This window comes from Bacillus mycoides, assembly GCF_001757995.1.
GTDB classification, from domain to species: Bacteria; Bacillota; Bacilli; order Bacillales; family Bacillaceae_G; genus Bacillus_A; species Bacillus_A mycoides_B.
The window spans coordinates 1-57,671 of the sequence record NZ_LXLV01000010.1; the positions used below are offsets into that span (position 1 = coordinate 1).

45 protein-coding genes, 17 tRNA genes and 2 rRNA genes (1 of these 64 running past the window's edge) are annotated in these 57,671 nt (G+C 34.8%); 55 read left to right on the top strand and 9 right to left on the bottom strand.

Annotated features, from left to right (window positions below; all coding sequences use genetic code 11):
• From BWGOE10_RS02485 to BWGOE10_RS02570, 18 genes are all read left to right on the top strand, one after another.
• Positions 1-113 (top strand): 23S ribosomal RNA (locus tag BWGOE10_RS02485); the annotation flags it as partial.
• 100 nt (positions 114-213) lie between these two features.
• Positions 214-329 (top strand): 5S ribosomal RNA (gene rrf, locus BWGOE10_RS02490).
• A gap of 8 nt (positions 330-337) precedes the next feature.
• A tRNA-Asn gene (locus BWGOE10_RS02495) sits at positions 338-412 on the top strand.
• 2 nt (positions 413-414) lie between these two features.
• Positions 415-506, top strand: a tRNA-Ser gene (locus BWGOE10_RS02500).
• Positions 507-525: 19 nt separating this feature from the next.
• Positions 526-600 (top strand) — tRNA-Glu (locus BWGOE10_RS02505).
• A 5-nt stretch (positions 601-605) separates the two neighbouring features.
• Positions 606-681 (top strand) — tRNA-Val (locus tag BWGOE10_RS02510).
• A 24-nt stretch (positions 682-705) separates the two neighbouring features.
• A tRNA-Met gene (locus BWGOE10_RS02515) sits at positions 706-782 on the top strand.
• Between the two features lie 57 nt (positions 783-839).
• Positions 840-916, top strand: a tRNA-Met gene (locus tag BWGOE10_RS02520).
• A 3-nt stretch (positions 917-919) separates the two neighbouring features.
• A tRNA-Asp gene (locus BWGOE10_RS02525) sits at positions 920-995 on the top strand.
• A gap of 9 nt (positions 996-1,004) precedes the next feature.
• Positions 1,005-1,080 (top strand) — tRNA-Phe (locus BWGOE10_RS02530).
• Positions 1,081-1,094: 14 nt separating this feature from the next.
• A tRNA-Thr gene (locus BWGOE10_RS02535) sits at positions 1,095-1,170 on the top strand.
• Between the two features lie 10 nt (positions 1,171-1,180).
• Positions 1,181-1,264, top strand: a tRNA-Tyr gene (locus BWGOE10_RS02540).
• An 8-nt stretch (positions 1,265-1,272) separates the two neighbouring features.
• Positions 1,273-1,346: transfer RNA gene (locus BWGOE10_RS02545), tRNA-Trp, on the top strand.
• A gap of 19 nt (positions 1,347-1,365) precedes the next feature.
• A tRNA-His gene (locus tag BWGOE10_RS02550) sits at positions 1,366-1,441 on the top strand.
• 64 nt (positions 1,442-1,505) lie between these two features.
• Positions 1,506-1,580, top strand: a tRNA-Gln gene (locus BWGOE10_RS02555).
• Positions 1,581-1,585: 5 nt separating this feature from the next.
• Positions 1,586-1,660: transfer RNA gene (locus BWGOE10_RS02560), tRNA-Gly, on the top strand.
• Positions 1,661-1,674: 14 nt separating this feature from the next.
• Positions 1,675-1,745: transfer RNA gene (locus BWGOE10_RS02565), tRNA-Cys, on the top strand.
• 9 nt (positions 1,746-1,754) lie between these two features.
• Positions 1,755-1,836, top strand: a tRNA-Leu gene (locus BWGOE10_RS02570).
• Positions 1,837-2,076: 240 nt separating this feature from the next.
• Here BWGOE10_RS02570 and BWGOE10_RS02575 read toward each other — a convergent pair.
• Positions 2,077-2,397, bottom strand: coding sequence for a DUF3884 family protein (locus BWGOE10_RS02575; RefSeq protein ID WP_070140792.1), 321 nt, complete (start codon positions 2,395-2,397; stop codon positions 2,077-2,079).
• 659 nt (positions 2,398-3,056) lie between these two features.
• Here BWGOE10_RS02575 and BWGOE10_RS02580 point away from each other — a divergent pair.
• From BWGOE10_RS02580 to BWGOE10_RS02660, 17 genes are all read left to right on the top strand, one after another.
• A complete protein-coding gene (locus BWGOE10_RS02580) occupies positions 3,057-3,776 on the top strand; it encodes a YebC/PmpR family DNA-binding transcriptional regulator (RefSeq protein WP_070140793.1) in 720 nt (239 codons plus the stop codon).
• A 150-nt stretch (positions 3,777-3,926) separates the two neighbouring features.
• Complete coding sequence (locus tag BWGOE10_RS02585) at positions 3,927-4,388, top strand: NUDIX hydrolase (RefSeq protein WP_070140794.1); 462 nt, start codon at positions 3,927-3,929, stop codon at positions 4,386-4,388.
• Positions 4,389-4,919: 531 nt separating this feature from the next.
• Positions 4,920-5,696, top strand: a complete 777-nt coding sequence (locus BWGOE10_RS02590; RefSeq protein WP_002113878.1) for a transglycosylase domain-containing protein — start codon at positions 4,920-4,922, stop codon at positions 5,694-5,696.
• Positions 5,697-5,883: 187 nt separating this feature from the next.
• The gene (locus tag BWGOE10_RS02595; protein WP_070140795.1) at positions 5,884-6,534 is read left to right on the top strand and encodes a DsbA family protein; all 651 of its coding nucleotides are present in this window, start codon (positions 5,884-5,886) and stop codon (positions 6,532-6,534) included.
• Between the two features lie 96 nt (positions 6,535-6,630).
• Positions 6,631-6,704 (top strand) — tRNA-Gly (locus BWGOE10_RS02600).
• 200 nt (positions 6,705-6,904) lie between these two features.
• On the top strand, positions 6,905-8,047 hold the full coding sequence (gene queG / locus BWGOE10_RS02605) for a tRNA epoxyqueuosine(34) reductase QueG (protein WP_070140796.1): 1,143 nt from the start codon (positions 6,905-6,907) through the stop codon (positions 8,045-8,047).
• Between the two features lie 44 nt (positions 8,048-8,091).
• On the top strand, positions 8,092-8,979 hold the full coding sequence (locus tag BWGOE10_RS02610; RefSeq protein ID WP_070140797.1) for an amidase domain-containing protein: 888 nt from the start codon (positions 8,092-8,094) through the stop codon (positions 8,977-8,979).
• A gap of 58 nt (positions 8,980-9,037) precedes the next feature.
• Positions 9,038-9,526: a tRNA (uridine(34)/cytosine(34)/5-carboxymethylaminomethyluridine(34)-2'-O)-methyltransferase TrmL gene (gene trmL / locus BWGOE10_RS02615; RefSeq protein ID WP_000538149.1), complete on the top strand. Its 489-nt coding sequence runs from the start codon at positions 9,038-9,040 to the stop codon at positions 9,524-9,526.
• A gap of 124 nt (positions 9,527-9,650) precedes the next feature.
• Positions 9,651-11,720 carry a GGDEF domain-containing phosphodiesterase gene (locus BWGOE10_RS02620; RefSeq protein WP_070140798.1) on the top strand — a complete coding sequence of 690 codons (2,070 nt, stop codon included), beginning with the start codon at positions 9,651-9,653 and terminating at the stop codon, positions 11,718-11,720.
• 403 nt (positions 11,721-12,123) lie between these two features.
• The gene (locus BWGOE10_RS02625; protein WP_070140799.1) at positions 12,124-14,019 is read left to right on the top strand and encodes a PrkA family serine protein kinase; all 1,896 of its coding nucleotides are present in this window, start codon (positions 12,124-12,126) and stop codon (positions 14,017-14,019) included.
• A gap of 449 nt (positions 14,020-14,468) precedes the next feature.
• On the top strand, positions 14,469-15,644 hold the full coding sequence (gene yhbH / locus BWGOE10_RS02630) for a sporulation protein YhbH (protein WP_002113900.1): 1,176 nt from the start codon (positions 14,469-14,471) through the stop codon (positions 15,642-15,644).
• 219 nt (positions 15,645-15,863) lie between these two features.
• A complete protein-coding gene (locus BWGOE10_RS02635; RefSeq protein WP_070140800.1) occupies positions 15,864-18,980 on the top strand; it encodes a leucine-rich repeat domain-containing protein in 3,117 nt (1,038 codons plus the stop codon).
• Positions 18,981-19,282: 302 nt separating this feature from the next.
• On the top strand, positions 19,283-22,180 hold the full coding sequence (gene colA, locus BWGOE10_RS02640) for a collagenase ColA (protein ID WP_070140801.1): 2,898 nt from the start codon (positions 19,283-19,285) through the stop codon (positions 22,178-22,180).
• Positions 22,181-22,426: 246 nt separating this feature from the next.
• Positions 22,427-22,975, top strand: a complete 549-nt coding sequence (locus BWGOE10_RS02645; protein WP_070140802.1) for an NfeD family protein — start codon at positions 22,427-22,429, stop codon at positions 22,973-22,975.
• Positions 22,976-22,987: 12 nt separating this feature from the next.
• Positions 22,988-24,565 carry a flotillin family protein gene (locus tag BWGOE10_RS02650; RefSeq protein WP_070140803.1) on the top strand — a complete coding sequence of 526 codons (1,578 nt, stop codon included), beginning with the start codon at positions 22,988-22,990 and terminating at the stop codon, positions 24,563-24,565.
• A gap of 179 nt (positions 24,566-24,744) precedes the next feature.
• Positions 24,745-26,355 (top strand): sensor histidine kinase, encoded by a 1,611-nt coding sequence (locus BWGOE10_RS02655; protein ID WP_098786260.1) that lies wholly within the window; start codon positions 24,745-24,747, stop codon positions 26,353-26,355.
• The gene (locus tag BWGOE10_RS02660) at positions 26,355-27,047 is read left to right on the top strand and encodes a response regulator (protein WP_070140805.1); all 693 of its coding nucleotides are present in this window, start codon (positions 26,355-26,357) and stop codon (positions 27,045-27,047) included. Before BWGOE10_RS02655 ends, BWGOE10_RS02660 begins: the two co-directional genes overlap by 1 nt.
• Positions 27,048-27,113: 66 nt before the next feature.
• Here the strand turns inward: BWGOE10_RS02660 and BWGOE10_RS02665 are convergent, their stop codons facing one another.
• Positions 27,114-28,418 (bottom strand): CitMHS family transporter, encoded by a 1,305-nt coding sequence (locus tag BWGOE10_RS02665; protein WP_070140806.1) that lies wholly within the window; start codon positions 28,416-28,418, stop codon positions 27,114-27,116.
• Between the two features lie 255 nt (positions 28,419-28,673).
• Between BWGOE10_RS02665 and BWGOE10_RS02670 the strand changes: the two genes are divergently transcribed.
• From BWGOE10_RS02670 to BWGOE10_RS02730, 14 genes are all read left to right on the top strand, one after another.
• Complete coding sequence (locus BWGOE10_RS02670) at positions 28,674-28,928, top strand: hypothetical protein (protein ID WP_070140807.1); 255 nt, start codon at positions 28,674-28,676, stop codon at positions 28,926-28,928.
• 189 nt (positions 28,929-29,117) lie between these two features.
• Positions 29,118-29,621, top strand: coding sequence for a nitrous oxide reductase accessory protein NosL (locus tag BWGOE10_RS02675; protein ID WP_070140808.1), 504 nt, complete (start codon positions 29,118-29,120; stop codon positions 29,619-29,621).
• A 441-nt stretch (positions 29,622-30,062) separates the two neighbouring features.
• A complete protein-coding gene (locus BWGOE10_RS02680; protein ID WP_081338064.1) occupies positions 30,063-30,935 on the top strand; it encodes an ankyrin repeat domain-containing protein in 873 nt (290 codons plus the stop codon).
• Positions 30,936-31,102: 167 nt separating this feature from the next.
• Entirely contained in the window at positions 31,103-31,783 is a 681-nt protein-coding gene (locus BWGOE10_RS02685; RefSeq protein WP_070140809.1) for a GNAT family N-acetyltransferase, read from the top strand.
• Positions 31,784-32,242: 459 nt separating this feature from the next.
• Positions 32,243-32,947, top strand: a complete 705-nt coding sequence (locus BWGOE10_RS02690; RefSeq protein ID WP_070140810.1) for a metallophosphoesterase family protein — start codon at positions 32,243-32,245, stop codon at positions 32,945-32,947.
• Positions 32,948-33,159: 212 nt separating this feature from the next.
• The gene (locus BWGOE10_RS02695; protein WP_070140925.1) at positions 33,160-33,831 is read left to right on the top strand and encodes a response regulator transcription factor; all 672 of its coding nucleotides are present in this window, start codon (positions 33,160-33,162) and stop codon (positions 33,829-33,831) included.
• A complete protein-coding gene (locus BWGOE10_RS02700) occupies positions 33,828-35,078 on the top strand; it encodes a sensor histidine kinase (RefSeq protein ID WP_081338065.1) in 1,251 nt (416 codons plus the stop codon). Before BWGOE10_RS02695 ends, BWGOE10_RS02700 begins: the two co-directional genes overlap by 4 nt.
• A gap of 233 nt (positions 35,079-35,311) precedes the next feature.
• Positions 35,312-36,133 (top strand): transporter, encoded by an 822-nt coding sequence (locus BWGOE10_RS02705; RefSeq protein WP_070140812.1) that lies wholly within the window; start codon positions 35,312-35,314, stop codon positions 36,131-36,133.
• 43 nt (positions 36,134-36,176) lie between these two features.
• A complete protein-coding gene (locus tag BWGOE10_RS02710; RefSeq protein WP_070140813.1) occupies positions 36,177-36,905 on the top strand; it encodes a C39 family peptidase in 729 nt (242 codons plus the stop codon).
• A 150-nt stretch (positions 36,906-37,055) separates the two neighbouring features.
• Positions 37,056-37,205, top strand: a complete 150-nt coding sequence (locus BWGOE10_RS32705; protein ID WP_171903087.1) for a hypothetical protein — start codon at positions 37,056-37,058, stop codon at positions 37,203-37,205.
• A gap of 105 nt (positions 37,206-37,310) precedes the next feature.
• Positions 37,311-38,909 (top strand): sensor histidine kinase, encoded by a 1,599-nt coding sequence (locus BWGOE10_RS02715; protein WP_070140814.1) that lies wholly within the window; start codon positions 37,311-37,313, stop codon positions 38,907-38,909.
• 1 nt (position 38,910) lies between these two features.
• Entirely contained in the window at positions 38,911-39,618 is a 708-nt protein-coding gene (locus tag BWGOE10_RS02720; RefSeq protein WP_070140815.1) for a response regulator, read from the top strand.
• A gap of 122 nt (positions 39,619-39,740) precedes the next feature.
• On the top strand, positions 39,741-41,087 hold the full coding sequence (locus tag BWGOE10_RS02725) for a 2-hydroxycarboxylate transporter family protein (protein ID WP_070140816.1): 1,347 nt from the start codon (positions 39,741-39,743) through the stop codon (positions 41,085-41,087).
• 60 nt (positions 41,088-41,147) lie between these two features.
• The gene (locus tag BWGOE10_RS02730; protein ID WP_070140817.1) at positions 41,148-42,347 is read left to right on the top strand and encodes an NADP-dependent malic enzyme; all 1,200 of its coding nucleotides are present in this window, start codon (positions 41,148-41,150) and stop codon (positions 42,345-42,347) included.
• A gap of 294 nt (positions 42,348-42,641) precedes the next feature.
• On the opposite strand, the gene BWGOE10_RS02735 is transcribed toward BWGOE10_RS02730, so the two are convergent.
• Both BWGOE10_RS02735 and BWGOE10_RS02740 read right to left on the bottom strand, forming a co-directional pair.
• Entirely contained in the window at positions 42,642-43,166 is a 525-nt protein-coding gene (locus BWGOE10_RS02735; protein ID WP_070140818.1) for a DUF4871 domain-containing protein, read from the bottom strand.
• Positions 43,167-43,346: 180 nt separating this feature from the next.
• On the bottom strand, positions 43,347-44,273 hold the full coding sequence (locus tag BWGOE10_RS02740) for a DMT family transporter (protein ID WP_070140819.1): 927 nt from the start codon (positions 44,271-44,273) through the stop codon (positions 43,347-43,349).
• A 120-nt stretch (positions 44,274-44,393) separates the two neighbouring features.
• Between BWGOE10_RS02740 and BWGOE10_RS02745 the strand changes: the two genes are divergently transcribed.
• The gene (locus BWGOE10_RS02745; RefSeq protein WP_070140820.1) at positions 44,394-45,794 is read left to right on the top strand and encodes a PLP-dependent aminotransferase family protein; all 1,401 of its coding nucleotides are present in this window, start codon (positions 44,394-44,396) and stop codon (positions 45,792-45,794) included.
• A 33-nt stretch (positions 45,795-45,827) separates the two neighbouring features.
• Here the strand turns inward: BWGOE10_RS02745 and BWGOE10_RS02750 are convergent, their stop codons facing one another.
• The 3 genes from BWGOE10_RS02750 to BWGOE10_RS02760 form a co-directional block, all read right to left on the bottom strand.
• Positions 45,828-46,340 (bottom strand): GNAT family N-acetyltransferase, encoded by a 513-nt coding sequence (locus BWGOE10_RS02750; protein ID WP_000351212.1) that lies wholly within the window; start codon positions 46,338-46,340, stop codon positions 45,828-45,830.
• Positions 46,341-46,485: 145 nt separating this feature from the next.
• Positions 46,486-47,949, bottom strand: coding sequence for a sensor histidine kinase (locus tag BWGOE10_RS02755; RefSeq protein WP_070140821.1), 1,464 nt, complete (start codon positions 47,947-47,949; stop codon positions 46,486-46,488).
• Between the two features lie 32 nt (positions 47,950-47,981).
• Positions 47,982-48,653 (bottom strand): response regulator transcription factor, encoded by a 672-nt coding sequence (locus BWGOE10_RS02760; protein WP_002063734.1) that lies wholly within the window; start codon positions 48,651-48,653, stop codon positions 47,982-47,984.
• Between the two features lie 329 nt (positions 48,654-48,982).
• Between BWGOE10_RS02760 and BWGOE10_RS33675 the strand changes: the two genes are divergently transcribed.
• Positions 48,983-49,105, top strand: coding sequence for a hypothetical protein (locus tag BWGOE10_RS33675; RefSeq protein ID WP_002125145.1), 123 nt, complete (start codon positions 48,983-48,985; stop codon positions 49,103-49,105).
• Positions 49,106-49,466: 361 nt separating this feature from the next.
• Here the strand turns inward: BWGOE10_RS33675 and BWGOE10_RS02765 are convergent, their stop codons facing one another.
• A complete protein-coding gene (locus BWGOE10_RS02765) occupies positions 49,467-49,973 on the bottom strand; it encodes a GNAT family N-acetyltransferase (RefSeq protein ID WP_070140822.1) in 507 nt (168 codons plus the stop codon).
• A gap of 235 nt (positions 49,974-50,208) precedes the next feature.
• Positions 50,209-51,015 carry a formate dehydrogenase accessory sulfurtransferase FdhD gene (gene fdhD, locus BWGOE10_RS02770; RefSeq protein WP_070140823.1) on the bottom strand — a complete coding sequence of 269 codons (807 nt, stop codon included), beginning with the start codon at positions 51,013-51,015 and terminating at the stop codon, positions 50,209-50,211.
• Between the two features lie 298 nt (positions 51,016-51,313).
• On the opposite strand from fdhD, the gene fdhF reads away from it, so the two are divergent.
• From fdhF to ald, 4 genes are all read left to right on the top strand, one after another.
• Positions 51,314-54,256 carry a formate dehydrogenase subunit alpha gene (gene fdhF / locus BWGOE10_RS02775; RefSeq protein ID WP_070140824.1) on the top strand — a complete coding sequence of 981 codons (2,943 nt, stop codon included), beginning with the start codon at positions 51,314-51,316 and terminating at the stop codon, positions 54,254-54,256.
• Between the two features lie 12 nt (positions 54,257-54,268).
• Positions 54,269-54,751, top strand: a complete 483-nt coding sequence (locus BWGOE10_RS02780) for a DUF1641 domain-containing protein (RefSeq protein ID WP_070140825.1) — start codon at positions 54,269-54,271, stop codon at positions 54,749-54,751.
• A 158-nt stretch (positions 54,752-54,909) separates the two neighbouring features.
• Positions 54,910-56,781 carry a glycerophosphoryl diester phosphodiesterase membrane domain-containing protein gene (locus BWGOE10_RS02785; RefSeq protein WP_070140826.1) on the top strand — a complete coding sequence of 624 codons (1,872 nt, stop codon included), beginning with the start codon at positions 54,910-54,912 and terminating at the stop codon, positions 56,779-56,781.
• Between the two features lie 369 nt (positions 56,782-57,150).
• A protein-coding gene (gene ald / locus BWGOE10_RS02790) for an alanine dehydrogenase (RefSeq protein ID WP_070140827.1) crosses the window boundary here: on the top strand, positions 57,151-57,671 show its 5' end (the start). It continues 613 nt past the right edge of the window; the window shows 521 of its 1,134 coding nt (coding positions 1-521); the start codon lies at positions 57,151-57,153; the stop codon falls past the right edge of the window.

Below are 57,671 nucleotides of genomic sequence, written 5' to 3' on the forward strand. Positions count from 1 at the left end.
CCCATAGCGTAAGCTAGTAAGATCCCTGAAAGATGATCAGGTTGATAGGTTCGAGGTGGAAGCATGGTGACATGTGGAGCTGACGAATACTAATAGATCGAGGACTTAACCATATAATATGAAGCAACGTTATCTAGTTTTGAGAGAATATAAAAAACTTATTGACTTTCAGGGTGAATAAGTTATAATAATGATTGTCTCAAAAGAATAATGTCTGGTAATGATGGCAGAGAGGTCACACCCGTTCCCATACCGAACACGGAAGTTAAGCTCTCTAGCGCCGATGGTAGTTGGGACCTTGTCCCTGTGAGAGTAGGACGTTGCCAGGCAATATTATTCCGCAGTAGCTCAGCGGTAGAGCTATCGGCTGTTAACCGATCGGTCGTAGGTTCGATTCCTACCTGCGGAGCCATTGGAGAGCTGTCCGAGTTGGCCGAAGGAGCACGATTGGAAATCGTGTATACGTCACAAGCGTATCAAGGGTTCGAATCCCTTGCTCTCCGCCATAAGGAATTTATAATATTTGGCCCGTTGGTCAAGTGGTTAAGACACCGCCCTTTCACGGCGGTAACACGGGTTCGAATCCCGTACGGGTCACCACTTTTGGAGGATTAGCTCAGCTGGGAGAGCACCTGCCTTACAAGCAGGGGGTCGGCGGTTCGATCCCGTCATCCTCCACCATATAAATTATATGAATAATATTGTCGCGGGGTGGAGCAGTACGGTAGCTCGTCGGGCTCATAACCCGAAGGTCGCAGGTTCAAATCCTGTCCCCGCAACCAAACATTCTCGTAATGTGGTTGCTAACACTTATCATATAATTATATAAATAATATTATCGCGGGGTGGAGCAGTACGGTAGCTCGTCGGGCTCATAACCCGAAGGTCGCAGGTTCAAATCCTGTCTCCGCAACCAAATGGTCCCGTGGTGTAGTGGTTAACATGCCTGCCTGTCACGCAGGAGATCGCCGGTTCGACCCCGGTCGGGACCGCCATTTTAATAAGGCTCGGTAGCTCAGTCGGTAGAGCAGAGGACTGAAAATCCTCGTGTCGGCGGTTCGATTCCGTCCCGAGCCACCATTTTAATAAAATATGCCGGCTTAGCTCAATTGGTAGAGCAACTGACTTGTAATCAGTAGGTTGGGGGTTCAAGTCCTCTAGCCGGCACCATGTAAGTTTCGGAGGGGTAGCGAAGTGGCTAAACGCGGCGGACTGTAAATCCGCTCCTTCGGGTTCGGCAGTTCGAATCTGCCCCCCTCCACCATTTTACATAGGGGCATAGTTTAAAGGTAGAACTGAGGTCTCCAAAACCTCCAGTGTGGGTTCAATTCCTACTGCCCCTGCCAAATATATAAACACAACATGGCGGTTGTGGCGAAGTGGTTAACGCACCGGATTGTGGCTCCGGCATTCGTGGGTTCAATTCCCATCAGTCGCCCCATTTTTATTTTTAAAAATTACAAATAAATTAATGGATACTTACATATAATTAAGTAAAACTTCGGTGGGCTATAGCCAAGCGGTAAGGCAACGGACTTTGACTCCGTCATGCGCTGGTTCGAATCCAGCTAGCCCAGCCATTTTTGCGGAAGTAGTTCAGTGGTAGAATACAACCTTGCCAAGGTTGGGGTCGCGGGTTCGAATCCCGTCTTCCGCTCCATTTTAACTTCATATGGCGGCATAGCCAAGTGGTAAGGCAGAGGTCTGCAAAACCTTTACCACCGGTTCAAATCCGGTTGCCGCCTTTATTTTATGCCGATGTGGCGGAATTGGCAGACGCGCACGACTCAAAATCGTGTTCCTTCGGGAGTGTCGGTTCGACCCCGACCATCGGTATCACGAACGGCGTAACATCAAGGCTCTACACTAATTGTGTAGGGTTTTTTTGTGTTTTCTTCACACTACAAAATAAGCACTAATAGTGCGTTGGGGGGAGTGTGCGGTGAGTAAGCCACGAACTTTAGATACAGTTGGAAGAAACTATGAAGTACTAAAAGGATAAAACCGAACGTTCATTTTTATCCTTTTATAGAATTTCAGTAGAATATTACATATACAAGAATTTTTTCGAGCACTCTAGAGAGAATCTCTCCACCCCGGTGACATGAAGTTAAATCCGACACCACCAGTAGATATTAGTACATGATCAGCTGTTAATTTCGTAATTTCTAAAAACTTCTTTTCAAACTTTTCTCTGTTGTACTTGTACATAGTTGAGTGGCACGACCACATTTGCGTTGAAGTACTTAACCAGTCCCCTAATTCCTTTAATTCAGGAAACGACTCAAATTGAATTGGTTCATCTAATTTCATGAATCTCACTTGATAGATAGTTGGGTTTAGCTTTTCTCCTAGCCCTTTAAGACCATGTGCTTTTTTCTCATTTGAATGTGTCATAATAACTCTTCCCCATCCTTCTTTCAAATTTTTGAATTTCAGAAAAATTTTCCTATTTTAATTATACAGCAATAGAAAGTAATTAGGGGGATATTATGGTAACTTCTTCCTTTTTTTTATTGTTTAGCGAGAGATAATAAAATAAATCATCACAGTAATAAATGAAATAGGATAAACTTAATTAAGGGAGAGAAATGAAAGTAAAAGGTGTCAGTTATTTATTGTGATTCCATTTTGGCTCCGTTTCATTTTAATTTATCATGTTTAAAGAAGCTCAAAATTTTTTAAATGCTTTAAAATAAAGGATTTTAAGGATAGCACTCTATATAAATGTCACCTAAAAAGACTCAAAATCGTGTTCTTTCGGGAGTGTCGGTTCGACCCCGACCATCGGTATCGACGATGTAAAAAGACTCTAACAGAAATGTTAGAGTCTTTTTTGTTAAATTATGCTATATGATTCTAAAATTCGTAATAAACTTAGGAATTCATGTATAATATAACTTGTCGAAAGAACAAAATGATAGTGATTTATATTATGTCTGTAATATGAATCAAAAATGAACTTTTTATATTTCTTTTAAAAATGTGTTGAATACACATTATATTTCATATTAATATTTTTATGTAGATTTAAAATGGGAAAGTGAGTGGAAAGTATGGGCCGTAAATGGAACAATATTAAAGACAAAAAAGCATCAAAAGATGCAAATACAAGCCGTATATACGCGAAATTTGGACGTGAAATTTATGTGGCAGCAAAACAAGGCGAGCCAGATCCAGAATCAAATCAAACACTAAGAGTTGTATTAGAGCGTGCGAAAACATACAACGTGCCAAGAACAATTATTGACCGTGCAATTGAAAAGGCAAAAGGCGGTTCAGAAGAAAATTATGACGAGCTTCGTTATGAAGGTTTTGGACCAAACGGATCTATGGTAATTGTAGATACACTGACAAATAACGTAAACCGTACTGCAGCAGATGTACGAGCTGCATTTAGCAAAAACAGTGGTAACATGGGTGTAAATGGTTCTGTGGCTTACATGTTTGATGCGACAGCTGTTATCGGTCTTGAAGGTAAAACGTCAGATGAGGTTCTTGAAATCTTAATGGAAGCAGATGTAGATGCACGTGACATTCTAGAAGAAGAAGATTCTGTTATCGTTTATGCTGAACCTGATCAGTTCCATTCAGTACAATCTGCACTTAAAGATGCTGGTGTTGAAGAATTTACAGTTGCAGAATTAACAATGCTTGCACAAAGTGATGTAGAACTTCCTGAAGATGCTCAAGAACAATTTGAAAAAATGGTTGATGCATTAGAAGATTTAGAAGATGTACAACAAGTTTACCACAACGTAGACTTAGGAGAATAATAAAAGACAGGAGACCCTTTCGTTTAACGAATAGGGTCTTTTTTTATGGAGTTAATTAAGGTGGTAAAGTATTAAAGGTATTTTGTAGCTGTTAGGGAATATGGTTATAGGTTTGTATTTTAAATAATCGTATCTCTAGGAGGTATTTCTGTGGAGCATAAAACACCAAAGCATATTGTTGCCGTAGCAGGTTATTTAACAAATGAAAAGAATGAGGTGCTTTTAACGAAAGTGCACTGGCGAGCTGATACGTGGGAAATGCCTGGAGGACAGGTAGAAGAAGGGGAAGCGCTCGATCAAGCTGTTTGCAGAGAAATAATGGAGGAAACAGGATTAACTGTGAAGCCTATCGGAGTTACAGGGATTTATTATAATGCTTCTATGCATATTGTAGCTGTTGTTTTTAAAGTAGCATATGTTAGTGGTGAAATAAAAATTCAACCTGAAGAAATACAAGAGGCTAAATTTGTTGCTTTAAACGAAGAGAACATTGATGAGTATATAACGCGCCCTCATATGAAATCCAGGACACTTGATGCGATGAAAGCAATTCATTTCATTCCATACGAAACATGGGAAGTTCAGCCATATAATCTTATAGGAAGGTTGTAAAGTTTAGGTTAGTTATTTGAGGACAGCTCAAATTGCTAACCTTTTCTTTATGTATACTGTTTCAGAAAAAGGTCACAATAATAAAGTGTAGGCTAATAATTAGTGGAGGAAGCAGGACTACCACCTAATTTCCTAGCTTTAGCCAAGTTTTGAGGGAGAAGTCTTACTGCCCACAAATAGCGAGATAATCCGAAAGCTAGTATTGATTTATGGAACGTTTGTTCTGTATAATGGTGATATATCGTATATAATTAGATTGCTAGATGTTTAAAAGTATAAATGTATAAACTGATATAATAAAAGAATAAAGTGAAATTAAGGAGAGTCCTACTTCCTATAAATAGTGTGATAAATAAATGTATATTCAACATTTCATATGAATAGTAGATAAAAAAGGACTGTGATACAATACATTTTTACACCTTACAATGTTGTAAGGTAGGTGTAAGAGAAATCGATGGGATATTCTTTTACAACAAGGTATTCTTAAATTAAGAGTTATATATGCTGTGTGGAAAAGAGGTGTTCGAGATGAAAGAACGAGTATTATCTAGAGTGAATTATCATCAAAAAGTTGCATTAAATCCATTAACTAAATTTCTTTATAAAGCCATTATATTATTATTATTGTTAAGTTTTGCATTATTATTCGTTGGAAATGTAATGATTGAGCGAAGTGATATTAGTAAATTACATGTACCCGCTAAGTTAGAGGTGCCAGAATCATTAACACACGCATTTATTGCGACGGAAGATAAAAGGTTTTATCATCATAACGGTTTAGACTATATAGCAATTATTCGAGCTTCTATTGAAAATATAAAAGCTGGTGGGGTTGTGCAAGGAGGAAGCACGATTACACAGCAGCTATCTAAAAATGCTTTTTTATCTAATGAACGTACATTTTCTCGTAAGTGGAAAGAAATTTTTTATACGAAAAAGATTGAACGTACATTCACAAAGGATGAGATTTTAAAATTATATGTGAGTAATATTTACTACGGAGAAGGAGCATGGGGAATTGAAAAAGCAGCAAATCTTTACTTCGGTAAAAAGGTGGATCAATTAACGTTGGCTGAAAGTGCAATGATGGCTGCTGTAGTAAAAGCACCGGCTTATTACTCACCTGCACAAAATTATGATAAAGCAGTTGAGAGACGGAATGTAGTTTTAAGGCTAATGGAGAAAGAAGGGTATATAAATCATGATGAATATGTGCAAGCAGTTAGTGAGAAATTAGTAATTCGTCATGATATAAAAACAGAGCAATCTATGTTAAAAAACGCCCGTGAAAAAGCAGTAAGTTAAAAGAAGTTCCTACATAGGGGCTTCTTTTTTTGAATAATTTGTGACAAAAGACGACACAATATTGTCACAAATGTTGTATTTTTGTAATTTATGTGAGCGTGTTCATTGCGTGACGTATATAAGTGTTGATATTATGTGTATTGTGTACAATGCTGTATACAGAATATGAATTTAAAGAGGAATGTATATGAAATCAAATAAACTCATGGTTCTTGGTGTAGTTTTTTCTATCGCAGTATTGATTGTAATCGGAACAATTGCGTATAGCATCATAAATGACAAGAAAGATAAAGGGAATGAGATGTTTGCTTATTCTACACAACAATCTTTAGGGAAAGATGATGCTCCAGTTAAGGTAGTTGAATTTGGAGACTTTAAATGTCCAGCTTGTCGTACTTGGGATGTAACAGCATTGCCACGATTAAAAGAAGAGTATATTGATAAAGGTAAAGTGCAGTTATATTTTATTAACTTCCCGTTTATCGGAAAAGACTCTGATTTAGGTGCAGCTGCTGGTGAAGCAATTTACAAACAAGATCAAGATTCATTCTGGATTTTCTATGATGAGATTTATCAAAATCAAAAGAAAGATACGGAAGAATGGATTACAGAAGAATTACTTCTTAATATTGTGAAAGAAAAGCTTCCAAAAATTAATGTAGAACAGTTTAAAAAAGATTTACACAGTAAAGAAATGAAAGACAAAGTACGTAAAGATTCAGATCGTGCTCAAAAATTAAAAGTTCAAGGTGCTCCTTCAGTATATATAAATGGGAATCTTGCAAACCCTGATTTCGATAGTATGAAGAAGGCGATTGATAAAGAATTGAAAAAGTGATGAGGTATCTCATCACTTTTTCGACTTTTTTCGATAAATTTCTTGCTTCGATTTTTTTTACATGCTATACTACTTTACATAAGTTATTTCATATTTGCGGGTGTAGTTTAGTGGTAAAACAAGAGCCTTCCAAGCTCTGGTCGAGAGTTCGATTCTCTTCACCCGCTCCAAATTTTATTTAATGTTTTTCTAATAAATTGTGATCAACGCAGTGTTTCGTTTCTAAGATAAACGAAGCATTGCGTTTTTTAATGTTTGAAAATCATAATTGTATGCGAAAATAGAAGTGAAGAATATTATTCCAAAAGTGAATTGATAACCAATATAGTCGTTACATAAGGGATGGATTCATCGGAGGAGGCGATTGAAAATGGACTTTGAACAATTAAAGCAAGATGTAATTGCGTATAGTAAAACGATTGGTATAGATAAAATAGGTTTTGCCAGTGCTTCACCATTTGAGGAATTAAAGCAGCGTCTAATCCAGCAACAACAATTGAATTATCAGTCTGGATTCGAAGAGCCTGATATAGAGAAGAGAACGAATCCACAGCTATTGTTACCTGGTGCGAAATCAATCATTGCGATTGCTTTAGCATATCCTTCAAAATTAAAAAACGCACCATTAAGTAAACGAGGAGAACGTCGTGGGATTTTTTGCCGTGCTTCTTGGGGCCAAGATTATCACCTTGTTTTACGAGATCGTTTGCAAAAGTTAGAGGCGTATTTAATCGAAAAGCTTCCGGATATAGAAGTGAAATCAATGGTTGATACAGGGGAGCTAAGTGATCGAGCTGTTTCAGAGCGTGCCGGTATTGGATGGAGCGGTAAGAACTGCGCTATTATTACGCCGGAATTTGGTTCGTATGTATACTTAGGAGAAATGATTACGAATGTTCCATTCCCTCCCGATCGGCCAATAGAAGATCAATGTGGAAGTTGTACGAAATGTATTGATATTTGTCCTACAGGTGCTTTAGTACAAGGCGGCCAGTTGGACTCGAAGAAATGTATTGCATTTTTAACACAGACAAAAGGGTTTCTGCCTGAAGAATATCGCGATAAAATAGGAAACCGTATATATGGATGTGATACGTGTCAGACCGTTTGTCCGAAAAATAAAGGAATGGATTTCCACAACCATCCTGAGATGGAGCCTGATCCTGAATTAGTTAAACCATTATTAACACCACTTTTAACGATTAGTAATCGTGATTTTAAAGAGAAGTATGGAATTATGTCTGGTTCATGGAGAGGTAAAAAGCCATTGCAACGAAATGCTATTTTAGCACTTGCACATTTTAAAGAAGCAGCAGCAATTCCTGATTTAATTGGTGTTATGAAAGATGATCCAAGACCAGTACTTCGCGGAACAGCAGCATGGGCACTTGGGAAAATTGGCGGAGATGGAGTAGGCGAAGCAATTGAAAAAGCGATGGAACGTGAGAAAGATGAAGAGGTTCTTCATGAAATGAATCGTGGACTTGAATTGTTAGCACAGAAAAAAGAGTAGATAATATCTCCCTTTTTCATATTGTAATATGGGAGGGAGACTGAATGGTTGTAAAAGTGAGTATTGAGAAGCAAGTGCAACAGTTTTTAGCATATATAACAGAGAAACGAACTGATGTGGATGGTATTGCTGAAGATTTATTACAAATAGCGCAGAGAAAGAAACAATTGTTTCAAAAACGTAGTGCAGATATAGTGAAAGCAACTGCAGATATTTCTTTCATTAGACAATTAAATAGTGATGAGCATCAAGAAATTGATTATCAAATACACTTGAAATATTTAATTAAGCATAAAGAATTATTTTATATCGAAGAGGAACAATTAAAACGACGAGTTTGTTTAAAAAATAGTTGTATAATAGATGATTATGCTCTTGAAGCGTCAGAAGAAATAGGAATAGGTGAAACGTTAGAACGGGAAGTCACGAAAGAAAAATACGGTTCATATCAATATAATCGTTTAGAGGCAGTGAAATATGCAGAGCGTTGGTGGGATGATCGCAATCCTGCATACCGTAATTTTCCTGATAATTGTACAAATTTCATTTCACAATGTCTGCACACTGGAGAAGTACCAATGAACGGACATCCTAACATTCGTAAAGGGTGGTGGCAAAGGGGAAACCAGTGGAGTTGGAGCTGGGCTGTAGCACACTCTTTTTATTGGTATTTGTCAGGTGCTACAACAGGGCTTCGAGCAGAAGCAGTAGAAAAGCCAGAAGACCTTATTCTTGGCGATGTAATTGCGTATGATTTTGAGGATGATGGTAGGTGGAATCATACTACAATTGTAGTAGCAAAAGACGCAGATGGTATGCCGCTTGTAAATGCACATTCAGCGAATAGCCGCAGGCGTTATTGGAACTATGAAGACTCTAGTAAATATACACCACAAATGAAATATAAATTCTTTCATATTATTAATGGGTAGAGATTTTTCGTTCAAGTGGTATAATACGTAGTAGACAAAAAATAGAGGTGAATATCGCGTGGGAGTACATGTTGTTTTATATCAACCAGAAATTCCAGCAAATACAGGAAATATTGCACGTACTTGTGCAGCAACTGGAACAGAGTTACATTTGATTAGACCGCTTGGATTTTCAACGGATGACAAAATGTTAAAGCGTGCAGGACTAGATTATTGGCAGCACGTAAAAGTTACGTATTATGATTCAATCGAAGAATTTTATGAGAAAAATAAAGATGGTGAATTCTTCTATTTAACAAAGTATGGCGAGAAAGCTCATACAGCATTTGATTATAGCAAACGTGAGAAGGATTACTATTTCGTATTTGGAAGAGAAACAAATGGATTACCAGCTAATGTAATTGAAGAAAACTTCGATCATTGTTTACGTATTCCAATGACGGATAAAGTACGTTCATTAAATTTATCTAATACAGCAGCAATTTTAATTTATGAAGCGTTCCGTCAACAAAATTATCCAGGATTAGATTTAGAAATCGTTTATTAAAAGTCGCCATTTGGCGACTTTTTTATTTTTTTAAAAAATATGTAATCATACATTTTAAAAAAGGTACATATTCATATAGAATGAGATATATGAATAAAAATAGATAAGACGGGTTGAGATAAATATGAAGGAACAATATAATAATCAAAATACCTTTTTAAGTATGATAGATATGGATTTAGTAAGACAGGGACTGTTACATGCTATTCAAGATTTAGTGTTTATTGTGAAAGTTATTGATGATGAAACTTTTAAATATATCTATGTAAATAAAATAGGAATGGATCACGCCAGGCTAGGGAAAGAATGTTATGGAAAAACTTTTGCAGAAGTATTACCAGAAGATACGGCAAGGTTATTGCAAGGACAGTATGCAAAAGTAATGAGAGAAGCGAGAGCAATTACATTTTGTGATGTAATTAGTTTGCCAACTGGTGATATACATTATGAATCTTCACTTAATCCAGTATGCGATGTAAATGGAACATGTCAGTTTATTATTTGTATTACTAGAGATATTACAGCACAGGTTAAGAAAAAAGTGGAAATAGAAGAAAAACAAATGTTATTTAAGTCATTACTAGAATATAATAATGATTCCATTATATCTGTAGATTCTATTGGAAGAATTACATATGCAAATCCAGCAACTTATGAAATTTTTGGGTATCGATATGAAGAGTTAAAGGACCAATTTATTTTTCAGTTTATAAATAAAGAATATGAAAAAACTTTTCAAATTATATTTAAAAATGCTTTACAGGGAAGAGCAAAACAAATTGTTGCAAAGAAATACATTAATAAAGAAGGATATGAACTTTATATTTCCGTGAGGACAATCCCCATTATTGTGAATAGTGAAATCGTCGGGGTGTACATTGTTACGAGGGATGTTACGAGGCAAGTATTAAATGAGATGAAAACAGAATATTTGGCTTACTTCGATCAGTTAACGGGGTTAATGAATAGAATATCATGTACAAATAAGCTAAATGAATTTTTAGCTGAGAATAAAGAATTCGCATTGGTTTTTATAGATTTGGATGAATTTCACCTTATTAATGATACATTTGGTCATAAAGAAGGGGATCAAGTATTAAAAAAAGTTACTGAATGCCTACGGGAACTAAAAATAGAAGATATGCATTTATTTAGAGAACACGATGATCAATTTGTTATGTTAATAGAAAATATAACGAAAGAACGCGTAGAGGTAGTTGCACAAACAATATTAAAAAAAATTAGTGAGCATTTTGTAATAGAAAAAGAGGATGTTTATTTGAGTGCATCAATTGGGATTATAATGGCCCCAGAAGATGGAATGGATGAAAAAATGCTTTTCCAAAGAGTTGACGCAGCTTTGGAAAAAGCAAAGGAAAAAGGAAAAGGGTATTATCATTTTTATTGTAGTGGATTAGATTGTGAACGTGAACAAAGGTTTATAATGGAGAATCAGTTACATCGTGCTATAGAGAAAAATGAATTTTTCCTATATTATCAACCTCAAATTAATATTGAAACGGGAAAGATAGCCAGTATGGAAGCCTTAATAAGGTGGGAGAATAAAGAGCTAGGTTTTGTCTCGCCAAATCAATTTATCCCACTTGCTGAAAGAACAGGATTTATTATTAAACTTGATGAATGGGTAGTACATCAAGTTTGTGAGCAAATACGTGAATGGTTAAATAAAGGATATGAAGTTGTACCAATTGCAGTTAATATTTCAGCTAGACATTTTCGTTCTATTACATTAATAGAGATGATTACACGCGCTTTAAATAAGTACGATGTCCCTCCTCATTTATTAGCAATAGAAGTTACAGAAGGGGCTCTTATACATAAAGATTTATCGAAAAGAGTGTTATTGCAGTTAAAAGAACAAAATTTAAAGATTCATTTAGATGACTTTGGAACGGGATATTCATCTTTAAGTTATTTAAAAACATATCCGATTGATACGTTAAAAATTGATCGTTCTTTTATGGAAGGTATATATAAAGATGAAAGAGATTCGAATATTACGGCTGCAATTATTCATTTAGCACATACTCTAGGGTTAAATGTAATTGCAGAAGGAGTAGAAAAGGCGGAACAAATACAATTTTTAAAGGAAAAGAATGTGAAAATTGTACAAGGTTATTTTTATAATCGCCCTTTATCGATATACGATGTAGAAAATATTTATTTTAAATAGTGTATAAAAAACAAGAAAAAAAGTGATGTGCTGAAAAGCACATCACTTTTTATGTGTACCTGGCTTATCGTTATAACCAGATGTAAAAATAGCTGTAAGAAATGTGAGTGATACACCTAAAATTAATAATAACTTCATACTAATTTCCTCCTTACTTTTTCGGTTTACGAATCCTATTTGTGAATCGAAATGTATGTAAGGTTCCTAGAAGAAAAGAATTTATTTACAATGAATAGTAGCGTGAAAACTTTAATACCTTTATTATACAGAATTTTCTTTGAATTTTGGAGAGAATTTTATAGCGCTATTATATATTTCGTTTTGATTTAAAGAATGTTTAAGGACATCCTAGCATACCTTTTATAATAATCCGATTGAACAAGGAGATGGGGGAGGAGCTATAATGGATATTCTAAAGAAGATTGAACAATATCGGGAAGCAGAAGAACGTTTACAATGGGAAGGTACGTTTGCGGAGTATTTGGAGCTTGTGAAAGAAAGACCATGGGTGGCTCAAACAGCACACTCTCGCATTTACAATATGATAAAAGATGCTGGAATTGAAGAAGTTGATGGTAGAAGAAAATATAACTTCTTTAGTAATCAGCTATTTGGATTAGAGGATGCTTTAGAACGCCTTGTGGAAGAATATTTTCATCCATCTGCAAAACGATTAGATGTTAGAAAACGTATTTTGTTATTAATGGGGCCTGTTAGTGGGGGGAAATCAACATTAGTTACGATGTTGAAACGAGGATTAGAAACATATTCACGAACAGATCGTGGAGCAATTTTTGCAATAAAAGGCTGCCCAATGCATGAAGATCCACTTCATTTAATTCCGCAACATTTACGGAATGATTTCTTTGATGAGTATGGAGTAAGAATTGAAGGGAATTTATCACCATTAAATGTTATGCGTCTAGAGCAAGAATATGGGTCAAGAATTGAGGATGTAGTTGTAGAGCGTATTTTCTTCTCTGAAGATCGCCGTACAGGAATTGGTACATTTAGTCCTTCTGATCCAAAATCACAAGATATTGCCGATTTAACAGGTAGTCTAGACTTTTCTACAATTGCAGAATACGGTTCGGAATCAGATCCTCGTGCATATCGATTTGATGGAGAATTAAATAAGGCGAACCGCGGCATGATGGAATTCCAAGAGATGTTAAAATGTGATGAGAAATTTTTATGGCATTTACTATCGCTTACACAAGAAGGGAATTTTAAAGCAGGAAGATTTGCGCTTATTTCAGCAGATGAATTAATTGTAGCGCATACAAATGAAACAGAGTATCGTTCCTTCATAGCAAATAAGAAAAATGAAGCATTGCATTCACGTATTATTGTAATGCCGGTTCCATATAATTTACGGGTTAGTGAAGAAGAACATATTTATGAAAAAATGATTCGTGAAAGTGATGTGTCCAATGTTCATATTGCACCGCATACACTTCGCGTTGCAGCAATGTTTACTATTTTAACTCGTTTAAAAGACCCGAAGCGTCCGGATATTGATTTAATTAAAAAGATGCGTTTATATGATGGAGAAACGGTAGAAGGGTATAATGCGATCGATGTAGAGGAGCTGCAACGTGAATATCAAGATGAAGGTATGAAGGGGATTGATCCTCGTTATGTCATTAACCGAATCTCTTCTACAATTATTCGAAAAGAGGTACCATCTATTAATGCACTAGATGTACTGAGATCGTTAAAAGACGGATTGGATCAGCACCCGTCAATTAGTAGTGAAGACCGAGAGCGCTATATGAATTTCATCTCATTAGCGAGAAAAGAATACGATGAAATTGCTAAGAAAGAAGTACAAAAAGCATTTGTTTATTCATACGAAGAATCAGCTAAGACACTTATGGATAATTACTTAGATAACGTCGAAGCATACTGCAATAAATCAAAATTACGTGATCCGTTAACTGGTGAAGAAATGAGCCCAGATGAAAAACTTATGCGTTCAATTGAAGAGCAAATTGGAATTTCAGAAAATGCTAAGAAAGCATTCCGTGAAGAAATTTTAATTCGTATTTCTGCGTATGCACGTAAAGGAAAACGCTTTGATTATAATTCACACGAACGTCTTCGTGAAGCGATTCAGAAAAAACTATTTGCTGATTTAAAAGATATAGTGAAAATTACAACATCAACGAAAACGCCAGATGAAAATCAGCTTAAGAAAATCAATGATGTTGTTGCACGCTTAATTGATGAGCATGGATATAATTCTTCATCTGCGAATGAATTGTTACGCTATGTAGGTAGTTTGTTAAATCGATAGTTTGATAACAAAACGCTGTCTCTTGTTCTTGGGACGGCGTTTTGTTATCTATTGATACGTGTGAAAAGTGTCATAGCTTGTCCAAATATAATAAATTAAGATGCGATTTTATGAATTTATTGTCAATTATTTTTACAATATGCATATGATAGAGTAACCAACCATTCATACGAAAAAAGCCAACACAATACAATATGTTGCAATACGAAAATGTGTGCAACAATGCATTGTGTTTCTTTCTTATCAACGGCTGAATATTTCTTTCTATTATGTGAGTGGCAAAATTTTGTTTAAGATGCTCGGAGTATTGTATGAAAAACGCTATATATGTTTATGGGATGATTTTCGATGAACAGTTATTTTTCAAATATTCTAGTTACGCACACTAGAAAATAAAATTATAGATTGCTGTTCATAAGAGAAAACAAATACAGTAAGGAGGGAAAGGCATGGGCGAAGAAAATCAACCAAACTATACAATTTCACAGGAAAACTGGTCCCTCCATCGCAAAGGATATGACGACCAACAACGCCATCAAGAAAAAGTACAAGAGGCAATTAAAAATAATTTACCAGATCTTGTAACAGAAGAAAATATTGTTATGTCTAATGGTAGGGATGTTGTGAAAATACCAATTCGTTCCTTAGATGAATATAAGATTAGATACAATTATGATAAAAATAAACATGTTGGGCAAGGAAACGGTGACAGCAAAGTTGGAGATGTCGTTGCGAGAGATGGATCAGGTGGTCAAAAGCAGAAAGGACCAGGAAAAGGGCAAGGGGCAGGAGATGCAGCTGGAGAAGATTATTATGAAGCAGAAGTCTCAATTTTAGAATTGGAGCAAGCGTTTTTCAAAGAGTTAGAGTTGCCTAATTTAAAGAGAAAAGAACTGGATGAAAACCGGATTGAACACATTGAATTTAATGATATTAGAAAAACAGGATTATGGGGAAATATCGATAAGAAACGAACGATGATATCTGCATATAAACGAAATGCAATGCGTGGTAAAGCATCTTTCCATCCAATTCATCAAGAAGATTTAAAGTTCCGTACCTGGAATGAAGTGTTAAAGCCAGATTCAAAAGCTGTTGTATTAGCGATGATGGATACGAGTGGATCGATGGGAATATGGGAGAAGTATATGGCACGTAGCTTCTTTTTCTGGATGACAAGATTTTTACGCACAAAGTATGAAACTGTAGACATTGAGTTTATTGCTCACCATACGGAAGCGAAGGTCGTCACAGAAGAAGAGTTTTTCTCAAAAGGAGAAAGTGGCGGAACGATCTGTTCTTCCGTATACAAAAAAGCACTTGAGTTAATCGATAATAAATATTCACCAGACCGTTATAATATTTATCCATTCCATTTTTCAGACGGTGATAATTTAACTTCGGATAATGCTAGATGCGTAAAGCTTGTGGAAGAGTTGATGAAGAAGTGTAATATGTTTGGGTATGGGGAAGTGAATCAGTACAACCGCCATAGTACACTTATGTCAGCCTACAAAAACATTAAAGATGAGAATTTCAGATATTATATTTTAAAGCAAAAAGCAGATGTATTTCATGCAATGAAAAGCTTTTTTAAAGAAGAATCAGGAGAGAAAATGGCATAACCCCTTGTAAAAGGGGTTATTTTTTGTAAACTTTTTATCCCGCATTAACTGCCCGTAAAAGCCCGATTGGTGAGGGCTAATAATCAGAGGGGGATGGACAAGACCCCTTCTGATTAAAGTTTCACTTTATTTTTTAGTTTACAATGATATTGAAAATCATTATCATTTATTCGAGAAATGATTACATTTTGATTTATATATTTCGGAGGAGATGTAAAGTTGAGAAAGAATAAAAGAAAACATATAAATGCAATGATTATAGCTGCGGCGTTATCACTGCCGTTTGCTGTGTATTCGAAACCTGCTTTAGCGGCAGTAGCAATTGAGGCGAATAAAACTGGATATGCTTTAGAAGATGGTACATATGATGCTGTTATTAAAGCGTATAAAGATAAAACGAATGAAGAATCTATGGCAGCTGTTTATATAAAGGATGCTAAGTTAACAATTGAGAATGGAAAGAAAATTGTAACGGCAACGTTAAGTGATAGTGATTTCTTTCAATACTTGAAAACAGAGGATATTCGTACTCCTGGTGTGTTTCATGATGTGAAAGTCATATCTGAGGATAAAAAGAAAAATGGGACGAAGGTTATTCAATTTGAAGTTGGAGAATTAGGAAAAAGGTATAATATGCAAATGCACATTTATATTCCGACAATGGCATATGATAATAAATACCAAGTGCAGTTTGAAGTAAATACGTTAAATCTAGAAAACAATGTTCCAAAAGATCAAAAGGAAAATAAAGAGGATAAAGTAGAACAACAGGATGAAAGTGGAAATGTAATATTAGATAAGCAATTACAAATGCACATTAATAAATATAACTTGAATAGGGAGAATCTAAATACTCCAATAACTAAGGAAGATTTATTAAAAGTTAAATCTTTAATAGTCGTTGAGGCAAAAAGTAAAGGAATAAAAGACATAAGTGGTTTGGAATATATGACGAACTTAGAAAACTTAATGTTGGAAGAAGTTAAGTTAGAAAATATACACTTTATCTCGAAGTTGAGACAATTAAAATCATTAAGTATAACCTATAGTGAACTTGAAGATATTGGCCCTTTGGTTGAGCTAGAACATATTGAGTTTTTAACTTTGAGAAACAATAAAATTTCAGATTTAAGCCCATTAAGTCAAATGAAGAAGATTAAAATGCTAGATTTAAATAGCAATTATATAAAAGATATTAAACCATTATTTACAGTAACATCTTTAAGGACTTTGACTGTAGCAAATAATCAAATTAGTAATGCTAATCTTGCTGGGATTGAGCAATTAAAAAATGTAAAGAAATTATCTTTAAGTAACAATGGCCTTACTAATATCGAACATATTACATCAATGAAAAAATTAGTAGAGCTAGATCTTGCTAAAAATGAATTAGAAAACATCGAACCTTTATCAAGATTGTCTACTGTACAATCACTGAATTTAGAAGAAAACTATATTTCAGATATAACGCCACTTAGTCAATTAACAGGTTTATATGATTTAAAGCTAGGTTCAAATGAAATTCGTGATGTTAGACCGGTTCAAGAGTTAGGAAAAAGAATGTATATCGATATTCAAAGACAAAAAATCTTTTTAGATGATGTAGAAAAAGATAAGGAAGTTAAAATACCTATCTATAATTTACAAGGAGAACCACTCGAGACTATTCGATTGAAGAGTGAAGATGGAATAGTTAATAACGGTTCCATTAAATGGGGTACTTCTGGTGAAAAAATATACGAATTTATGTTGGATATAAAGCCAGAAGAGAATGGCATTAAATTTAATGGAATAGTAATTCAAAATGTTGTAGAACGGTTAGCGGAAATAAAGGAAACAACAAAAGGGGAGAAGGAACAAAATAAAAATGTGATACTCGACAAGAGTTTACAACAACATATTAATAAAGAGAATTTTGGTAGAGAGAATCTAAATGCCCCTATAACAAAAGAAGATTTATTACAGATTAAAACATTAGAGGTACTTGAAGAAAAAGGAAAAGAAATAAAAGATGTAACCGGTTTAGAGTACATGACGAACTTAGAAAACCTCACTTTAGAAGGAGTAGGCTTGAAAAATATTGAGTTCATCTCAAACTTGAAACAATTGAACGCTATGAATGTATCTCATAATAAAATTGAGGATATAACACCGTTATCTTCATTGGAAAATCTACAGTGGTTAAATCTTGCGGACAATCGTATTAAAGATGTATCGGTTCTTGGCTCAATGTTAGACTTACTTAGTTTAAAATTAGCTGGAAATGAGATTTGTGATGTAAGGCCGTTAATACAATTGGGGCAGTGGTTTACAATTGATGTTGGAAGACAAAATATCGTTTTAAATGATGCAAAAGTAAACGAAGAAATTCAAGTTCCTGTATATGATTTAGAAGGAGAAACCATTGAGAATATTAAACTGACAAGTGAGGGTGGAACGCTTAAAAACGGAGTAATAAAATGGAGTACTTCAGGTGAAAAGGTGTATAAATTTGATTTAGATTCGGATGAAATTAGCATAAGATTTAATGGAACAGTTACCCAGAATATAGTTGAAAAAGAGGAAGTAGAAGAAGTAGAAGAAGTAGAAGAAGTAGAAGAAGTAGAAGAAGTAGAAGAAGTGAAAGAACCAACAAAAGAAGTTGAAGGATCGAAAGAAGAAGTAAAAGAACCAACAACAGAAGTTGAAGGATCGAAAGAAGAAGTAAAAGAACCAACAACAGAAGTTGAAGGATCGAAAGAAGAAGTAAAAGAACCGGCAACAGAAGTTGAAGGATTGAAAGAAGAAGTAAAAGAACCAACAACAGAGGTTGAAGGATCGAAAGAAGAAGTAAAAGAACCGGCAACAGAAGTTGAAGGATCGAAAGAAGAAGTAAAAGAACCAACAGTAGAAGTTGAAGGATCGAAAGAAGAAATAAAAGAACCGGCAACAGAAGTTGAAGGATTAAAAGAAGAAGTAAAAGAACCAACAAAAGAAGTTGAAGGATTAAAAGAAGAAGTAAAAGAACCGACAAAAGAGGTTGAAGGATTAAAAGAAGAAGTAAAAGAACCAACAAAAGAAGTTGAAGGATCGAAAGAAGAGGTAAAAGAATCGACAACTGGATTGGTTCAAGAGCCAAAAGGAAATAATCAAGTTGTGCCAGAGAAAGTTGTTGGAAACGGGAGCGTGAAAGAAAATACTTCAAGCAAGTTAAATGATAATAAACAAGAAGAAAATAAGAAGTCTTTAGCAGCAACTGGTGGTCAAGCTAACACATCGACTTTACTTTCTGGATTAGCACTTGTTCTTTCAGCATTAAGTATGTTTGTATTTAGAAAGAGATTATTTAAGAAATAAAAAACGTTTTATCTTATTATTATGTAAAATAATTATATAAGTTTTTCAGAAGACCTGATCATAGCAATTTCATGTTGAAATATGCTTATGATCAGGTCTTTTTGAATAGGGGAAGGATATTAATACGTGGATGTTTCGATCGCTTAAATAATGGAGCGACTGTAGCAAAAATTATAAATCCTTTTCGTTCACTATATGGTCAAAATGCATGAAGAAATAATATGAAATATTGCATTTTATATTATTTTATCCAAATAATATGTTAATTTCGTGAATGGAATATTTAAATAGGGGGCAATGATATGAACAAGAAATCAAAAATTAATAAAGTTATGTTAAGCATTAGTACAATGGCTCTATCGTTAGGAGCAATTCAAACTCATGTGTCAGCGGAAGAAAAAGTACCATATAATGTATTGCATTCGAAACCGGTCGGAATTGAAAAACCAGTAGATGAGGTTGGACACGCTTCTCAAGCCAAGGAAACATTATCGTTTCAAGAACGTTTAAAAGTAGGAGACTTTTCGCAGCGTCCAGCATCTATTATGAAGAGTTCAGAAGTAAAGCAAGTTAAAGAAAGTTATTCAATGGCTGATTTAAACAAAATGACTAATCAAGAATTGGTTGAAACGTTAGGAAGTATTAAGTGGAATCAAATTACAGACTTATTCCAGTTTAATGAAGACGCAAAAGCTTTTTATAAAGACAAAGGAAAAATGCAAGTAGTTATAGATGAGTTAGCTCATAGAGGTAGTACATTTACGAAAGATGATTCAAAAGGAATTCAAACGTTTACTGAAGTATTACGTTCGGCGTTTTACCTTGCATTTTATAATAAAGAATTAAGTAATTTAAATGAAAGAAGCTTCCAGGACAAATGTTTACCAGCGTTAAAAGCTATTGCAAAAAATCCAAACTTTAAGCTTGGAACAAATGAGCAAGATACAGTCGTATCTGCATACGGTAAATTAATTAGTAATGCATCAAGTGATGTTGAAACAGTGCAATATACAGCTAATATTTTAAAACAATATAATGATAATTTCCATGCATATGTAGACGATCATATGAAAGGACAAGTTGTATACGACCTTATGCAAGGTATTGATTACGATATGCAATCTTATTTATTTGAAACTCGTAAAGAGGCAAAAGATACAATGTGGTATGGAAAAGTAGATGGATTTATTAATGAGATTAATCGTATTGCTCTTTTAAATAAGGTAACGCCAGAAAATAAGTGGCTCGTTAATAATGGAATTTATTTTGCTAGCCGTTTAGGGAAGTTTTATAGTAATCCAAATAAAGGATTAGAAGTTGTTACACAAGCAATGCATATGTATCCACGTTTAAGTGAACCGTATTTTGTTGCAGTAGAACAAATTACAACAAACTATAACGGGAAAGATTATAGCGGGAATACGGTAGATTTAGAGAAGATACGTAAAGAAGGAAAAGAGCAGTACTTACCAAAAACGTACACATTCGATGATGGATCTATTGTGTTCAAAACAGGAGATAAAGTATCAGAGGAAAAAATTAAAAGGTTATACTGGGCAGCAAAAGAAGTAAAGGCACAATATCACCGTGTAATCGGTAATGATAAAGCTTTAGAACAAGGTAATGCAGACGATGTATTAACGATAGTAATCTATAACAATCCAGATGAATATCAATTAAATAGACAACTGTACGGATATGAGACAAACAACGGTGGAATTTATATTGAAGAGATAGGCACATTCTTTACATATGAGCGTACGCCAGAGCAAAGTATTTATAGTTTAGAAGAGTTATTCCGTCATGAGTTTACTCATTATCTTCAAGGGAGATATGAAGTTCCAGGTTTATTTGGAAGAGGGGATATGTATCAAAATGAAAGATTAACTTGGTTCCAAGAAGGAAATGCGGAATTTTTTGCGGGATCTACTCGTACGAATAACGTTGTACCAAGAAAGAGCATAATTAGTGGATTATCATCTGATCCTGCAAGCCGTTATACAGCAGAGCGTACACTATTTGCTAAATATGGTTCTTGGGATTTCTATAACTACTCGTTTGCGTTGCAGTCTTACTTATATACACATCAATTTGAAACATTTGATAAAATTCAAGATTTAATTCGTGCGAATGACGTGAAAAATTATGATGCTTATCGTGAAAATCTAAGTAAAGATCCGAAACTAAATAAAGAGTATCAAGAGTACATGCAGCAACTAATTGATAATCAAGATACGTATAATGTACCGGAAGTAGCAGATGATTATTTAGCTGAACATGCACCAAAATCATTAGTGGAAGTGAAGAGAGAAATTAACGATACATTGCGTATGAAAGATACAAAAATAACAAAGCATACATCTCAATTCTTTAATACCTTTACACTAGAAGGTACGTTTACAGGTAGTATAACAAAAGGTGAATCAGAAGATTGGAAAGCAATGAGTAAAAGAGTAAATGAAGCTTTAGAACAATTGGCGCCAAAAGAATGGAGTGGCTACAAAACTGTTACAGCATATTTCGTCAATTACCGTGTGAATAGCTCTAATCAATTTGAATATGATGTAGTCTTCCACGGTATCGCAAAAGATGACGGAGAAAATAAAGCTCCGACGGTTAATGTAAACGGACCTTATAATGGTCTTGTAAAAGAAGGAATTCAATTTAAGAGCGATGGATCAAACGATGAAGATGGAAAAATCGTTTCTTATTTATGGGACTTCGGGGATGGAAGTACAAGTACAGAAGTTAATCCAGTACATGCATATGAAAGAGAAGGAACTTATAAAGTAGCGTTAAGAGTAAAAGATGATAAAGGTAAAGAGAGTAGAAATGAAACAGCTGTTACGATTAAAGATGGAAGTTTAACAGAATCTGAACCAAATAATCGTCCAGAGGAAGCAAATCGTATTGGGTTAAATACTACTATAAAAGGTAGCCTTATCGGCGTGGATCACACCGATGTTTATACATTTAATGTGGCATCAGCGAAAGATATCGACATTTCTGTTTTAAATGAGCATGGAATCGGGATGACATGGGTACTTCACCATGAATCAGATATGCAAAATTACGCAGCCTATGGTCAAGCTAATGGAAATCATATAGAAGCAAAATTTAATGCAAAACCAGGTAAGTATTACTTGTATGTATATAAATATGATAATGGCGATGGAGCGTACGCATTATCAGTAAAATAAGTGCTCTTCCAATGTATGTTTAACTTTACTTTTTGTGGAAAATAGTATATTATATAGATATATAATATATCGGTTATTTTCTAGGAGGAGCCTGTCACAATAGGTTTCTCCTGTTCTTTTTTAGAGGCCTGTCTTACAGGCTTTTCTTTAAAGGATAAATGACTGAAAATTAAGAACGATAATCTTTGAAAGAGGTGGGGCATACACATAACTAAAAAGGGATTGTTTAAGAAAGGGGGATAAGAAATGGTCTTGTTTGGTTATCCACTTGAAACAATTTATTTATATGGATTTATTATTGCTACTATACTCACTGTTATTTATATTTTCTTTGGAGATATATTTGAATCAATATTTAGTTTTGGGGGCGGATCTGTATCCGTTGTTACCTTACTACTTAGTTTCTTCGCTATGTTATGTGGACTTAGTTATATAGGAGAATATTTATTTTCCTTTAATAGTACTATTATTTTTGCTGGTTCATTTGCTATATCTTTCATCGGTGTTTTCATCATGAAAATATTAATTTTAAAACCAATTGCAGAAGCAGAACAAAATACGGTGCAACGTATGGATGAATTCATTGGTTGCAAAGGAGAAGTCATTACGACAATTCCTACAGAAGGATTTGGAGAAGTATTAATATCCTCCAAATTCGGAAGTAATGCAATCCCAGCTAAAACAGTTGGAAAGAAAGATATTTCACAAGGAACTGAGGTCATCATTGAGGGAGTTCAAGATGGTGTTTTACTTGTACAGAACATCGCTTATTCTTTAAAAAAACCAAAATTATAAGGGGGAATTTACATGACGATTCCATTAATTATCGGTGGAGTTTTACTCGCAATTTTAATTCTACTTATTTTAGTATTCATTACGAAGTATCGAACAGTTGGCCCAGATGAAGCATTAATTGTGACAGGGAACTGGCTTGGTGGTGGAAAGAATGTTGTTACCACCGATGACGGAAAGAAGATTAAGATTATCCGCGGTGGTGGTACTTTCGTAGTTCCAATTATGCAAAGAGGAGAGCCTCTTAGTTTATTAAACTACAAATTAGAAGTTGGAACACGTGATACGTATACGAAACAAGGTGTACCGATTACAGTAAACGGTGTTTCTATTATTAAAGTAGGATCGACAATTGAAGAAGTATCTACAGCAGCTGAACAATATTTAGGAAAAGAAACGGAAGAGTTAAAAATAGAAGCAAAAGAAGTTCTAGAAGGGCATCTACGTGCTATTTTATCTTCTATGACAGTAGAAGATGCTTATAGTAATAGAGAGCAATTCGCACAAAAGGTACATGAAGTAGCTTCTACTGATTTGAAGAAGATGGGACTGCGTATTGTTTCCTTTACAATTAAAGAAATAATGGATAAAAACGGGTACTTAGATGCACTTGGTCAGCCACAAATTGCAATGGTTAAGCGTGATGCAACAGTTGCGAATGCAGAGCGTGAAAAAGAGGCACGTATTGAAAAGGCGCGTGCTGAGAAAGAAGCAAAAGAAGCGGAATATCAACGTGATGCACAAATCGCTGAAGCTGAAAAACATAAAGAATTAAAAGTACAATCTTATAAGAGGGACCAAGAACAAGCTCGTGCAGATGCGGATCTTTCTTACGAATTACAACAGGCGAAAGCGCAACAAGGTGTTACAGAAGAGCAAATGCGAGTTAAAATCATTGAGCGTGAAAAGCAAATTGAATTAGAAGAAAAAGAGATTGCGCGTCGTGAAAAGCAATATGATGCAGAAGTAAAGAAAAAGGCAGATGCAGATCGCTATGCTGTTGAACAATCAGCAGAAGCGGAAAAAGTAAAACAAATGAAAAAAGCAGATGCAGATCAATATAAAATTGAAGCAGAAGCAAGAGCACGTGCAGAAGAAGTGCGTGTAGAAGGTTTAGCGAAGGCAGAAATTGAAAAAGCACAAGGTCAAGCGAAAGCAGAAGTACAGAAAGCGCAAGGTACAGCGGAAGCAGATGTTATTAGGTTAAAAGGTTTAGCAGAAGCGGAAGCGAAACAAAAAATTGCAGAAGCATTTGAATTATATGGGCAAGCGGCAATTATGGATATGGTTCTTAAAATGCTTCCAAGTTATGCAAAAGAAATTGCAAGTCCACTTAGTAACATTGATAAGATTACAGTTGTCGATACAGGCGGCGGTGGTAAGAATAGCGGTGCCGGAAAAGTTGCAGGTTATGCGACTGATTTAATGGCAACGATGCAGGAAACATTAAAAGCTTCTTCTGGTATTGATTTAAAAGAATTACTAGAAGGATTCGCTGGAAAAGGTGCCGTGCAGCAACTATCAAACGATAAACCTGTCGTATCTGTAGTAGAAGATGAGAAAAAAGAAGTAGAGAAAGATAAGGAATTGTAAGGTGAAAAGCCCCTCTAGTAAATAGATACTAGAGGGGCTTTTGTGTGTGTATAGGACTCTCTGCTAACACCCCCAACAGAGTAGTGAATAATGGTATAAAAGTAAAGAAATAAATGTGGTATGATTAAGTTGAAAAATCTGTATATTCTTTAGATTCTATCTTCAGTAATGTTAGGGGAATGATTTTGAAATTGAAGAAATTGAAACTACAACCGAGAATTACATTAACTATTAGTACACTTATTCTTGCCGTACTTTTATTAACCAGCTATTTATTTTACTACATATTATCTGAAACAGTAGAAGATCAAATTGGAAAAAGAGCATTGCATGTTGCGAAAACAGTTGCTGCTATACCGGAAATCGGGGAGGCTTTCCAAAAGGAAAATCCAGCTTCTATTATTCAGCCAATTGCAGAAAGAATTCGAATCGAAACAGATGCTGATTTTATTGTAGTTGGTAATAAAGATGGTATTCGTTATGCACACCCTAAGCGAGATAAAATAGGAGAGAGAATGGTTGGCGGAGATAATAAAGGGGTTCTATTAGAAGGGAAATCTTACATTTCAAAAGCAACTGGATCATTGGGGCCTTCACTACGTGGAAAAGTCCCAATACGCAATCAGGATAAAGAAATAATTGGAGTTGTATCTGTTGGTTTTTCAATGGATGATATTCATGGAGCGGTAGAAGTGTATGGAAAGCGTGTGTTTTGGATTACAATAATAGGCCTATTAATTGGGATAATTGGTTCTATATATTTAGCAAGAAGTATAAAAAGAATGATGTTTGGAATGGAGCCAGAAGAAATTTCATCTTTATACGAGGAGCATAGTACAGTTATTCAATCTGTACGTGAAGGGATTGTAGTAATCGATAAAAATGGAATGGTTAGTTTAGTAAATCAAGCGGCATACGATATCCTTTCTTTAGATAAACAACAAAGTATATTGGGAGAATTTATTTTAGATGTTATTCCTAATTCATCGATACTGGATGTACTTCAAACCGGAGAAGAACAATTTGATCGCCAATTAAATATAAAGGGGCAGGATGTTATTGCCAATCGTCTACCTATTAAAGTTAATCATAAAGTAACTGGTGTAGTATCCAGCTTACGCCTGAAATCTGAAATGGATCAATTAACAGCAGAATTGTCTCAAACGCGGCAATATACAGAGGCATTGCGGGCACAAACGCATGAATATAACAATTTATTATATACGCTTTCGGGTCTTATTCAATTAGAGTCGTATGAAGATGCTTTAGAGCTTATTCATAAGGAAACGGCAGTATATCAAGAATTCGTTCAATTTATTATGAAACGAATTCAAAATCTGTGGTTAGGTGGGATTTTAATTGGATTTTATAATAGGGCGCGCGAGCTGAAGATTGATTTTATGTTAGATCGGGAAAGTAGTTTAGAAGAGTTAAGTCCGCATATTGAGAGTAATTACGTTGTTTCTATTTTAGGGAATTTGATTACGAATGCATTTGAAGCAATTGAAAGAAATCACGAGCATGATAAGAGAGTAAGAATGTTTGTAACAGACATTGGAGAAGAAATATTAATTGAAGTGGAAGATTCAGGACAAGGTGTTCATGATGAAATAATTACAAGCATATTCTATAAAGGTTTTTCGACGAAGGCGGGCGAAAAACGTGGATATGGATTAGCGAAAGTGAAAGAGTTAGTGGAAGATTTAAATGGAAGTATTGCGATTGAAAAAGGGGATTTAGGTGGTGCTTTATTTATCATTGCATTACCGAAAGAGAGAGGCGAATTGTAATGAATGAGGGGATTGAAGTATTGATTGTAGAAGATGATATTCGGATTGCGGAAATTCATCGCCGTTTTACTGAAAAGATTGAGGGGTTTAAAGTAATTGGAACAGCAACGACTGGGGAACAGGCGAAAGAATGGTTAGAGTTTGTAAAGCCACAACTCGTTTTATTAGATGTATATTTACCGGACATGCAAGGGACTGAACTCGTTACATATATTAGGCATAATTTGCATGATACAGATATTATTATGATTACAGCCGCATCAGAGACGGATGTAGTGCGGCATGCTTTACGAGGCGGAGTAACAGATTATATTGTAAAGCCACTTACATTTGATCGGTTTAAAACAAGTTTAGAAAGTTATCAAAAGAAGATTACGAAGTTAAAGAAAAATGCTCAATTATCTTCAGAACAGATTGAACATCTATGGTCCCAAAGAGGGGTGCAGGCAAATCAAATAGAATATGCGCCAAAAGGAATCGACCCTTTAACGTTAGCAAAAATAAAAAAGCATATGCTAACTATTAATGAAGAGGGAATTACTGCAGAGATGCTAAGTTCAATGGTAGGTGTAAGCCGATCAACTGCGAGGCGCTATTTAGAGTATTTAATTTCTGGAAAGAAAGTGCATGCGGAGCTTATATATGGAAGTGTCGGGAGGCCAGAAAGAAGGTATTTCCGCGTTTCTTCATAGAGGACTTTCACAACAATAAAAACAGTAGAGGATTACATTTCTTCTACTGTTTTTCCTAGTTTCATCTTATATTGGAATAATTCCAATTACAATTCCAGTAATCAACATAACCATTGTCGTTCCAACAGCCCAAAGTAAAGTAAAGCGTTGATGTTCACCAAAATCAACTTTTGCCATACCAACTAATAAATAAGTAGAAGCAACGAGCGGACTTAGTAAGTGAACGGGCTGACCGAGCAAGGAAGCGCGTCCCATTTCAGCGGCACTAATTCCGTAAGTAGCAGCAGCTTTCGTTAAAATAGGTAATACGCCGAAGTAAAATGCATCATTGGACATAAAGAATGTGAACGGCATACTTAGTAAAGCTGTAATAATTGGAAGCTGAGGTCCAAGTGCGTCTGGTATAAGAGTAACTACACCTTGAGCCATTGCATCTACCATTTTTGTTCCAGATAAAATACCAGTGAAAATTCCGGCAGCAAATACGAGAGACACAACCGCTAATACGTTTCCAGCGTGAGAAGCAATACGTTCTTTTTGTTGTTCTAAGTTTGGATAGTTAATCATAACCGCAATAGCAAAAGCGACTGTAAATAAAACAGGTAACGGCATAACTTCTAGTATGAGACAGACGAGTAGGGCAACAGTTAATAAAAAGTTAATCCATAGCAGTTTCGGACGTTTATGTATTTCAGCTTCGACTGTCGCAGCTTGCTCATCCATTGTTTGCATGTGTTTTAAGTATTGTACATCCATAATCCCTAAACGTTTTCTTTCTTTTTTTCCAAGATAGTAGGCAACGAAAACTACCCAAATTGCACCAACGATCATTCCTGGTATAAGTGGTGTGAAGAGCTCTGAAGCGTCTAGTCCAAGTGCACTCATAACCCGAGCTGTTGGTCCACCCCAAGGTGTAAGATTCGTAATTCCTGCCCCTAACATAACAACCCCAGCTAATATAAGCGGATTCATCCCAAGACGTTTATATAGTGGATACATTGCGGAAACTGTAATCATATATGTTGTTGTTCCGTCCCCATCTAATGAAACGATAATAGTAAGGATAGCTGTACCCACAACAATTTTTAAAGGATCACCTTTTACAAACTTTAAGATTTTGCTAATGACAGGATCGAATAAACCACTATCAATCATAATTCCGAAATACAAAATGGCAAACATAAGCATAATACCAGTAGGTGCTAATTTTTGAATTCCTTCTAGCATCATAGGTCCCATATTGGCATAGAAGCCGCCAATCAATGCAAAAACAATCGGAACTAATATTAATGCTACTAGCGCTGACATACGTTTTGTCATAATTAAAAACATAAAGACAAATACCATCGCAAATCCAAGTAGAGCTAACATTTGATCTCCCCCTCAAAAAATGATTACGCTTTCAAAATAAAATAAAAATTCAGAAAAAAGGTTTTTTGTTTATCATAAAAGCATCCATTCAAATGGTAAATAATTTGAAAAATAACATCATTAGAAGCATAATTTTTATTTTGGTCATTTTGTTCACGAAGGTAATTTTGAATTTTTAAAAAGATAATTTACTTCTTACAAGAATGATAAAATAAGATGAAAATAGTGAAGTGCGAAGTAGGGAGTAGGTTTTAAATGGAAACGAGAATAGAAGAAATTTATAGTTCTTATGAGGGGAAAATAGAAGAGATTTTTGTTAATGAATCTTCTTACGTATATGAGTGGGAAAAATTAATGATGATCCGAAAAAATAACGGTGAGCTTGAAAAAGTCGCAGTCGGTATCAGTGGAAATATAAGATTAGTAAATGTAGAAGTTGGGCAGGAAATTACTACAGATACATTATTAGTTACGTTAGAAGATGATTTATTAATTACTGGTTGTGAATGATGAGAGATGTGTAGAAGTAACTACACATCTCTTTTTTGTTCCATATATTACAAAAATAACATTATTTTTTCACAAATCTCACACAGGTTTTTGATATTCTTCTAGTTGAGTATAAATATAACGAATAGATTTTTTAGAATAATGTATTCTCGTTGAGGGGGATTATATTTTTTTAGGGAGGAAATATGGATGAGAGTAAAGTATGCTGCGCTTGCTATATGTTTATGTTTCGTATTTACAGTAGTAGGGTGTGGAAAAAAGGAAATAGAAGCTGTTGCAGTTGATGAGAAAAATGATAAGTGTGATATTTGTCAAATAGGGGTAATGGATAATCAATTCGCAACAGAAATTATTTTGGAGAATGGAAAGGCGTTAAAGTTTGATGATATCGGTTGTATGTATAAATGGATGGAGATCAATTCAGGTGAAAAGACGAAAGAAAAATTTATTCGAGATTATGATTCGAAAGATTGGGTTTCGTTAGAAGATGCCACTTACGTATATGATAAAACAATAACGACACCAATGGCTTATAATGTCATTTCATTTAAAAATAAAAAAGATGCAGAGAGCTTTGTATCTAACTATAAGGGGAAAGTTCTTTCATATAAAGAGCTATCAGAGCATAAATGGGAAATGAATAAAGAGATGATGGGGAAATCGAAAACAGGGAATCACGGTGGGCATCATTAATAATAGAAAAAGACAACTATATAGTTGTCTTTTTCTATTATTGCTCAGGTGCAAATATAGAAAAGGTGTAAAATTTTTAGAAGAACGGTTACAATGGAATATAGTAACCTAAAGCAATCATTTACCCCGCTATTTGTGGGCAGTAAAACTCCCACCTCAAAATTCGGCTGGAGCGAAGAATTTAGGTGGGAGATCAACTGCCCGTAAATGCCCGATTGGTGAGGGCTAATAATCAGTGGGGGATGAACAACCCCCACTGATTAAAGTTTCACTTTATGTACTTTTTAGAAATGTATACAAATGCGGTAAAAACGTGCTAAACTAATTGTTTCATAATGTTAATGATGAGGCCATCAGGCGTATCATTCCAATAGGTTGAGAAACATAGTATAAGTTTAAGATAATCCGATTAAAGAAGGAATCTAAAGGGCTTATGGATAAATGTACTCAAGAAGAGTTATTGTATGTGATGGAGGAATGGTTAAGAAAACATTATCTTTCATAGGAGCTGTAGTTGTGAGAAAACAAAAAATTTTATTATGTATGTTATTAGGACTTTTAATGACGGTAGTGGCTTGCGATAAGCAAGAAGAACCGGAATCGAAACCGGTTCATGTGAAAAACGAAAAGAAAAAAGAAAAGCATAAAGAACAAGAAGAAGTTAAAGAAGAAAAAAGTATAAATTTAATGGACAAACAGTTGTTACTTTCAGCGACTCTTGGAGACACAGAGACAGCTATAAAGTTGATTCAGGATGGAGCGAATATAAACGTAGAAGGTGACAACGGAGAAACGCCTGTCCTTGCAGCAACGTATCAAAATCATGTAGAGACAGTTAAAGCATTAATTGGTGCAGGTGCTAATATTGAAATTAAAGATGAGAAACAAAGCAATCCACTTCTTTATGCAAGTAGAGAAGGATATACGGATATTGTAAAAGTATTAATTAATGCAGGAGTTAATACGAAAGAAACGACTAAGTCAGGTGGAACAGCACTTATTTCTGCATCTGAGCGTGGCCATGTAGAGGTGGTTAAAGAATTATTAGAGCATACAGATATTGATGTGAATTATAAGAATGAACGTGGTGGAACAGCTTTATTAGAAGCAATTGTATTAGGAAATGGTAGTGAAGGACATAAGAAAGTAATTCAAATGCTTATTGACCACGGGGCAGATGTAAATATGGTCAATAAGGAAAATATTACGCCGCTGCAATGTGCTGAAAAAAGAGGTTTTAAAGATATTGCGAATATGTTGAGGATAGCTGGAGCGAATGAAGTAGTACAGCCGCAACCACAACTGGCGGAATAAGAAGCTGAAGAAATAAAAAGTACGAAATAATCCCATTTAGATAGACAGAATGAAGAAATCAGTTAGTATGATGGATTCAGTAATGTGTATTTGAATGGGATTTTTGTTTTGAACATGAAAAATAGAGTATGAATGGATGGTATATGGAGTAACTAAGGAGGATATAAATGAGGCTTTCAGATCTTGATTTAATAGCAATTCAGGCAGAGGTTTTATTTGTTCATAATCAAGTAGGAAGAATAAAGAGTGTAAATGAAAATGGAAATCCGAAAGCGCCGCGTTTTTTTCTTGGCCGAACTCGTGAAGGGAATATAACGAGATATCATTGTAACCTGGATGATGAAACGGTAAGTAAGATTGAGAAATTAATTCGAGAACCTTCAAATCATATAGAGATAGCAAAGATTATTAATGTATTAAATGAAGAAAGAACAGTGGGAAATATTTGGATGGGTCCTGCTTTCATGTTCCCTAATAATTTACATAAGCCAACTAGAACAATACAAATAACAGAGAAGAATAAAGAGCTTTTGCGAGAAAATTTTCCTAATCTAATAGAACAGATGGAATGGAGGCAACCTTATTTTGCAATTGTTGAAAATGAACAAGTAGTTTCTATATGCTGCAGTGCAAGAAGTACGACTATAGCTGCTGAGGCAAGTGTGGAAACTTTAGCGGAGTTTCAAGGGAATGGATATGGTACTGATGTCGTTACAGCCTGGGCAATATCAATACAAGAAGAAAAACGCATTCCATTTTATAGTACTTCTTGGGATAATTATGCTTCACAAGCAGTTGCGAGAAAACTAAAACTGATTAACTATGGAATGAATTTGCATATCACTTGAATTTTAAACGTAGTTGTTTTCTGTTGGGATTTATTCGTATATCTAAATTATTATAAAGAAAGCCGTATCCTTAAGATGGATACGGCTTTCTCTTTAGGGAGATAAGGGATCAAAGAAATGATGAACTCTTATCTCTTTTATATGAGTAAAGGGTTTAGAACGAATATTGTCCTTTTCATTATTTGTTTAACTCCATTGCAACTTGTTTGCCATTTACGAAAACCTCTGCCACCGCTACTACAACTTCCATCACTTTTTTCATATCTCATCTCTCCTTGTTTTTTGTTTCATTTCTTACTTTTAGTATAAGGAAATACAGTAGTTACAACTATCGAATTGGATGACAAGAGACTTACATTGTTGTAAGGATAATAGTTTTATTTGTAATAAATGTGATTTTGGATCAGGATTCAGAAGTTTCTGTTGTTTTGAACTATAATTAGAAAGAGGGGGGATAATATGAAAAGAATTCTTGTTATTAGTGATATCCATGGAGAAATAGAAAAGTTCGAACAGTTATTGGAAGAGGCTCAATACGATGCAAAACAGGATCAGCTCATTTTATTAGGGGATTATGTGGACCGGGGTCCAAATGCATGTGCTGTAATTGAAAAGATGAAAGAGTTAAAAAAAGAGGGAGCTTTCGTTTTAAAGGGAAATCATGAGGATATGATGATTAAAGCGTTAACGACAGATGAGGAACGTTCATGGAATCATTGGGTAAAAAGAAATGGTGGCGATAAAACATTATATAGCTATGGATTCCTAGAAGAAGATATTGCGGTTAATGAGGAGGACTTCCAAAAGCCGGTTTTACAATCTCATGTACTAGAAGAACATGTAAAGTTTATTCAAGAATTAGATCATTACATTGAAACAGAAGAGTATATATTTGTACATGCTGGTGTTGAGCCGATGAAACGAGTTTCTGAATGTGAACCATATACTTTAATGTGGATACGTAATGAGTTTCATAGTGGGTATAGTGGCGAAAAGGTTGTTGTATTTGGACATACGGAAACGAAGACGCTTCATGGTAATGATGATTGTGGAGTGTATTTTGGGGATAATCGTATTATAGGGATTGATGGCGGTGCTGTGTATGGTGGCCAGTTAAATTGTTTAGAATTGCCGAGTAAAAAGGTATATGTAGTAAAAAATTAAAAGAGATAAGGAGAACCTTATTTCTTTTAATTTTTTATTAAGCTAAATTTAAGAAATAGTCTTTATAATAAACTTTCTAAATTCTATACAATTCTAAAGCTTAAAGAGAAACAGTTGAAAATGAAATTACATAATGTGACTACATTCTTTCTTAATGAGAAGAAGAGATGTAATAATAAAGAGAGCTGAAATATATTGTGGAAGGTGAGAACATGCGCTTACTTGTAGTAGAGGACAATGCTTCTTTATTAGAGTCTATTGTCCAAATTTTACGCGATGAGTTTGAAGTAGATACAGCATTGAATGGAGAAGATGGATTGTTTTTAGCGCTGCAAAATATATATGATGCAATTTTGCTTGATGTCATGATGCCAGAAATGGATGGATTTGAAGTTATCCAAAAAATACGAGATGAAAAGATTGAAACGCCAGTCCTGTTTTTGACAGCGAGAGATTCTTTGGAAGATCGGGTGAAAGGATTGGATTTTGGTGGAGACGACTATATCGTTAAGCCGTTTCAAGCACCGGAACTAAAGGCGAGAATTCGTGCTTTACTACGTAGAAGTGGTAGTTTAACAACACAGCAGACCATTCGCTATAAGGGGATTGAATTGTTCGGGAAAGATAAAGATGTTCAAGTAGATGGACAAGCAATGAAGCTCACATTAAAACAGTATGAACTTTTAGAGTATCTCATTCAAAATAGCGGAAAGATTTTAATGCGTGAACAAATTTTTGATCGTGTTTGGGGATTTGATTCAGATACGACAGTAGCGATTGTAGAAGTGTATGTGCATCATTTACGTAAAAAATTAGAACCATTCGGTTATCAGAAAGATATTCAAACCGTTCGAGGTATTGGATATATATTAAAAGAACAATGAAAAAGGGAAGCATGTTTCAAAAGACACGCATTCGTCTAACTATATTAAATTCGTTAGTATTTATCCTATTAATAGGAGTTTTAGGCAGTATTATTTATGCATACACATATAAACGTACTTATAATGAAGTAAATAGATCTATAGAAAAAACGGTTCAATATAGAGAAAGATTAGATGATAAAATTCCTAATAGGAAATTTATAGGGAAAATTCCTATTGGAGATCCGCGGGTAGTGCAGTTAACTTGGATTGGAAAAACGGTAGAAGTAGATGTTGATAATCGCAAACTTCGTCCCACTTTTGAAGAGAATTTAGAGAAGTTTTATCCCAAAAAGTTAGAATCCGTACAAGATATCGAAGTGCAAGGTAAATATTTTAGAACATTTTCGTTTCAAAAAGATGAGAAAATAGTTCAAATCGTACGTGACACAACGGCAGAAGAAGAGATGTTAAATACATTATTTTTAATTCTCGTTATAGGTTGTAGCGTAGGAAGCCTATGTGCAATAGGAATCGGCTTTTTCTTAGCTGGTAGAGCACTCATACCTATTCAAAATTCATGGGAAAAACAGCAGCGGTTCGTTTCTGATGCATCACATGAATTAAGAACACCGCTTGCAGTTATTCAATCAAAAACGGATGTGTTATTCCAGTCACCATCCGCTACGATAGAAGAAAAGGCGATGGATATTTCTACAATTTCAAAGGAATGTAGGCGGTTATCGAAGCTAGTTAGCAATTTATTATTATTAGCACGTTCGGATTCTAATCAAATTGAGGTGGATAAGAAAACATTTAAACTTGATAAATTGTTAGAAGAAATAGTAGATCCATATAAAGAAATTGCTTCTTATCAAGAAAAAGAGATGATATTAAAAGTAGAACACGACATATTGTTTATGGGCGATAGAGAGAGAATCCATCAAATGATGGTCATATTGCTAGATAATGCGATGAAGTATACGAATGAAGGCGGGCATATTCAAATCGATTGCACGCAAACGAACAGTTCGATTCGTATACAGGTGAGAGATGATGGGATAGGAGTTACAGAAGAGGATATTCCAAAATTATTTGATCGTTTTTATCAAGGCGATAAAGCAAGAAGTACATCAGAGGGTGCGGGATTAGGTCTTTCAATTGCGAATTGGATTGTAGAAAAGCATTACGGGAAAATATCAGTAGAGAGTAAATTGGGAGAGGGCACCTGTTTTGAAGTGATTTTCCCTAAAAACCAAAAAATATAAGTGAGAAGACGATCTTGTTTTTACAAGGTCGTCTTTTTTTAAGGGAAAGTTAAGGAACAACTTGTATCATGTATTACATAATGGAAACTTGTGATGGAAAGAAAAGCTGTAAGGTTTTTTGAATGAACTGGATAAATCATAAGGTTATTTCTAACAGAGATGAAGTTTATGTATAGTATAAAAAAAAATATGGGAAAGCTGGAAAAAGAAAGCGTGAGAGGGAGGAAGAAGTCTTGAAAAAGAAAATGATGACGGTATTCACTATTGGAGTAATGAGTTTAAGTATATTAGGGGGTGCCTCTCCTTCTGGAACGACAAAAGGAAAATCAGATTACGCGCAGCGTAGTAAAGAGCAATTAAACGATGGGAAAATACATGCAATGCATACAGAAGAGAAGGCAGAAAAGCTAGGCATTGAAACGGATGGAAAAGAACAAATTACGTTAGAAAAAGAAATTCATGAAACGGAAGTAGGAAGAGAAGCGGAACAATTAGGTATCCCGACAGAAGGAAAAGATGTTGGAATTCTTTCAGAAGAAATCTACGAAACAAAAGTGAAGCAAGAAGCGTTAAACCTAGGGATATCTGTAGAGAACACATCGATTGTGGATTTAATAAGCAAAATCAATGCAATCAAAATTAATAACGAAGCCAATAAATTAGGCGTTTCGACTGAAGGAAAAGAGATAGAAGAGGTTGCGGAGGAAATCTATGGAACGAAAGTAAGAGAAGAAGCAGGAAAGTTAGATATTTCTCAAAAAGGAAAAGAGATAGAAGAGTTAGCAGAAGAAGTGTACGAACAAAAAGTGCAGGTAGAAGCAAAAAAATATCATATTGATTTATACGGTAAAGATATATATCAAGTATTAAGAGAAATAAATGAGCAAAAGGTAATAGAAATAGCAGATGAGCTTGGTATGGATAGAGCGAATTTGAATATTCAAGATTTAGCGGAGAAGATAAATCTTGAACAACCTGAAAAAGGAAACGAACTAAAATTTATACCAATGATTCAAACAGATGTAGATGCGTTTTATTCGTATTTAACGAATTAAAAGGGGCGTGAGAGTGATACGGAAATGGAAGTGGTATATATGTATGGCCGTACTATGTATAGTAATATGGGGTGCATATACAAATGGGATTACAGCGTATGTGGAGAAAGTAAAGGGATTAATATTCTCCAGTATACAAAGTCAAAAACGAGCAGAGCTTAGTAATAACGATGAAAAAATCATCTTATCAAATGTGCCTTTAATTCAGCAATTACCAGAGCTAGATAGAGGATGCGAAGTAACAAGTTTAGCGATGATGTTACAATATGCGGGTGTTTCTGCAGATAAGATGAAGTTAGCAAATGAAATAAAAAAAGTTAATTTTTTAGACGATGGTGTAAGAGGAAATCCGAATGAAGGATTTGTTGGGAACATTTATACGTTTTCTGAATCGGGATACGGTGTATATCATGGACCGCTTTTTCAATTAGCAAAAAAATATTTACCGAATGAAGCTGTAGATTTAACAGGAAACAGTATAGAAGAAATTTATAAGAGTGTAAATAATGGGCAACCGGTAGTAATGATTACGAATGCAACATATGCCCCGCTAGATGAGGATGAATTCACTATATGGGAAACAAATGGTGGAGATGTTTCCATTACTTATAATGAACATTGTGTTGTACTTGTTGGATATGATAAGGAGTCTGTATATATTCAAGATCCACTTAATGAACGCCCGAATATCAGTGTATCGAGAGCGGATTTTGAAAAGGCGTGGGTACAGATGGGGAGCCAAGCGATTAGTTATGTGAAAAGTTCAAAGTGAAGTAAGGGAATAAGAGTATACGGATTATAAAGAAGGTTTTGTGAGAAGTGTTTTAAAGAAGAAAAAATGATAAGAAGAAAGAGAACTTCTATGTATGGAGGTTCTCTTATTTTGTAATTTAAACTTTTAAGAATAACTACATATGTAAAAATGCATAATCAACAAAAAAAATACATGGTATTATTATATTTAATTTCCAAAATTAATCGAGCAGCAGAAACAATGAAAGGTTTAGCTGGCGATGAAAATGAAGTAACGAATGCTATTGATGAAATTGCAAAGGCTACAGAAGAACTATAAGAAATGATTAGTAAATTTAAAGTATAATAACAGCAAATAAGTAAGGTGAAAATGATATCACCTTACTTATTTTTCTATTCAGCAATTAGGGGAGTCATTAACGGGATGAAAAAAAGAAAAAGACTATGGAATTTATGGAAAACGATTACATTGTTAGTGTGTACTGTTGTCATTTTTTCTTTACTTGTAACAGATATTTTAATCAGCCATAATGTTGAACGAACGACAGAAGAAAGCCAAGCAGAGAAGGCAAAAACGATTGCACATATTGTAGCGAATGATTCGGTGGTAATCGATGGTTTAATTGGGAAAGCAGATACTTCCGCCATCCAAACGTATACAAATAGGATATTAAAAAATACAGGTGTTCAATTTATTGTCGTTATGGACATGGATGGAATAAGAAAATCTCATCCAAATCCCCAAAAAATAGGTCATCATTTCGTTGGAGGGGATGAAGGAACGGTATTGAAGGGAAAGGAACACGTATCTTTAGCAGAAGGGACTTTAGGGATTTCAATGCGAGTATTCGTTCCTGTTTTTGCTGACACAGGTGAACAGCTTGGTGCGGTTGCTGTTGGTATTTCAGCTGATAATGTAAAAGAGAGAGTTAAGGAAAGTAGACATATTATTTATATAGGTGTCGGAGTTGGATTGTTAATTGGCATTATAGGAGCGATATTGCTAGCTAGACATATAAAGAAGAGTCTGTTTGGTCTGGAACCGCATAGGATAGCGAAAATTCTTGAAGAAAGAAATACGATGTTGCTTTCGGTGAAGGAAGGTATTATTGCTGTAGATAAAGAGGCGAACGTAACTTTAATCAATAATGAGGCAAAACGGTTATTTAAGAAAAGTGGACTTGAAGAAGATTTTATTGGTAAAGACGTTGAATTGTATATGCCGAATTCACGTATAAAAGAAGTGTTGCAAACAGGAGAGGTACAATTAAACGAAGAACAAAAAATTTATGGGATTACGATTGTTACGAATCGTGTTCCTTTATATGTAAAAGGAGAAATAGTTGGTGCAATTGCAACATTTCGTGATAAAACAGAAATTAGAAAATTAGCAGAAGAATTAACTGGTATTAAGCTATATGCGGAAGCATTACGGGCTCAATCTCATGAATTTATGAACAAAATGCATGTCGTATTAGGGTTAACACATATGAAACAGTATGAAGAATTGCAGAAATATGTAAGTAGTATGGTATCAGAGCATCAATATGAAATTGGGGGGATTATGAAAAAAATTCAAAGCCCAGTATTTGCTGGATTTTTACTAGGTAAACTTAGTTATGCTAGAGAGAAAAATATAAAGTTAATTATAAAAGACGATTCTTACTTACCAGAAATATATGATGAACGTATCATTCATGAATTGATCACCATTGTCGGGAATTTAATTAATAATGCATTAGACGCGGTGGCGAATTGTGAGAAGAAGCAGGTTGAAGTTGGAATACAATATGGGGATACATTAATCATTACAGTACAAGATACGGGGAAAGGCATAAAAGAAGATGAAATTGATGCATTATTTATAAAAGGTTATTCCACAAAGGGTGATAATCGGGGGTATGGTTTGCATCTTGTAAAGGAAAGCATAAAGCGAATAAATGGGGGAATTTATGTTCATTCATTGTTAGGAACGGGAACGACAATAACGATTGAAATACCTAAAAGTAGGGATGAGAGATAAGATGATCAAAGTTTTGATTGTAGAAGATGATCCGATGGTTGCGATGTTAAATACGCATTATTTAGAGCAAGTGGGAGGGTTTGAACTTGTCCATGCAGTTAACTCAGTAAAATCGGCGATAGAAGTATTAGAGAAGTCACGAGTAGACTTCATATTACTTGATATTTTTATGCCTGAGGAGACTGGATTTGAGCTTTTAATGTATATTCGGAATCAAGAAAAGGAAATTGATATTATGATGATTTCAGCTGTGCATGATATGGGAAGTATTAAAAAAGCATTACAATATGGAGTTGTCGACTATTTAATTAAACCATTTACATTTGAACGCTTTAAGGAAGCATTAACTGTATATCGAGAAAAACTTACTTTTATGAAAGAACAACAAAAAATTAGTCAATCGGAATTAGATTCACTAATTTTACAAAAAGAAAAAAGAGAGTCCTCTGTCTATAAAGAGCTTCCGAAAGGATTAACAAAGCAAACGCTGCAACTAATTTGGCAGCAAATCAAATCGCTTCACGGACAAGCATTTACAACAGATGAAATGGCGAAATTAGTAGGGGTTTCAAGAGTTTCTATTCGAAAGTATGTAATGTTTTTGACTGAAATTGGAGTTTTAGAGAATGAAATGGTGTATCAACATGTGGGAAGACCGGTAAGTAAATTAAGGTGTATTGACCAAAATAAAATAGAATTTTACGTATAAGCGACTTATTATAGGTCGCTTATACTTTTTTTAATTACAAAAGTAGTTACAAAACTTACAAAAACTATTTTTACTATTGAAAGCGTTTTAATATTGTTATTAAGAAAACAAGGGGGTGCCATATGGGAATTCAAAAGAATGTGGAAGCGGTATCATTTTCTGAGGGGAATGAGGTACAAAGAGAATCGTTCGCTTCTAAAATTATGAATGTAAAAATCGGTGTAATACCTTTACCGTTATATGTAGTATTGGCTGCTATTATTTATGGGGCATCTGTATATAATAAATTACCAGCAGATATGATTGGTGGATTTGCAGTTATTATGATTATGGGTATTTTCTTAGGTGACATTGGGATGAGAATTCCAATTCTAAAAAACATCGGTGGTCCAGCAATTCTTTCATTATTTATTCCATCGTTACTTGTATTTTTCAACTGGATGAATCCAGCTTCAATGGAAGCTGCGACTATGTTAATGAAAAAATCGAACTTTTTATATTTATATATTTCTTGTTTAGTGGTTGGAAGTATTTTAGGAATGAACCGTAAAGTATTAGTACAAGGTTTCGTTCGCATGTTTATTCCTTTAGTAGTAGGAACGTTAGCTTCTATAGCAGTAGGCTTATTAGTAGGTTCACTATTTGGATTTGAAATGAAGCAGACATTCTTCTTTATCATCGTACCAATTGTTAGTGGTGGTATTGGGGAAGGGATTTTACCGTTATCACTAGCTTACGGTGATATTTTAAATGAATCATCAGCAACATTTGTATCACAGCTTATTCCTGCAGCTATTATCGGAAATATGTTTGCAATTGTGAGCGCAGGCTATATGAAGCGTTTAGGTGAGAAGAGACCTGAGCTTAGTGGGAATGGTGTATTAGTAAAAACAGATAATCAAGCAGAGTTATTAAAAGAGCAAAATACAGAAAAACCAATTGATTTCTCATTAATGGGAGCAGGGTTATTGATTGCATGTACATTCTTTATTTTCGGAGGATTAGCTTCTAAGTTTATCGGTATTCCAGGAGCAATCATTATGATTTTTTCAGCAGCACTTGTGAAATACTTTAAATTAATGCCAGCAAAAATGGAGCAAGGTGCATTCCATTTATATAAATTTATTTCAAAGAATTTAACTTGGCCGTTAATGGTCGGTTTAGGATTGCTATATATTCCGTTAAAAGACGTAGCAGCAGTTCTTTCTGTAGGATATGTTGTTGTTTGTGCATCAGTTGTTCTTACAATGGTAGCATCAGGTTTTCTTGTAGGGAAAGTGATGAAAATGTATCCAGTTGAATCAGCAATTGTAACTGGATGTCATAGTGGTTTAGGTGGAACTGGAGATGTTGCTATTTTATCAGCTTCAAATCGTATGGAATTAATGCCGTTTGCGCAAATTTCAACGCGTTTAGGTGGGGCAGCAGTGGTTGTAACAGCAACAATTTTATTGAAAATGTTTTCATGATCAAAACAAGCTAGCTATATTCGTATAGCTAGCTTGTCAAATTAAGGGGAGATTATAAGTATGTTAGAAAATCAAATTAATGAAAGATCATTGTTATTGCATAAAGAGTTAGTAGGGAAAATTGAGATTACAAGTAAAGTAGAAGTGAATTCAGCGGATGATTTAAGTCTGACTTATACACCAGGGGTAGCTGAGTCTTGTAAAGCAATTGCAGCAGATGAAGATACAGCGTATGACTATACAGCAAGAGGGAACATGGTGGCAGTTGTTTCAGATGGAACAGCAGTACTTGGTTTAGGGAATATTGGACCGAAAGCGGCTATGCCTGTTATGGAAGGGAAAAGTATTTTATTTAAGAAGTTTGCGAATGTAGATGCTTTCCCGCTATGTTTAGGTACGACTGATGTGGATGAAATCGTTACCCTTGTGAAAAATCTAGAGCCTACATTTGCAGGTATTAATTTAGAGGATATTGCAGCACCACGCTGTTTTGAAATTGAAAAACGATTAAAAGAAGAAACGAATATTCCTGTATTTCATGATGATCAGCATGGGACGGCTATTGTCGTTTTAGCAGCTGTTATTAATGCATTAAAAGTTGTAAGTAAACAAATGGATGATGTGAAAATTGTTATTAACGGTGCGGGTTCGGCAGGAATTGCAATTGGAAAATTATTATTAAAAGCTGGCGCAAAACATATTACGTTAGTTAGTTTAGAAGGTATTGTTTGTGAAGGTGAAACATGGATGAACGAAGCACAAATCGAAGTTTCAAAGAAGACAAATCGAGAATATGTACGTGGAACATTAAAGGAAGCGATTCATCAAGCTGATATTTTCATCGGTGTATCTGCTCCAAACGTATTAACGAAAGAACTTGTACAGACGATGAACGAGAAACCAATTGTGTTTGCAATGGCAAATCCAATCCCAGAAATATTCCCAGAGGACGCATTAGAAGCTGGGGCAGCTGTAGTAGGAACTGGGCGTTCTGATTATTCGAATCAAGTAAATAATGTATTGGCGTTCCCTGGAATATTCCGCGGTGCGTTAGATGTGCGTGCGACTGATATTACAGAAGAGATGAAATTAGCGGCAGCATATGGGATCGCTAACATAATTACGGACGAAGAGCGTAGTGCGAATTATGTAATTCCAAATCCATTAGATAAAAGAGTTGTTCCAAATGTTGCAGAAGCAGTAGCGAAAGCAGCCATTGATTCAGGTGTGGCGCAAATTACGAAAATGCCAAGTTATTAATAGTTAAAAGCAGTGCCTAAAAAGGCACTGCTTTTTTTGAGATAAGAAATCAAAATAATGAAGAAGTGTAGAATTATTTATGTTTCTTCACTATTTGTTTAATTCCATTGCAACTTGTTTACCATTTATGAAAACCTCAGTTACTGCTACGATCACTTCTATCATTTTTTTCATCTCTCATCTCTCCTCGTTTCATTTCTTACTTTAAGTATAAGAGAAGAGAGATAATTCAACTATCGAAGTACATGACGTCGAAATTACATTGTTGTAAGGAAATGTTTTAGTTTTGTCACTTTACTCAGCATTGATTACAAACTGATCATAATATTTCTCATTCACATATATATTTAATACCCATAATCCAGATGAAGGTAGTGACATTACGAGAGGGAGTTCCTTTATGGTTGTATCGACTGTATTTGAAGTAGTCCAAGTTTGTTTGGAAGTTTCTTTTTGAAAGAGTACTGGTGTTGGAGTTACAGTTCCTTGTTTTAACACGATAATAGATAGTTTTCCAGTTGGCATTTCAGGATCTAGGAAGAACCACATTAATTCATTTTGTTCATTTGCGATAATAGAGCTATCAGCCATTGCAATTTTTCCTTCAATGCCTTTTAAGGGCATCTTCCCCTCTGTAAAGGAAGGTGCTTCTTCCCAATTTACATCTTTTAAAACACTAAGATGAAAAAAGGAAGGTGCGTTAATTTGAGAGGATGACGTTTCTAGTACTTCTTTTTTAGGTACATTTGAATCTGGTTGCACTTGCGCGCAGCCAGTAATGAGGAAGGAGAAAAGTAGCATAGTTCCGATTTTTTTCATGGTGCCACACTCCTAATTTTTATTGTTAGTGTAATTGTATTTGCTAGCAGGCGGGACAATTCCTTTAAATCGTAAAAAGAGGTCGTAAGTTTTGTACGACCTCTTTTGACATTTTCTATCCCGATTGGTGAGGGCTAATAATCAGTGGGGGATGGACCCCCCACTGATTAAAGTTTCACTTTATATTTGTTCAGTTGAAAAGGTTGGTTCTCTCTCTTTTTGAGGCATTGTTAAGAAAATAACAGAAAGAACGATACATACTCCGCCTAATAATTGATATGCTCCAAAAAATTCATTAAGCCAAGCGATTGAAACGATGGCAGTTACAAGTGGTTCAATGCTAGATAAAATACTTGTTTCTGTTGCTGCTAAATATTTAAGACTACCGATATAAAGTAGGAAAGAAAGAGTGCCACTTATAATGATAAGAATAAGCATAGAAAATGTTTGAAGTGTGAAAGTTTGCGAAATCTGATTCCATCCAAAAGAACGATTACAAATAAGCAGTGCAATCCCTCCAATTAACATCCCCCAGCCAATTACTATAGTTGTTCCACATTCTTTAATAAGAGAAGCCGGATGAAGGGTATAAAACGCAAAACCAATCGCTGTTAATAGGCCGAAAGTGATAGCTGCTTTAGATAAAACAATATTTTCAATTGAACCGTTTGTAATAATAAAGTATGTCCCTGCTAGAGCAGTTATAATTGCGAGTATTTGCATAGAAGCAGGGAATTTCTTTTGCTCAAACGCAACGTAAATTGTAATAAGAACAGGACCTAGAAATTGAAATAATGTTGCTGTGACCGCGTTACTAATATGAACTGTTTCGATAAAGGCGTATTGCGCACCAAGCATGCCGAGAATAGAGAAAATAACAAGTTGTATAGAATGTCTAGGGTGTTTCCAAATTTGAAATATATTTTGTTTTTTTATAAGTAAGAAAGATAAAATGAATAATCCTGCAAGCAACAAGCGAATTGTTAAAAAATCAATTGATGATACGTTCGTATGTTGAAATAACCACTGAATCATCGGGCCAGATAATCCCCACAAGGTAGCTCCTGTAATAATCATAATGAGTCCAATACGTCTACTATTGTTCATTATCATGCATCTCCTCTCGAGTATTTGATTTTTTATGTGTGACATGATAAAAGGAATTATATATAACTTCTGGTACTGTAAAAAGTATCAGATTTCAGTTTTATTAAGGGGTCAGATATTATGTTAGAATTAACGCCTAATTTAAATATGAATAGTAAAAAGGCATTGTATGTGCAGTTGTATGAGTATATAAAAAAAGAAATTAAAGATGGGACGATTGTACCTGTTACGAAGTTACCAGCTAAACGAAAGTTAGCAACACATTTACAAGTAAGTAAAAATACAGTAGAGGCGGCTTATGAGCAATTACTTGCAGAAGGTTATATTGAGTCTATATCGAGAAAAGGTTATTTTGTATGTAAGATTGAGCAAATGGTTCATGTAGAAGAAATTGAAGAGAAAGTAGAAGAAGTACCGTTTCAGGAGAAGTATTATAAATTTGATTTCACACAAACAGGAGTCGATACGAATGCTTTTCCGTTCAATATGTACCGTAAACTTATAAATGACGTATGGCAGCCACATAATAATGATTTGCTTTTTCTTGGGCATCCTCAAGGGGAATCGAGCTTAAGAGAAGAAATTGCGAACTATTTGTATGAATCTAGAGGTGTGCGTTGTTCAGCTAGTCAAATTGTATTAGGAGCGGGAACACAAATATTAGTGAAGCTACTATTTCAATTGCTAAAGGGGAGCTATTATGCAGTTGAAAATCCAGGGTATCATAGGAAAATGGTTGTTTTTGAACAGGGAGAAAAAAGAGTTCAAATGTTATCTTTAGATAGGGATGGAATTTGTATTGCAGATTTAGAAAATAGCGATGCGAATGTTGTATTTGTTACACCTTCTCATCAGTTCCCGTATGGAATGATTATGCCTATCACGAGAAGGATGCAGCTTTTACAATGGGCGAAGAAAGAAGAAGGTAGGTTTATTATTGAAGATGATTACGATAGTGAATTTCGCTACTCAGGAAAGCCAATACCAGCACTGCAAGGGTTAGATACAGATGGGAAAGTTATTTATATGGGGACGCTATCGAAAGCATTGTTGCCATCGTTACGGATGAGCTATATGGTATTACCAAAGAAATTAATTGAAAAGTATCAAAAGCAATATTTGTTTTATACACAAAGTGTTTCAAGAATGGACCAAGAAGTGATTAGAAGGTTTTTAAAGGAAGGCCATTGGGAAAAACACATTCATAAAATGCGTGTCGTCTATCGAAAGAAGAGAGATCGACTTGTTTTTGAAATAGAGAAGTATTTTTCTAATCGTGTTGAAGTGATAGGAGAAGATTCGGGATTACACATTTTATTAAAAGTGCATAATGGAATGCGGGAAGAAGAATTAATTAAAGAAGCCGCGAAATATAGTATTAAAATATATCCTGTTTCTACGTACTATAAAGACGGTACTGCATGGGAAAATGTAGTCCTACTTGGGTTTGCGATATTATCAGAAGAAGACATTGCGAAAGCGATTCAATTATTAAATAAGGCATGGTTTAGAAGAAAATAAAAAACATCCTCATACGTAAGAGGATGTTTTTTATTATTTATTTTCATCTAGGAATAAGACCATATGCTCTTCATCCCAATATTGTCCGTTATATTTTAATGAGCGTTCTTGCACACCAAATGTTTTAAATCCTAATGACTCATAAAGTTTTTTTGCACCATCGTTGCCAACAACAACATCAAGCATAACTTGTTCTACTTCTAAAGATTTAGCAAGCTCAAGACATTCTTTAATAAGTGCTTTTCCTGCTCCAAGTCCGCGTGCTTTTGGAGACACGTATACTGAACCAATTTTTGCTTTATGTTCTTGTTTTACATATGGTTTCGTTTCCAGTGTTGCAACTCCGATTAATTTTCCATCTTTAAATGCACCTAGTGTATAGTTCTCATCTTGTGCTAATTTTTGGGCTTTATATTCAATAGCACACTCTTTATTAATAATATCTTCATAAGAAGAGCTGAAAGCTTCCGGGTTTTGTTTTAATCCTTCTACTCGAAGTTCTAAGTAAATTTCCGCTTCGTCTTTTGTTAATACATGGATATCCAATTATATCACCCTCCAAATCTTTTACAGTTGTACCTATATTTTATATTGAAATAAGAATAATTTCAAAAGCTTAGCTTATAATAGTTGGTTTATAAATAAAATAGCACCAGTAGTGTTGACTACTACTGGTGATTTCACGCATATATTATTCAAATGGTAATTCAATTATAAATGCTGTTCCGACTTCTAATTCACTTTTAACTTCAATAGAACCATTATGAAGTTCTACAATTTCTTTTGCAACAGCCAGTCCGATACCTTTTCCTCCTGTAGCTCGTGTTCTGGATTTATCGACACGGTAAAAGCGATCGAAAACATGTGGGATATCTTCTTCAGGAATACCTTCACCTTCATCTTGTACACTTATTGTAAAAGTATTCGTATTGGCGAGTACACGTATTGTTATAGAAGTATTTTCTAGTGAATGTTGATAAGCGTTATGCAACAAATTTAACATAACTTGTTCCATACGTCTTTCGTCTATACAAACTTCTAAATCTTCTTTGCAATATACATGAAGTTGCATTTGTTTGTTCGTTAATGTTGTTTTTGTTTTTTCAACCATTCGCTCTAAAAATGGTCTAAGAAGCATTTTTTGTTTTTTTATAACAAATTGGTGCTGCTCTAATTGTACAAGCATAAATAAATCTTGTACAAGGTTGGTTACACTATCCGTTTCGTCTTCAATGATTTGTAAGTATTCTTCACGTTCTTCTTTCGTTAGAGAATCTCTTTTTGCTACCTTTGCATAACCTTTCATATAGGTTAATGGAGTTAGTAATTCATGCGCTACACTAGCGAGAAATTCGTTTCGTTCTTTTTTCATATACGTAAGTTCACTAGATAAATCTTCAATCGTTTTTGCTAAGCTTCCAAGTTCATCATTTCGTTTAATTCCTAATTGAATCGGCTTATTTAATTTTGACATTTTTTCTGTCGCCCGCTTCATTTTTATAAGCGGTTCTGTAATAACACGAGAAAAAACAAAGACAGAAATAGTAGTTAAAATAATTGTCAAAACACTAATGATAAGAAATTGATTCATGAGTTTAAGTAACATATTTTCTAAGAAAGATGTCTTTAATAACATATATAACTTACCTTGAAATCCTTGAATTTCCAGCGGGCTTACTGTTGAGATGAATTTTGATTTTTTCCAGTTTTTTTCAACGATTAATCCACCTTCTGGGATAGTCTCTGTTTTACAAGTAAGTTGTTTTTGCATTTCTTTCGTTACGGGTTCTGAGGTAGAAATAATTTTGCCGTTATTGTCTGTTATAATGATAGCTATATCAGAGTTAGCAATTAATTCTGATTCAACTAAGTGTTCAGCCTCAGTGTTGATATCAAACTCGGGGTACACAGCACGTTTAGGCCGTTTACTGTGTTCAGCGCTTTCTGGGAGTTTCTTTTCTTTAGAATATGCACCCCACTTCGCGCGGTTTTTAATCATTTTACTATAGCGATTTCCTTTCTCTAAAAGAGCAAGAGTTTCCTCTTCAATGCGTATGTTTGAAAGGTTCTTATAAAAAGATACGAAAGCAATTGTTTCAATACATAAAGCTAATATTAAAAAGTATGTCCCAACTTTAAGGGAAAGTTTGCTCATTTTCTCACCATACCTTATTTCATATAAAGTAATTATTCATTTTTCCATTTATATCCGACTTTATAGACTGTCTCTAAGTAATCTTCAACTGGAAATCCTTTTTTGCGTAACTTATCCCGTATATTACGAATATGTGAATCGATAGTTCTGTATTCGATGTCTGTTTGATAGCCCCAAATCTTTTCGATTAAATCGTCTCGGCTGTAAGCACGGTTTGTATTTTGTAAAAATAGTCCAAGTAACGAAAATTCGATAGGAGTTAGCGAGATTTTTTCGTTATAAACTGTGACAGTATGTTTCGTTTTATCCCACTCAATACCATTGAAGCTAACAAAGCTATCTTTCTTTGTGCGACGTAATATAGCCTCGATTCGCGCGACTAATACATGTTCATCGAATGGTTTTGTAATATAGTCATCTGCTCCCATGGTCAGGCCTTTGACCATATCATAATTTTGGTTGCGAGCCGTTAGCATAATAATTGGAACGTTGGAAATTTGACGGATTTGATAGCAAGTATCCCACCCATCCATATTCGGCATCATAACATCTAATAAAATAATATCGAAGTCCTTTTGTTCGATTAATTCTAGCGCTTCAAGGCCAGAAGTAGCTTTCATACAAAAATAGCCACGAGGGCTTAAGAACAGATCTAATAATCGTAACATACGTTCTTCATCGTCTACTAATAAAATTTTCACCATAATCTTGTGCACCCCAAACTATTCATTCTACTTGTATAGTTTACATGAAAATAATAAAAAACTCTTTTTATGTGATTGAATGGATGGCTGATTTTTTCAATCAGGGCAATTGACATAAAAAATGCACTAGTTTTGCACAACTATTTTTTATAATAGAAAACGTAGCGACACAAATACCCTATGTTGCGACATAACGTCATGTCATTTTATTTATAAAATGACAATTCCATTCTATTGTGTATGTGAGATAGAGAGGGTTTTCGTATTCACCTCGCATCGGATAAGAAAAATTTCCTATCTCACACTTTTTTTAAAAGGGGATTGTACACATGAGTAAAAAAGTAGAGCATTTACAAAAAGAAAAGCAAGATCGTAATGCGGTTGTAATGTGTGTTGCGGTATCTATGCTTATTATGATAAGTTGTGTAAATAAATTTTTCGGGATTTTATAATAGAAAAAAAGCTTATTGCCTCTTAAGAAGCAATAAGCTTTTTTTATGTGTTCTATATAATAAACCAAGGTAGAATGGCCAGTCCAGAAGTTACAATTGCTGTAGCAAATATTAAAAAGATAGCTTGTTTGTTTTGTTTCATGTTACATTCTCCTCTACATATCAATTGCGTGCTATACGTTCATGAAATAATCAGTGGGGGATGGAGCTCCCCACTGATTAAAGTTTCATTTTATATTTTTAGTATAACGAATGGAAAGGATTGGAACGATCGATAAAGGTGACATGAAGATTACATTGTTGTAATGAAAAAAGCATCTTAATTAATAAGAAGATGCTTTTGAAAAATTATATTAAAATGTTAATTATTTAAGAATAAAACCATATGCTCTTCGTCCCAATATTGGCCATTATGTTTTAAGGACCGTTCTTGCACACCGTAAGTTTGGAAGCCGAGGGACTCATATAATTTTTTTGCAGCTGTGTTATCAGCAACAACATCAAGCATGAGCTGTTCTACATGTAATTTATCGGCATTTTCAATAATCGCTTTAATTAAAGCTCGTCCTGCACCAAGACCACGCGCTTTTGGAGAAATAAAAACGGAGCCGATTTTTGCCTTATGCTCTTGCTTAATAAATGGCTTTGTTTCTAGAGTAGCAATACCGACTAAATCATTATCTTTGAAGACACCTAGAGTATACTTATCCGGATTGCTTAATCGCTTTGCCATAGCAGCGACAGGGTTTTCATGTTTAAGAACATCTTCATAAGAAGAGCTAAAAGCCTCAGGGTTTTTCGTTAAACCTTCCATACAAACTTTCAAATAAATTTCTGCGTCCTCTGTTGTTAATAAGCGAATTTCCATAGTTGTAACCTCCTAGATTGATTCAAATTTAATTCATTAACTTTGTAAGATTAAGTTTAGTTAAATGTATTCTGTGACTATTCTTTCTTAATTTGTAAAAGAATGAAAAGATTATGCTACTATGTTTTTATTTTATTTATGTAATGAAATTATATATTAACTTCATTAACTATTCAAGTGATATATATATTACATTTTTATAACTAAAATAACTCCTCAATTGAGGAGTTATTTTTTAATTGTTCGATTGATAACCATCGATTCGCTCTGGATGTGTATAAATATTGCAAGATCCATTTCGAATAAATCCTACTACGGTAATACCTAAATCATGGGCGAGTTGCAGAGCTAGTTTAGTTGGAGCTGATTTAGATAGAACAATTTCGCAACCTATTTTTGAAACCTTTAACAAAATTTCAGATGAGATGCGTCCGCTAAACGCAATGATTTTCCCTTGAATAGATATATTGTTTCGTAAACAATGACCGTATATTTTATCTAGCGCATTATGTCTTCCAATATCCATTCTTGATAAAAGAATGTTATTTCGATCACATAGAGCGGTATTATGTACACCACCCGTTTGGCGAAATGTAGTTGAAGATTGTTGTAAGGAAGTCATTAGGTGAAAACATTCTTCCGGAGTAATAGTTATATGTATATCATGTAACTTTTTTGCTTTTGCTGCATCGTTGACGAAAACAAAACCTTGTCTACTTTTTCCGCAACAAGAAGTTACGTACCGTTTATTATATAAAGTTTGATAGAGCGGATTAATTTTTGATGATTTTACATGGACAATTCCGTTTTCTTTTTGGAACCATAATTCTTCAATATCTTTATAAGAAGAAATAATTCCTTCAGAAATTAAAAAACCGATTACCATATCTTCAATGTAATTAGGAGTGCATACAACTGTTACGTATTCTTCGCTATTTAATTTAATTGTAATAGGAGATTCCGTAACAACCTCATCGGTTTGTTTTGAAAATGTACCAGATTGATAGCGTACAATTGTATATGTTTCTTGAATAGGCCCCATATTAAATTCCCCTTTATATGTATTTTTCTCCATATTTATCATAAAACATCGAAAAACCAAAAGCATCTACTAACAAGAAGATGGCAGATTATTTTGGTTATTATTGTATATGTACGATATAATAGATTTGTAGAATAGCGACATTTTCAAGCTTTCGTAGTTATACCTTATAACATCTAGAATCGACTTCCAAAGGAAAGTATTTCAACAGGGCGCTTCAAAAATATGTACAGCAACGCAGTTTTGAAAACGGATTCACAATTGTGTTGTACAGTTGGTTGTAAGGAGAGGGGAAACTATGACAGAACAGACAGTCCGTGTAACCGTTGATGGTAAAGAATTTTTCGCATCAGGTGAAAAGACGATACTCCAATTATTTAACGAAAGTAATTTAGAACATCCTCAAATTTGTCATGTACCAGAGGTAGATCCTATTCAAACTTGTGATACATGTATTGTAGAAGTGAATGGAAGTTTACTGCGTGCCTGTTCAACGAAGTTGGAAGATGGCATGCATATTGAGAGGCAATCGGAACGTGCGAAGGAAGCGCAAACTGAAGCGATGGATCGAATATTAGAGAATCATTTATTGTACTGTACGGTATGTGATAATAATAATGGTAACTGTAAAGTCCATAATACAGTAGATATGATGGGAATTGAAGAACAGAAATATCCATATGAACCGAAAGCAAGTGCATGCGAAGTGGATACGTCGCACCCATTCTATCGATACGATCCAAATCAATGTATTGCTTGTGGGCAGTGTGTAGAAGTATGCCAAAATTTACAAGTGAATGAAACTTTATCGATTGATTGGAGTTTAGACCGTCCACGTGTTATTTGGGACAATGGTGTGAGTATAAATGACTCGTCTTGTGTTAGCTGTGGGCAATGTGTAACAGTTTGTCCTTGTAATGCATTAATGGAAAAAACGATGCTAGGAGAAGCTGGATTTATGACTGGTTTAAAACCAGATGTGCTAAATCCAATGATTGATTTTGTAAAAGACGTAGAGCCTGGATATAGCAGTATTTTAGCAGTTTCAGAAGTAGAATCTGCAATGCGTAAGACGAAAATTAATAAGACAAAAACAGTTTGTACATTTTGTGGTGTAGGTTGTTCATTTGAAGTGTGGACGAAAGATCGTCAAATTTTAAAAGTGCAACCTGTTTCAGATGCACCGGTTAATGGTATTTCCACATGTGTAAAAGGCAAATTTGGATGGGACTTTGTGAACAGTGAAGAGCGTATTACAAAGCCGTTAATTCGCCAAGGGGATATGTTTGTTGAGGCTTCATGGGAAGAGGCTCTTGAAGTTGTTGCATCTAATATGCAACATATTAAATCAGAATATGGTAGCGATGCGTTTGGGTTTATTTCTTCTTCGAAAGTAACAAATGAAGAAAACTATCTTATGCAAAAACTAGCTCGTCAAATATATGGAACAAATAATGTAGATAACTGTTCCCGTTATTGCCAATCTCCAGCAACAGACGGTTTATTTAAAACTGTCGGTATGGGCGGAGATGCTGGAACAGTGAAAGATATTGCTGAGGCAGGTCTTGTTATTATTGTTGGTGCAAATCCAACAGAAGGACATCCTGTACTTGCAACTAGAGTGAAACGTGCTCATAAATTACATGAACAAAAACTAATTGTCGCAGACCTTCGTAAACATGAAATGGCGGAGCGTGCTGATATATTTGTTCACCCGAGTCAAGGGACGGATTATGTATGGCTTGCTGGGATAACGAAATACATTATCGATCAAGATTGGCACGATAAAAAGTTCATAGATGAAAATGTAAAGAATTTTGATGAATATAGCAAAATGCTAGAAAAATATACGCTTGATTATACTGAGGGAATTACAGGGATTTCTAAAGCTCAGTTAAAAGAAATGGCTCGTATGGTATATGAAGCAGATGGTACTTGTGTACTTTGGGGAATGGGTGTGACTCAAAATACAGGAGGAAGTACAACGTCGGCAGCAATTTCAAACTTACTTCTCGTTACAGGTAACTATCGTCGTTCTGGTGCCGGCGCGTATCCGTTACGCGGGCATAATAACGTACAAGGTGCTTGTGATATGGCGACATTACCGAACTGGCTTCCGGGTTATCAAGCGGTCTCAGATGATGTGCATCGTGCGAAGTTTGAAAAAGCATACGGTACTACCATTCCGAAAGAACCGGGATTAAATAATATCGCAATGTTACTTGCGGCCGAAGAAGGAAAACTGCGTGGTATGTATGTTATGGGAGAAGAAATGGCTTTAGTAGATTCAAATGCCAACCATGTACAACATATTTTAGCGAATTTAGACTTCCTTGTTGTTCAAGATATGTTCTTATCGAAAACAGCTCGCTTTGCCGATGTTATTTTACCGGCAGCACCAAGCTTAGAAAAGGAAGGAACATTTACAAATACAGAGCGCCGTATTCAAAGATTGTATGAAGTATTGAAGCCACTTGGTGATTCTAAGCCAGATTGGTGGATTTTACAAAAAGTAGCTCGCGCACTGGGCGGAGATTGGAATTATGGAAGTCCAAGTGAGATTATGGATGAAATTGCATCGCTTGCCCCGTTATACTCACAAGCAACGTATGACCGTTTAGAAGGCTGGAATAGTTTATGTTGGGGTAGCCATGATGGTAGCGATACACCATTATTATATGTAGATGGATTTAACTTCCCAGACAAACTAGCACGTTTATCATTAGATGAATGGGTTCCGCCGGTTGTAGCACCAGATGAGTATGATTTACTATTAAATAATGGCCGTATGCTAGAGCATTTCCATGAAGGAAATATGACGAATAAGTCGGCTGGAATTTTATCTAAAGTGTCTGAAGTATTTGTTGAAATTTCACCTGAACTTGCTAAAGAACGCAATGTGAAAGATGGTGGTCTTGTAGAATTAGCATCACCATTTGGGAAAATTAAAGTACAAGCGCTTGTTACAGATCGTGTAACTGGAAATGAGTTATATTTGCCGATGCATGCGACAGTAAATGAAGAGGCAATCAATATTTTAACAGGAACAGCAACAGATATTTATACGTGTACACCAGCTTATAAACAAACAATGGTGAAACTGCGCGTATTACGTGAAAAAGGAAATCGTCCGTTACCATCTTCAAACCCGAGAGATAAAAAACGTCATCCGCAAAATGGTGTTGAAATCGAGCAAAAGTGGCAAAGAAAACAATACGTATCACTTGTGGACCAGAATTAGGGGGCGGAGATCATGGCAAAAGAGATTACTTTAATTAAAAAGAAGGTTGTAACAGAAGAAGAAAAGAAACAGCAAGTAACAGATGAACTGTTAAATGATCTAGCTGAAAATAGAGAAGCAGTAGAAGAGACGATGCAGCTATTAGCGCAGTTGCAAAAAGCTGGAATTTTAGATGCAGCAATTAGTTTACTTGCTGCAAAAGAAGATGTTTCCAAAATAGCTGTTGAACAATTAAATCGTGAACCGGTAAAAAATGCATTAAACAATATGCTGGGGGCAGGAGAGGCGTTATCTTCAGTGGACCCAGAAATAACGAAACAAATAACATCTAGTTTAGTCACTGGATTACAATTTGCAACGGATGAGCTGAAAAACGGAAAGAAAACAAAAGTGATGGATTTCTTTAAAGTATTAAAAGATCCAGATATCAATAGGGCGATTACATTCGGTTTTAGTTTCTTAAAAGCATTTGGACAAGGATTAGAGAAAAAATAGAGTGAGTGAAAAAAGTGATGGGATTAGCCATCACTTTTTTCATTATATGTATAAGAGTGTTCATGTTAAGCGGAATATATTATTATTATTAAAAAGATGGATTGAAATTGGAAATGTGGAATCCATCTCAAATATAGTTTTAGAATGTGGAGGAATATATGCAACACCGTAAAAGACTATCTATACCAGGAGTAATGAGACATTCCTTTCAAACAGTACAATTTGCTTTTTGGAATGTGTTAACATTTCAGCTCGTCTATAAATTGTTAGCTGCAATTGTGTTTATCCCCCTCTTAGGTATTGTTTTCAATAAGTTATTGTACTTTGGTGGTTATGCAAATGCGACAAATGATGAATTAGTAGCATTTTTGAAAACACCATATGGGATTTTGGCGATTGTAATTTTATCGATACTAGCATTGTTTCTTATTTTTACAGAATTTGCAGTGCTTATTATTATTTCGTATTTCGCTCATAAAAGGCAAAAGGTAAGATTACGTCCGATTTTGTATAAAACAGTAACGTATTTACCTTCTCTTTTTACATATTGCTTACCAGGATTTGTGTTGTATGCAGTTGTGCTATTACCGCTATTAAGTATGGGATATAAATCTGCATTGATTCCTGAAATTCAAATTCCTAATTTTATTACAGGTGAACTATTTAAGACGACAATGGGTCAGGTTGGTTATTATGCTTTCTTTGCTGTAGTTGCTTATTTAAATCTTCGCTGGATTTTTGTGTTACCTATTATTGTTTTAGAAGAAAAGCCATTCCGCATAGCAGCACGTAAAAGTGCGAACTTAGTAAAAGAAAGCTTTTTTAAAGTGTTGTTCTTTTTAGTAGGAGTTTTTCTCTCTGTAGGGATGGTCTTTCTTTTGTTTATAGGAGTGTATTTACTCTGTTTATGGGGAGTATACGAATTTACGAACCCAGAAGGGACATTTGCACTGTTAGCAGAGTCAACGATTTCTGTCTTCTTAACGAGTACATTATATTTATTTAGCTTTATTGTGACGCCGTTTTATATTATGGCGTTAACAAGATTATATTTACAGAAAGTTCCGGTTGAAGATGTTTTATTAGAAGAAGGATTAGATTATTCAAAAACAAAAGCAGATAAATGTTTCTTCAAAAAACACCGTTGGAAATTTATTGGTGTATATGTTGTGGGGATTATTACTGCTGGAATGGTCGTTGCATTCATTGTCACTTTTATTTCAAACTCGTATAAAGAGCCAATTATTATGGCGCATCGTGGATATATATCAAAAGGTGTAGAGAATACGAAAGAAGCTGTGCAAGGTGCCATTGATGCAAAAGCAGACTATGCTGAAATAGATGTACTGCAAACGAAAGATGGCGAACTAGCGGTTATACATGATTTGAAGCTAAAGCGTCTTGCGAATGCGAATGTGCAGGTGTCAGATTTGACGATGGATGAGTTAAGTAAGCTTACTCTTAGTCAAGATGGATTCTCGGGACAAATAAGTACACTGGATGAAATTATCAAGCTGGCAAAAGGAAAAATAAAACTTAATATAGAAGTGAAACTTCACGGTAATGAGAAGGATTTCGTAAAGAGAGTACTAAAAACAATTAAAGACAACAATTTTGAGAAACAATGTGTAATTCAAACGTTACATTACCCGCTTATTAAAGAGTTTAAGCGTGCAAATCCGGATATAAAAGTAGGGTATGTATTGTTTGCAAGCAGAGCTAATTTAAAGAATGTACAGGCGGATTTCTATGTAGCAGAAGAATATATGTTAAATAAACGCCTAGTGAAAGAAGCGCGAAAGCTAAATAAACCAATTTACGTATGGACAGTAAATGATATGGAAAGTTTAAAGGCATATTATAAGTTAAACGTGGATGGTATCATTACCGATTACCCTGAAGACGCACGTGAAACAATTAAGATGTTAAAAGAGCAAGAAGATCATGAAAGTGATATGTTTGATAAAATTACTGAAACGACAGAAGATTTATTTTCGAAGTTATTTATGATTTACTCAGCTGCTGGCTAAATGCCAGTAGCTGTTTTTTTGTGAAAAGAATATATTTCTAAAGTATTGAACAAAGTAATAAGTGTATATGTATACGTCATTGCTTAGTTTTTTTACATTGTTACATTATTGTCAAATAATAAATAATTACTATGCATTTTGAATGGATATAATAGAAATAGAGTGATAGATGATGAAATGGTGCGAAGAACCCAACAAAATCAATGTTTAGTATATTTACACTATTCTAAATATATAAACTTTTAAAAAATAGTATGTTAGCGTTTTCATAACTTTTAAGTTATGCTAGAATAAGGACATAAGTTATTAATTATTTAAAAAAGAAAAAAGAATTCCTTTTTTCTGTTAATTATAAGGGGGCATTTCATTATGCGTATTGGGGTACCAGCAGAAATTAAAAACAACGAAAACCGTGTGGCAATGACACCAGCAGGTGTTGTACATTTAGTTCGTAACAATCACGAAGTATTCATTCAAAAGGATGCAGGTGTAGGATCTGGTTTCACAGATGCTCAGTATGTTGAAGCGGGAGCAAAAATTGTTGATACAGCTGAAGAAGCTTGGAACATGGAAATGGTTATGAAAGTTAAGGAGCCAGTTGAAAGCGAATACAAACACTTCAGTGAAGGTTTAATCTTATTCACATACTTACACTTAGCTCCAGAGCCAGAATTAACAAAAGCGTTAATTGAAAAGAAAGTTGTTGCTATCGCATATGAAACAGTACAATTAGAAAACCGTTCATTACCATTACTTGCACCTATGAGTGAAGTAGCTGGTCGTATGGCTGCGCAAATCGGTGCACAATTCCTTGAGAAAAACAAAGGCGGTAAAGGTATCTTACTTGCAGGTGTTCCAGGAGTTAAGCGTGGTAAAGTAACAATTATCGG

Coding starts and splice junctions, on each gene's coding strand:
- BWGOE10_RS02575 (WP_070140792.1), bottom strand. CDS start 2,397: ATGACACATTCAAATGAGAAAAAAGCACATGGTCTTAAAGGGCTAGGA.
- BWGOE10_RS02580 (WP_070140793.1), top strand. CDS start 3,057: ATGGGCCGTAAATGGAACAATATTAAAGACAAAAAAGCATCAAAAGAT.
- BWGOE10_RS02590 (WP_002113878.1), top strand. CDS start 4,920: ATGAAAGAACGAGTATTATCTAGAGTGAATTATCATCAAAAAGTTGCA.
- BWGOE10_RS02595 (WP_070140795.1), top strand. CDS start 5,884: ATGAAATCAAATAAACTCATGGTTCTTGGTGTAGTTTTTTCTATCGCA.
- queG (WP_070140796.1), top strand. CDS start 6,905: ATGGACTTTGAACAATTAAAGCAAGATGTAATTGCGTATAGTAAAACG.
- BWGOE10_RS02610 (WP_070140797.1), top strand. CDS start 8,092: ATGGTTGTAAAAGTGAGTATTGAGAAGCAAGTGCAACAGTTTTTAGCA.
- BWGOE10_RS02620 (WP_070140798.1), top strand. CDS start 9,651: ATGAAGGAACAATATAATAATCAAAATACCTTTTTAAGTATGATAGAT.
- BWGOE10_RS02625 (WP_070140799.1), top strand. CDS start 12,124: ATGGATATTCTAAAGAAGATTGAACAATATCGGGAAGCAGAAGAACGT.
- yhbH (WP_002113900.1), top strand. CDS start 14,469: ATGGGCGAAGAAAATCAACCAAACTATACAATTTCACAGGAAAACTGG.
- colA (WP_070140801.1), top strand. CDS start 19,283: ATGAACAAGAAATCAAAAATTAATAAAGTTATGTTAAGCATTAGTACA.
- BWGOE10_RS02645 (WP_070140802.1), top strand. CDS start 22,427: ATGGTCTTGTTTGGTTATCCACTTGAAACAATTTATTTATATGGATTT.
- BWGOE10_RS02650 (WP_070140803.1), top strand. CDS start 22,988: ATGACGATTCCATTAATTATCGGTGGAGTTTTACTCGCAATTTTAATT.
- BWGOE10_RS02655 (WP_098786260.1), top strand. CDS start 24,745: ATGATTTTGAAATTGAAGAAATTGAAACTACAACCGAGAATTACATTA.
- BWGOE10_RS02660 (WP_070140805.1), top strand. CDS start 26,355: ATGAATGAGGGGATTGAAGTATTGATTGTAGAAGATGATATTCGGATT.
- BWGOE10_RS02665 (WP_070140806.1), bottom strand. CDS start 28,418: ATGTTAGCTCTACTTGGATTTGCGATGGTATTTGTCTTTATGTTTTTA.
- BWGOE10_RS02670 (WP_070140807.1), top strand. CDS start 28,674: ATGGAAACGAGAATAGAAGAAATTTATAGTTCTTATGAGGGGAAAATA.
- BWGOE10_RS02675 (WP_070140808.1), top strand. CDS start 29,118: ATGAGAGTAAAGTATGCTGCGCTTGCTATATGTTTATGTTTCGTATTT.
- BWGOE10_RS02680 (WP_081338064.1), top strand. CDS start 30,063: ATGTACTCAAGAAGAGTTATTGTATGTGATGGAGGAATGGTTAAGAAA.
- BWGOE10_RS02685 (WP_070140809.1), top strand. CDS start 31,103: ATGAGGCTTTCAGATCTTGATTTAATAGCAATTCAGGCAGAGGTTTTA.
- BWGOE10_RS02690 (WP_070140810.1), top strand. CDS start 32,243: ATGAAAAGAATTCTTGTTATTAGTGATATCCATGGAGAAATAGAAAAG.
- BWGOE10_RS02695 (WP_070140925.1), top strand. CDS start 33,160: ATGCGCTTACTTGTAGTAGAGGACAATGCTTCTTTATTAGAGTCTATT.
- BWGOE10_RS02700 (WP_081338065.1), top strand. CDS start 33,828: ATGAAAAAGGGAAGCATGTTTCAAAAGACACGCATTCGTCTAACTATA.
- BWGOE10_RS02710 (WP_070140813.1), top strand. CDS start 36,177: ATGGCCGTACTATGTATAGTAATATGGGGTGCATATACAAATGGGATT.
- BWGOE10_RS32705 (WP_171903087.1), top strand. CDS start 37,056: ATGCATAATCAACAAAAAAAATACATGGTATTATTATATTTAATTTCC.
- BWGOE10_RS02715 (WP_070140814.1), top strand. CDS start 37,311: ATGAAAAAAAGAAAAAGACTATGGAATTTATGGAAAACGATTACATTG.
- BWGOE10_RS02720 (WP_070140815.1), top strand. CDS start 38,911: ATGATCAAAGTTTTGATTGTAGAAGATGATCCGATGGTTGCGATGTTA.
- BWGOE10_RS02725 (WP_070140816.1), top strand. CDS start 39,741: ATGGGAATTCAAAAGAATGTGGAAGCGGTATCATTTTCTGAGGGGAAT.
- BWGOE10_RS02730 (WP_070140817.1), top strand. CDS start 41,148: ATGTTAGAAAATCAAATTAATGAAAGATCATTGTTATTGCATAAAGAG.
- BWGOE10_RS02735 (WP_070140818.1), bottom strand. CDS start 43,166: ATGAAAAAAATCGGAACTATGCTACTTTTCTCCTTCCTCATTACTGGC.
- BWGOE10_RS02740 (WP_070140819.1), bottom strand. CDS start 44,273: ATGAACAATAGTAGACGTATTGGACTCATTATGATTATTACAGGAGCT.
- BWGOE10_RS02745 (WP_070140820.1), top strand. CDS start 44,394: ATGTTAGAATTAACGCCTAATTTAAATATGAATAGTAAAAAGGCATTG.
- BWGOE10_RS02755 (WP_070140821.1), bottom strand. CDS start 47,949: ATGAGCAAACTTTCCCTTAAAGTTGGGACATACTTTTTAATATTAGCT.
- BWGOE10_RS02760 (WP_002063734.1), bottom strand. CDS start 48,653: ATGGTGAAAATTTTATTAGTAGACGATGAAGAACGTATGTTACGATTA.
- BWGOE10_RS33675 (WP_002125145.1), top strand. CDS start 48,983: ATGAGTAAAAAAGTAGAGCATTTACAAAAAGAAAAGCAAGATCGTAAT.
- BWGOE10_RS02765 (WP_070140822.1), bottom strand. CDS start 49,973: ATGGAAATTCGCTTATTAACAACAGAGGACGCAGAAATTTATTTGAAA.
- fdhD (WP_070140823.1), bottom strand. CDS start 51,015: ATGGGGCCTATTCAAGAAACATATACAATTGTACGCTATCAATCTGGT.
- fdhF (WP_070140824.1), top strand. CDS start 51,314: ATGACAGAACAGACAGTCCGTGTAACCGTTGATGGTAAAGAATTTTTC.
- BWGOE10_RS02780 (WP_070140825.1), top strand. CDS start 54,269: ATGGCAAAAGAGATTACTTTAATTAAAAAGAAGGTTGTAACAGAAGAA.
- BWGOE10_RS02785 (WP_070140826.1), top strand. CDS start 54,910: ATGCAACACCGTAAAAGACTATCTATACCAGGAGTAATGAGACATTCC.